General features: G+C 67.6%; 60 protein-coding genes and 1 tRNA gene (1 of these 61 running past the window's edge). 40 read left to right on the top strand and 21 right to left on the bottom strand.

Annotation, left to right across the window (positions count from 1 at the left end; all coding sequences use genetic code 11):
- The 4 genes from leuD to MF270_RS22850 form a co-directional block, all read right to left on the bottom strand.
- On the bottom strand, window positions 1-585 hold the 5' portion of the coding sequence (leuD, locus tag MF270_RS22865) for a 3-isopropylmalate dehydratase small subunit (RefSeq protein WP_238368106.1). The gene continues 21 nt to the left of window position 1, outside the view; 585 of the gene's 606 nt are visible here — the first part of the coding sequence; the start codon lies at window positions 583-585; its stop codon lies off the left edge, out of view.
- Window positions 586-656: 71 nt separating this feature from the next.
- Window positions 657-1,001, bottom strand: coding sequence for a hypothetical protein (locus MF270_RS22860; protein WP_238368105.1), 345 nt, complete (start codon window positions 999-1,001; stop codon window positions 657-659).
- Window positions 998-2,425 carry a 3-isopropylmalate dehydratase large subunit gene (gene leuC / locus MF270_RS22855; protein WP_238368104.1) on the bottom strand — a complete coding sequence of 476 codons (1,428 nt, stop codon included), beginning with the start codon at window positions 2,423-2,425 and terminating at the stop codon, window positions 998-1,000. Before leuC ends, MF270_RS22860 begins: the two co-directional genes overlap by 4 nt.
- Before the next feature lie 214 nt (window positions 2,426-2,639).
- On the bottom strand, window positions 2,640-3,065 hold the full coding sequence (locus tag MF270_RS22850; protein WP_238368103.1) for a hypothetical protein: 426 nt from the start codon (window positions 3,063-3,065) through the stop codon (window positions 2,640-2,642).
- 155 nt (window positions 3,066-3,220) lie between these two features.
- Between MF270_RS22850 and MF270_RS22845 the strand changes: the two genes are divergently transcribed.
- From MF270_RS22845 to MF270_RS22830, 4 genes are all read left to right on the top strand, one after another.
- Window positions 3,221-4,543, top strand: coding sequence for a mechanosensitive ion channel family protein (locus MF270_RS22845; RefSeq protein WP_238368102.1), 1,323 nt, complete (start codon window positions 3,221-3,223; stop codon window positions 4,541-4,543).
- 157 nt (window positions 4,544-4,700) lie between these two features.
- Window positions 4,701-5,063, top strand: coding sequence for a ribosome silencing factor (gene rsfS / locus MF270_RS22840; protein WP_238368101.1), 363 nt, complete (start codon window positions 4,701-4,703; stop codon window positions 5,061-5,063).
- A 1-nt stretch (window position 5,064) separates the two neighbouring features.
- On the top strand, window positions 5,065-5,535 hold the full coding sequence (gene rlmH / locus MF270_RS22835; protein WP_238368100.1) for a 23S rRNA (pseudouridine(1915)-N(3))-methyltransferase RlmH: 471 nt from the start codon (window positions 5,065-5,067) through the stop codon (window positions 5,533-5,535).
- 79 nt (window positions 5,536-5,614) lie between these two features.
- Complete coding sequence (locus MF270_RS22830; RefSeq protein WP_238368099.1) at window positions 5,615-6,454, top strand: SHOCT domain-containing protein; 840 nt, start codon at window positions 5,615-5,617, stop codon at window positions 6,452-6,454.
- On the opposite strand, the gene MF270_RS22825 is transcribed toward MF270_RS22830, so the two are convergent.
- The gene (locus MF270_RS22825; RefSeq protein WP_238368098.1) at window positions 6,451-7,113 is read right to left on the bottom strand and encodes a hypothetical protein; all 663 of its coding nucleotides are present in this window, start codon (window positions 7,111-7,113) and stop codon (window positions 6,451-6,453) included. The genes MF270_RS22830 and MF270_RS22825 overlap by 4 nt on opposite strands.
- A gap of 179 nt (window positions 7,114-7,292) precedes the next feature.
- On the opposite strand from MF270_RS22825, the gene dapD reads away from it, so the two are divergent.
- Window positions 7,293-8,120: a 2,3,4,5-tetrahydropyridine-2,6-dicarboxylate N-succinyltransferase gene (gene dapD, locus MF270_RS22820; RefSeq protein WP_238368097.1), complete on the top strand. Its 828-nt coding sequence runs from the start codon at window positions 7,293-7,295 to the stop codon at window positions 8,118-8,120.
- Window positions 8,121-8,218: 98 nt separating this feature from the next.
- Complete coding sequence (locus tag MF270_RS22815; RefSeq protein WP_238368096.1) at window positions 8,219-8,461, top strand: GlsB/YeaQ/YmgE family stress response membrane protein; 243 nt, start codon at window positions 8,219-8,221, stop codon at window positions 8,459-8,461.
- 3 nt (window positions 8,462-8,464) lie between these two features.
- On the opposite strand, the gene MF270_RS22810 is transcribed toward MF270_RS22815, so the two are convergent.
- A complete protein-coding gene (locus MF270_RS22810; protein ID WP_238368095.1) occupies window positions 8,465-9,541 on the bottom strand; it encodes a transporter substrate-binding domain-containing protein in 1,077 nt (358 codons plus the stop codon).
- Between the two features lie 133 nt (window positions 9,542-9,674).
- On the opposite strand from MF270_RS22810, the gene MF270_RS22805 reads away from it, so the two are divergent.
- Window positions 9,675-10,028, top strand: a complete 354-nt coding sequence (locus tag MF270_RS22805) for a hypothetical protein (RefSeq protein ID WP_238368094.1) — start codon at window positions 9,675-9,677, stop codon at window positions 10,026-10,028.
- On the opposite strand, the gene MF270_RS22800 is transcribed toward MF270_RS22805, so the two are convergent.
- Entirely contained in the window at window positions 10,025-10,321 is a 297-nt protein-coding gene (locus MF270_RS22800; protein WP_238368093.1) for an HNH endonuclease, read from the bottom strand. The genes MF270_RS22805 and MF270_RS22800 overlap by 4 nt on opposite strands.
- A gap of 78 nt (window positions 10,322-10,399) precedes the next feature.
- Between MF270_RS22800 and MF270_RS22795 the strand changes: the two genes are divergently transcribed.
- On the top strand, window positions 10,400-11,569 hold the full coding sequence (locus MF270_RS22795) for a TIGR03862 family flavoprotein (RefSeq protein WP_238368092.1): 1,170 nt from the start codon (window positions 10,400-10,402) through the stop codon (window positions 11,567-11,569).
- A 382-nt stretch (window positions 11,570-11,951) separates the two neighbouring features.
- Here MF270_RS22795 and MF270_RS22790 read toward each other — a convergent pair whose 3' ends face one another.
- The 4 genes from MF270_RS22790 to leuS all read right to left on the bottom strand — a co-directional run bounded on the left by MF270_RS22790 (window position 11,952) and on the right by leuS (window position 16,674).
- A complete protein-coding gene (locus MF270_RS22790; protein ID WP_238368091.1) occupies window positions 11,952-12,542 on the bottom strand; it encodes a glutathione S-transferase family protein in 591 nt (196 codons plus the stop codon).
- Between the two features lie 67 nt (window positions 12,543-12,609).
- On the bottom strand, window positions 12,610-13,635 hold the full coding sequence (gene holA / locus MF270_RS22785; protein ID WP_238368090.1) for a DNA polymerase III subunit delta: 1,026 nt from the start codon (window positions 13,633-13,635) through the stop codon (window positions 12,610-12,612).
- Entirely contained in the window at window positions 13,632-14,135 is a 504-nt protein-coding gene (gene lptE, locus MF270_RS22780; RefSeq protein WP_238368089.1) for an LPS assembly lipoprotein LptE, read from the bottom strand. The genes holA and lptE overlap by 4 nt, the downstream gene beginning before the upstream one ends.
- Entirely contained in the window at window positions 14,122-16,674 is a 2,553-nt protein-coding gene (gene leuS / locus MF270_RS22775) for a leucine--tRNA ligase (RefSeq protein WP_238368088.1), read from the bottom strand. Before leuS ends, lptE begins: the two co-directional genes overlap by 14 nt.
- Window positions 16,675-16,954: 280 nt before the next feature.
- Here leuS and MF270_RS22770 point away from each other — a divergent pair, with 280 nt between their 5' ends.
- The gene (locus MF270_RS22770) at window positions 16,955-18,211 is read left to right on the top strand and encodes a glycosyltransferase (protein ID WP_238368087.1); all 1,257 of its coding nucleotides are present in this window, start codon (window positions 16,955-16,957) and stop codon (window positions 18,209-18,211) included.
- 192 nt (window positions 18,212-18,403) lie between these two features.
- Here the strand turns inward: MF270_RS22770 and MF270_RS22765 are convergent, their stop codons facing one another.
- On the bottom strand, window positions 18,404-18,874 hold the full coding sequence (locus MF270_RS22765) for a DUF3576 domain-containing protein (protein WP_238368086.1): 471 nt from the start codon (window positions 18,872-18,874) through the stop codon (window positions 18,404-18,406).
- A 328-nt stretch (window positions 18,875-19,202) separates the two neighbouring features.
- Here MF270_RS22765 and MF270_RS22760 point away from each other — a divergent pair, with 328 nt between their 5' ends.
- Window positions 19,203-20,036, top strand: a complete 834-nt coding sequence (locus tag MF270_RS22760; protein WP_238368085.1) for a porin — start codon at window positions 19,203-19,205, stop codon at window positions 20,034-20,036.
- 121 nt (window positions 20,037-20,157) lie between these two features.
- Window positions 20,158-20,814 (top strand): YggS family pyridoxal phosphate-dependent enzyme, encoded by a 657-nt coding sequence (locus tag MF270_RS22755; RefSeq protein WP_238368084.1) that lies wholly within the window; start codon window positions 20,158-20,160, stop codon window positions 20,812-20,814.
- 54 nt (window positions 20,815-20,868) lie between these two features.
- On the opposite strand, the gene MF270_RS22750 is transcribed toward MF270_RS22755, so the two are convergent.
- On the bottom strand, window positions 20,869-21,372 hold the full coding sequence (locus MF270_RS22750) for a L,D-transpeptidase family protein (RefSeq protein WP_238368160.1): 504 nt from the start codon (window positions 21,370-21,372) through the stop codon (window positions 20,869-20,871).
- Window positions 21,373-21,431: 59 nt separating this feature from the next.
- Window positions 21,432-22,523, bottom strand: a complete 1,092-nt coding sequence (ribA, locus tag MF270_RS22745; RefSeq protein ID WP_238368083.1) for a GTP cyclohydrolase II — start codon at window positions 22,521-22,523, stop codon at window positions 21,432-21,434.
- A 153-nt stretch (window positions 22,524-22,676) separates the two neighbouring features.
- On the opposite strand from ribA, the gene MF270_RS22740 reads away from it, so the two are divergent.
- Complete coding sequence (locus tag MF270_RS22740) at window positions 22,677-23,363, top strand: response regulator transcription factor (protein ID WP_238368082.1); 687 nt, start codon at window positions 22,677-22,679, stop codon at window positions 23,361-23,363.
- 152 nt (window positions 23,364-23,515) lie between these two features.
- Here the strand turns inward: MF270_RS22740 and MF270_RS22735 are convergent, their stop codons facing one another.
- Window positions 23,516-24,463, bottom strand: coding sequence for a LytTR family DNA-binding domain-containing protein (locus MF270_RS22735; RefSeq protein WP_238368081.1), 948 nt, complete (start codon window positions 24,461-24,463; stop codon window positions 23,516-23,518).
- 224 nt (window positions 24,464-24,687) lie between these two features.
- Here MF270_RS22735 and MF270_RS22730 point away from each other — a divergent pair, with 224 nt between their 5' ends.
- The 6 genes from MF270_RS22730 to MF270_RS22705 all read left to right on the top strand — a co-directional run bounded on the left by MF270_RS22730 (window position 24,688) and on the right by MF270_RS22705 (window position 28,781).
- Window positions 24,688-25,476, top strand: a complete 789-nt coding sequence (locus MF270_RS22730; protein ID WP_238368080.1) for an exodeoxyribonuclease III — start codon at window positions 24,688-24,690, stop codon at window positions 25,474-25,476.
- Between the two features lie 101 nt (window positions 25,477-25,577).
- Window positions 25,578-26,228: a DUF924 family protein gene (locus MF270_RS22725; protein ID WP_238368079.1), complete on the top strand. Its 651-nt coding sequence runs from the start codon at window positions 25,578-25,580 to the stop codon at window positions 26,226-26,228.
- A 48-nt stretch (window positions 26,229-26,276) separates the two neighbouring features.
- A complete protein-coding gene (locus tag MF270_RS22720) occupies window positions 26,277-26,912 on the top strand; it encodes a hypothetical protein (RefSeq protein WP_238368078.1) in 636 nt (211 codons plus the stop codon).
- Window positions 26,913-26,985: 73 nt separating this feature from the next.
- Window positions 26,986-27,894 carry a thioredoxin family protein gene (locus MF270_RS22715; protein WP_238368077.1) on the top strand — a complete coding sequence of 303 codons (909 nt, stop codon included), beginning with the start codon at window positions 26,986-26,988 and terminating at the stop codon, window positions 27,892-27,894.
- Window positions 27,895-27,921: 27 nt separating this feature from the next.
- Window positions 27,922-28,569 (top strand): LON peptidase substrate-binding domain-containing protein, encoded by a 648-nt coding sequence (locus MF270_RS22710; protein WP_238368159.1) that lies wholly within the window; start codon window positions 27,922-27,924, stop codon window positions 28,567-28,569.
- A complete protein-coding gene (locus MF270_RS22705) occupies window positions 28,566-28,781 on the top strand; it encodes a Trm112 family protein (protein ID WP_238368076.1) in 216 nt (71 codons plus the stop codon). Before MF270_RS22710 ends, MF270_RS22705 begins: the two co-directional genes overlap by 4 nt.
- Before the next feature lie 249 nt (window positions 28,782-29,030).
- Here MF270_RS22705 and MF270_RS22700 read toward each other — a convergent pair whose 3' ends face one another.
- Entirely contained in the window at window positions 29,031-30,245 is a 1,215-nt protein-coding gene (locus MF270_RS22700; protein ID WP_238368075.1) for an FAD-dependent oxidoreductase, read from the bottom strand.
- Window positions 30,246-30,325: 80 nt separating this feature from the next.
- Between MF270_RS22700 and MF270_RS22695 the strand changes: the two genes are divergently transcribed.
- Complete coding sequence (locus MF270_RS22695) at window positions 30,326-31,651, top strand: amidase (RefSeq protein ID WP_238368074.1); 1,326 nt, start codon at window positions 30,326-30,328, stop codon at window positions 31,649-31,651.
- 337 nt (window positions 31,652-31,988) lie between these two features.
- Here MF270_RS22695 and MF270_RS22690 read toward each other — a convergent pair whose 3' ends face one another.
- Window positions 31,989-33,122: an alkane 1-monooxygenase gene (locus tag MF270_RS22690; RefSeq protein ID WP_238368073.1), complete on the bottom strand. Its 1,134-nt coding sequence runs from the start codon at window positions 33,120-33,122 to the stop codon at window positions 31,989-31,991.
- Window positions 33,123-33,157: 35 nt separating this feature from the next.
- On the bottom strand, window positions 33,158-34,228 hold the full coding sequence (gene mutY, locus MF270_RS22685) for an A/G-specific adenine glycosylase (protein ID WP_238368072.1): 1,071 nt from the start codon (window positions 34,226-34,228) through the stop codon (window positions 33,158-33,160).
- 106 nt (window positions 34,229-34,334) lie between these two features.
- On the opposite strand from mutY, the gene MF270_RS22680 reads away from it, so the two are divergent.
- From MF270_RS22680 to MF270_RS22670, 3 genes are read left to right on the top strand one after another with little or no spacing between them, the layout of a single operon-like run.
- Window positions 34,335-34,856, top strand: coding sequence for a DUF721 domain-containing protein (locus MF270_RS22680; protein ID WP_238368071.1), 522 nt, complete (start codon window positions 34,335-34,337; stop codon window positions 34,854-34,856).
- A gap of 17 nt (window positions 34,857-34,873) precedes the next feature.
- Window positions 34,874-35,539, top strand: coding sequence for a DsbA family protein (locus tag MF270_RS22675; protein ID WP_238368070.1), 666 nt, complete (start codon window positions 34,874-34,876; stop codon window positions 35,537-35,539).
- Window positions 35,539-36,663, top strand: a complete 1,125-nt coding sequence (locus tag MF270_RS22670; RefSeq protein WP_238368069.1) for a CaiB/BaiF CoA transferase family protein — start codon at window positions 35,539-35,541, stop codon at window positions 36,661-36,663. Before MF270_RS22675 ends, MF270_RS22670 begins: the two co-directional genes overlap by 1 nt.
- Window positions 36,664-36,856: 193 nt before the next feature.
- On the opposite strand, the gene yghX is transcribed toward MF270_RS22670, so the two are convergent.
- The 3 genes from yghX to MF270_RS22655 all read right to left on the bottom strand — a co-directional run bounded on the left by yghX (window position 36,857) and on the right by MF270_RS22655 (window position 39,218).
- Entirely contained in the window at window positions 36,857-37,744 is an 888-nt protein-coding gene (gene yghX, locus MF270_RS22665; protein ID WP_238368068.1) for a YghX family hydrolase, read from the bottom strand.
- Window positions 37,745-37,781: 37 nt separating this feature from the next.
- Window positions 37,782-38,672, bottom strand: coding sequence for a cytochrome c (locus MF270_RS22660; RefSeq protein ID WP_238368067.1), 891 nt, complete (start codon window positions 38,670-38,672; stop codon window positions 37,782-37,784).
- 63 nt (window positions 38,673-38,735) lie between these two features.
- The gene (locus MF270_RS22655) at window positions 38,736-39,218 is read right to left on the bottom strand and encodes a c-type cytochrome (RefSeq protein ID WP_238368066.1); all 483 of its coding nucleotides are present in this window, start codon (window positions 39,216-39,218) and stop codon (window positions 38,736-38,738) included.
- A 120-nt stretch (window positions 39,219-39,338) separates the two neighbouring features.
- Here MF270_RS22655 and MF270_RS22650 point away from each other — a divergent pair, with 120 nt between their 5' ends.
- The 18 genes from MF270_RS22650 to MF270_RS22565 all read left to right on the top strand — a co-directional run.
- Complete coding sequence (locus tag MF270_RS22650; protein ID WP_238368065.1) at window positions 39,339-40,193, top strand: LysR family transcriptional regulator; 855 nt, start codon at window positions 39,339-39,341, stop codon at window positions 40,191-40,193.
- A gap of 32 nt (window positions 40,194-40,225) precedes the next feature.
- Window positions 40,226-42,208 carry a CocE/NonD family hydrolase gene (locus MF270_RS22645; RefSeq protein ID WP_238368064.1) on the top strand — a complete coding sequence of 661 codons (1,983 nt, stop codon included), beginning with the start codon at window positions 40,226-40,228 and terminating at the stop codon, window positions 42,206-42,208.
- Between the two features lie 183 nt (window positions 42,209-42,391).
- Entirely contained in the window at window positions 42,392-43,975 is a 1,584-nt protein-coding gene (locus MF270_RS22640; RefSeq protein WP_238368063.1) for an ABC transporter substrate-binding protein, read from the top strand.
- A 1-nt stretch (window position 43,976) separates the two neighbouring features.
- Entirely contained in the window at window positions 43,977-44,933 is a 957-nt protein-coding gene (locus MF270_RS22635; RefSeq protein WP_238368062.1) for an ABC transporter permease, read from the top strand.
- Window positions 44,934-44,961: 28 nt separating this feature from the next.
- A complete protein-coding gene (locus MF270_RS22630) occupies window positions 44,962-45,777 on the top strand; it encodes an ABC transporter permease (RefSeq protein WP_238368061.1) in 816 nt (271 codons plus the stop codon).
- The gene (locus MF270_RS22625; RefSeq protein WP_238368060.1) at window positions 45,770-47,407 is read left to right on the top strand and encodes an ABC transporter ATP-binding protein; all 1,638 of its coding nucleotides are present in this window, start codon (window positions 45,770-45,772) and stop codon (window positions 47,405-47,407) included. The genes MF270_RS22630 and MF270_RS22625 overlap by 8 nt, the downstream gene beginning before the upstream one ends.
- Window positions 47,408-47,556: 149 nt before the next feature.
- Window positions 47,557-48,393: an alkaline phosphatase family protein gene (locus tag MF270_RS22620; protein ID WP_238368059.1), complete on the top strand. Its 837-nt coding sequence runs from the start codon at window positions 47,557-47,559 to the stop codon at window positions 48,391-48,393.
- A 72-nt stretch (window positions 48,394-48,465) separates the two neighbouring features.
- Entirely contained in the window at window positions 48,466-48,945 is a 480-nt protein-coding gene (locus MF270_RS22615; RefSeq protein ID WP_238368058.1) for a UPF0262 family protein, read from the top strand.
- 2 nt (window positions 48,946-48,947) lie between these two features.
- On the top strand, window positions 48,948-49,406 hold the full coding sequence (locus MF270_RS22610) for an arsenate-mycothiol transferase ArsC (RefSeq protein WP_238368057.1): 459 nt from the start codon (window positions 48,948-48,950) through the stop codon (window positions 49,404-49,406).
- Window positions 49,403-49,798 (top strand): ketosteroid isomerase-related protein, encoded by a 396-nt coding sequence (locus MF270_RS22605; protein ID WP_238368056.1) that lies wholly within the window; start codon window positions 49,403-49,405, stop codon window positions 49,796-49,798. The genes MF270_RS22610 and MF270_RS22605 overlap by 4 nt, the downstream gene beginning before the upstream one ends.
- Window positions 49,795-50,382 (top strand): GNAT family N-acetyltransferase, encoded by a 588-nt coding sequence (locus MF270_RS22600; protein WP_238368055.1) that lies wholly within the window; start codon window positions 49,795-49,797, stop codon window positions 50,380-50,382. Before MF270_RS22605 ends, MF270_RS22600 begins: the two co-directional genes overlap by 4 nt.
- A gap of 5 nt (window positions 50,383-50,387) precedes the next feature.
- On the top strand, window positions 50,388-51,263 hold the full coding sequence (locus MF270_RS22595; protein WP_238368158.1) for a carbon-nitrogen hydrolase family protein: 876 nt from the start codon (window positions 50,388-50,390) through the stop codon (window positions 51,261-51,263).
- Window positions 51,264-51,345: 82 nt separating this feature from the next.
- The gene (infA, locus tag MF270_RS22590) at window positions 51,346-51,564 is read left to right on the top strand and encodes a translation initiation factor IF-1 (protein WP_238368054.1); all 219 of its coding nucleotides are present in this window, start codon (window positions 51,346-51,348) and stop codon (window positions 51,562-51,564) included.
- Window positions 51,565-51,575: 11 nt separating this feature from the next.
- Entirely contained in the window at window positions 51,576-52,154 is a 579-nt protein-coding gene (locus MF270_RS22585; RefSeq protein ID WP_238368053.1) for a Maf family protein, read from the top strand.
- Window positions 52,151-53,167, top strand: coding sequence for a ribonuclease E/G (locus MF270_RS22580; protein ID WP_238368052.1), 1,017 nt, complete (start codon window positions 52,151-52,153; stop codon window positions 53,165-53,167). Before MF270_RS22585 ends, MF270_RS22580 begins: the two co-directional genes overlap by 4 nt.
- Window positions 53,164-53,346 carry a DNA gyrase inhibitor YacG gene (locus tag MF270_RS22575; protein ID WP_238368051.1) on the top strand — a complete coding sequence of 61 codons (183 nt, stop codon included), beginning with the start codon at window positions 53,164-53,166 and terminating at the stop codon, window positions 53,344-53,346. The genes MF270_RS22580 and MF270_RS22575 overlap by 4 nt, the downstream gene beginning before the upstream one ends.
- A gap of 80 nt (window positions 53,347-53,426) precedes the next feature.
- Window positions 53,427-53,501: transfer RNA gene (locus MF270_RS22570), tRNA-Phe, on the top strand.
- Window positions 53,502-53,562: 61 nt separating this feature from the next.
- Window positions 53,563-54,080 (top strand): DUF6538 domain-containing protein (locus MF270_RS22565; protein ID WP_336246050.1); only part of this gene is annotated, 518 nt, incomplete at its 3' end.

Raw genomic sequence — 54,080 nt, 5'->3', positions numbered from 1 at the left:
CGCGCTTTGCTTTTCGAAGGCTTCGATCGAGGAGACCTTCTCCATCGTGAGGCCGATGTCGTCGAGGCCGTTCAGCAGGCAATGCTTGCGGAAGGCGTCGACCTCGAACGGGATGACCTCTCCGTCCGACGTCGTGATGGTCTGCGCCTCGAGGTCGACGGTCTGGCGTGCATTCTCGCCTTTTTCCGCGTCCTTCATCAGGATGTCGACCTGCTCCTGCGGAAGCACGATGGGCAGCATGCCGTTCTTGAAGCAGTTGTTGAAGAAGATGTCGGCGAAAGAGGTCGACACGACCACCTTGATGCCGAAATCCGCCAGCGCCCAGGGCGCGTGTTCGCGCGACGAGCCGCAGCCGAAGTTGTCGCCGGCGACCAGGACCGACGCGTTGCGGTAGGCCGGCTGGTTCAGCACGAAATCGGGGATCTCGTTGCCCTGGCGGTCATAGCGCATCTCGTCGAAGGCATGGACGCCCAGGCCGGTGCGCTTGATCGTCTTCAGGAATTCCTTGGGGATGATCATGTCGGTGTCGATGTTCACAAGCGGCATGGGCGCCGCGACACCGGTGAAGGTCTCGAATTTATCCATGGGTTACGTCCTCTGGATCGGGGCGGGGGCCCGAAGGCGCCGCCGAAGGGGATAGGAAGGGGCAGGGCGGCTCAGGCGCCGACCCTGCGGATCATCAGCGTGCCATCGGTCCGGCGTTCGACACGGGTGGGCCCCGGCGCCGCGATCAGCCCCGAAGGGCAGGTCGCGACGAAAGTGATCCTCCCGTCACGGTCGGTGCCCGTCTCGGCATAGCTGCCGATCTGGCCACCGATGCAGCCACCGCGCAACTGCGCCCGCACGAGGTCGGGCGAGAATTGCGCGGGGTCGTAGCTGCCCGCGAGGGTGCCGTCAGCCGGGCCGAAGGCCAGGACCTCGGGTGCGAGCGTTTCGCCACCGCCGCAGGCGGCCAGCAGGGTCAGCCCCATGCCGGTCAGCGCGGCGGCGGCGCGGCTCACGCGACGGCCTCTGCGTCGGTCATCAGCTCGCGCACATCGGTCAGGTGGCCGGTGATCGCCGCCGCCGCCGCCATGGCCGGCGACACCAGGTGAGTGCGGCCCTTGTAGCCCTGCCGCCCCTCGAAGTTGCGGTTCGAGGTCGAGGCGCAGCGCTCACCCTCGCTGAGCTGGTCGGGGTTCATGGCCAGGCACATGGAACAGCCCGCCATCCGCCATTCGAACCCGGCCTCCTTGAAGATGTCGGCGATGCCTTCCTCTTCGGCCTGGGCGCGGACAAGGCCCGAGCCCGGGACGACCATGGCGCGCATGCCGTCCTTGACCTTTTTGCCCTTCAGGATCGCGGCCGCGGCGCGCAGGTCCTCGATCCGGCCGTTGGTGCAGGAGCCGATGAAGACGGTGTCGATCTGGATATCGGTCAGCTTCTGACCCGGTGTCAGGCCCATGTAGTCCAGCGCGCGCCGGGCCGCCTCGACCTTGCCGCCCTTGAACGATTCGGGTGCGGGGACCACGGCCGAGATCGGCAGCACGTCCTCGGGCGAGGTGCCCCAGGTCACGACGGGCGCGATCTCTTCGCCCTTGAGCGTGACGACCTTGTCCCAATGGGCATCGTCGTCGGAATAAAGCGTCTTCCACCATTCCATCGCCTGTTCCCATTGCGCGCCCTTCGGCGCATGGGGGCGGCCGCGGACGTAGTCGAAGGTCTTCTCGTCCGGCGCGATCAGGCCGGCGCGGGCGCCGCCCTCGATCGCCATGTTGCAGACGGTCATCCGGCCTTCCATCGACAGGTCGCGGATCGCCTCGCCGCAATATTCGATCACGTAGCCGGTGCCGCCGGCGGTGCCGGTCTCGCCGATCACGGCCAGGGTGATGTCCTTGGCGGTCACACCGGGCTTGAGCTTGCCGGTGATCTCGACCTTCATGTTCTTGGATTTCTTCTGGATCAGCGTCTGGGTGGCCAGCACATGCTCGACCTCCGACGTGCCGATGCCATGGGCCAGCGCACCGAAGGCGCCGTGGGTCGCGGTGTGGCTGTCACCGCAGACCACGGTCATGCCGGGCAGGGTCCAGCCCTGTTCCGGGCCGACGATGTGGACGATGCCCTGGCGGACGTCGTTGACCGGGTAGTAATGGATCCCGAAATCCTTGGCGTTCTTGTCCAGCGCCTCGACCTGGATGCGCGATTCCTCGGTCATGGTGGCCGGGTTGGCGCGGTCGAGCGTCGTGGGCACGTTGTGGTCCGGCACGGCGATGGTCTTGTCCGGCGCGCGCACGGTGCGGCCGGTCAGGCGCAGCCCCTCGAAGGCCTGCGGGCTGGTCACCTCGTGCACGAGGTGGCGGTCGATATAAAGCAGGGACGTGCCGTCATCGGCAACATCGGCCACATGGGCATCCCAGATCTTGTCATAGAGCGTCTTGGGGGACATCGGTCCTCTCCCGTTTTCTGGCTATTGGATTGGCGTGACAGGAAGGGCCGCACAGGTCGCACCTGCGCAGGCCGCGCGCGTCATAGACGTGCGAGGACCGTGTGGGTCGCGCCGTAAAACCGCCAGGGCAGGCGCGCGCGATCGTCCATGTCGAAAACCACTGTCATGGCCCGTCAGATACAGCGCCCGCGTGAGTCTCGCAAGGGAAACCGCCTCAGCGCTGTGTGAGCAGCACCTTCTCCCAGCCCGGCGTCATGCCAAGCCAGCTCCCGGCCTCTTCCGGCGTCTCGAACAGCTCGAGCGACAGGTGGGGCAGCCCGTGCGCATGGCCAAGGAACATGCGTGCGATGCCCTGGCCGATCGAGCCGGGGGTGGCGACGATGGCCATGGGCAGCACCGCATGCGGGCCGATCTGACCGGTCTGCCGGTCGCAGCGCAGCAGGATCGACCGCACGGCCGCTCCGTCAAGGTCGGACCCGGTCTGGTCCCGCAGGTCCAGCAGCGCCCGGCTGAACCGGCTCATTGCGTGCAGCACCGAGGCCTCTTGTTGCCGCACGGCCAGGTCTTCGGCCCGCGGCCTTTCGGTGACGCGCATCAGCAGTAGGTCGTGGTCGGTGACCAGGGTGAAGGCGATTCCCATGAACGTCCGGGTCCTTGTCTTGCGCGGCACAGGCTTGTCGGTCTTTCAAGTTAAGATAAGTGGGGACGTGAGTCCACGCAACCTATGCGAAAGCTTCGCCGCTCTGGACACTTTGCGCCATCCGTCGGAAAATCCGGCAAAAGGGGAGAGAGCGCATGGAGCCGCAAGCACCTGATACGGCCGCGGTCGCGCAGGAGATCGCCACCAGCCTCTATGCGCAGGTCCAGGGGTTCCTGAACGGGTTGATGCGGCCGTGGAACGCTTACCAGCTGATGATCGTCGCCGGGCTGATCCTGCTGGCTGTCATCGGCGCGCGGATCCTGCGGCCGCGCTGGCAGGCCTGGCTGCGCACGCGCGAAGGCTGGCCGACCTGGCGGATGCGGTTCGGCGTGCTGATCAACCGGCGGATGCGGCTGATCCTGTTCGTCGGGACGATCTGGCCGGTGATCTGGATCATGCGAGAGGTGACCTGGCCGTCGCGGTCCTACCTGCTGGGCATCATCGGCCAGCTGGCCGCGGCCTGGCTGGTGATCGCGATCCTCACCCGGCTCATCGCCAACAGCTTCCTGCGGACGATGATCCGCTATGCCGGCTGGGCCTGGGTCACGCTGTCGATCCTGAACCTCACGGACGAGGCGCAGCAGCTCCTGTCCTCGGTCGCGCTGGACGTCGGTTCGATCCACCTGTCGCTGTGGCTGCTGGTGCAGGCGGTCTTCACCCTGACGCTGCTCATGATCCTCGCCCGATTCGTCAGCCAGTCCGCCGCGACGACGATCCGCCGGAACGAGGACATCAGCCCCTCGATGCAGGTGCTGGCGGTCAAGTTCCTCCAGGTGCTGCTGTTCGGCGCGGCCTTCTTCATCGGGCTCAAGTCGGTCGGCGTGGACCTCACCGGTCTCGCGGTGCTGTCGGGGGCCATCGGCGTCGGCCTGGGCTTCGGTCTCCAGAAGGTGGTGTCGAACCTCGTGTCGGGCATCATCATCCTGCTCGACAAGTCGATCAAGCCTGGGGACGTGATCAGCCTTGGCGACACGTTCGGCTGGATCAACTCGCTGGGTGCGCGCTATGTCAGCATCACCACGCGGGATGGCAAGGAATACCTCATTCCGAACGAGGACCTGATCACCGGGCAGGTGGTCAACTGGTCGCATTCCAACGATTTCGTGCGGCTCGACATCTATTTCGGCACCTCCTACGGGGACGACCCGCACAAGGTGCGCAAGCTGGCGATCGAGGCGGCCAAGGCCGTCGACCGGGTGCTGACCGACCGCGCGCCGGTCTGCCACATCGTCGGCTTCGGCGACAGCAGCGTGGACTACATCCTGCGCTTCTGGATCAAGGATCCGACCGGGGGCCTGACCAACATCCGCGGCAATGTCTACCTGGCGCTCTGGGATGCCTTCCACGCGAACGACATCTCGATCCCCTTCCCGCAGCGCGAGGTGCGGGTGCTCAAGGATGCGCCGGACCCCGGCTGATTTCCGCCACGTGTCCGCAGCCGATTGAGATTTCGGCGCGCAATTGTTATCTTTGGATCACGTCCGGCACCGGGGCGCTTTTGCGGTGCGCCGAAAGGAGGACCAGGTTCTGACACCTCAGACCACCGCGGCATCTGCCGCAGACACCGGGGCCACCATGCCCCACGTTGATCTCACCAGCGAAGAGCTGCGGGACGAGATCGTCAAATCCCTCGATGACAGCAAGGCCGAAGACATCCTGCAGATCGACCTGCGGGGCAAGACGGCCATCGGTGACTACATGGTCATCTGCTCCGGGCGCTCGTCGCGCCAAGTGACGGCCATGGCCGAGAAACTGGTCGAGACGCTCAAGCAGGAGCATGGCCGGCTCTGCACGGTCGAGGGCAAGGAAACGGGCGACTGGGTGCTGATCGACACCGGCGACGTGATCGTTCACGTCTTCCGTCCCGAAGTGCGCGACTTCTACCAGCTGGAAAAGATGTGGCTCCCCGCGGGGGATGCCGTCGCCCGGCAGGCCTGACTTGCGCCTACATATCTGTGCGGTGGGCCGGCTGCGCGCCGGTCCCGAACGCACGCTGATCGACGATTACACCACCCGCTTCGACCGCAGCGGCCGGGCGCTGGGCCTTGGTCCGCTGACACTCCACGAGGTCGAGGACAAGAAGGGCGGCGGCATGGCGGCCGAGGCCGACCTGCTGCGCCGCGCCATCCCCTCGGGCGCGCGGGTCTGCGTGATGGATGAACGCGGCCGCGTGATGTCCTCGCCCGACTTTGCCGACCAGCTGGGCCGCTGGCGCGACACCGGCACGCAGGACCTGGCGCTGGTGATCGGCGGCGCGGACGGGATCGACCCGTCGCTGCGCGCCGAGGCGGATTTCGCCCTCTCGTTCGGCGCGATGGTCTGGCCGCACATGCTGGCCCGCGCCATGCTGACCGAACAGCTTTACCGTGCCGCCTCGATCCTGGCCGGCAGCCCCTATCACCGGGTTTGACCGGCTGGCCCGCAAGGCCCCGGCCTGCTAGGAAGGGGCAAAGCCCCGGCTTCCCCACCCTCATAGACGGACCCATCCCATGACGCGACTGACCCCGGACGGCACGGCGCGCCTGTCCGACATTGCCGCCCGCAACGGCGTGACGACCGACGCGGCCGAAACGCTGTTCTTTGCCCTCTTGCGCGGCGGCGGCACCCAGGCGCAGTTCAGCCATCCCGACCTTGGCGGCATGGGACAATGGAGCCAGGGCGGCATGACCATGGTCGGCGACATGTTCAACAACGGGCTCAAGGCGCGGGTCGACGCCCTGTGTTCCGAGATCGCGCCGCTGGTGCGCGACCCCGATGTGCTCGTACCCGAGGCGATGCCGGGGGCCGGGGTCAGCTTTGCGGCGTCGGGCGGCGGGTCGCGCTGGCCCGAAGAGCTGGGTGTGCCGTCCTCGAGCGGGTCGCAGAACGACCTGCGCTACGCGGTCTTTCCCGGCACGCGGCGGCTCGCGATCGACCAGGGCGGTCGGATCGAGGTCTTTGACACGGGCGATCACGCAATTTCCGGCGTGTCACAGCAGCAGGTGGGCGACCGGACACTGACCTTCACCAGCCAGTTCGGGCTTGTCCGCGTCTCGGACCTGCCGCGGGTCGAGATCGGCGCGGCGCCCGTCGCCGAAACGCCCGTGGTGTCCGAGGCGCCGTTCGCGCCCGCGCCTTCGTCGCAGGTCTGGGCCCCCGAGCCGCAAACCGCGCCGGTTCCCACCCCCGAACCGGCCCCGACCGGCGCGGTCGAGGCGCCCAAGCAGCCATCCAGCGACGGCGAGGCGATCATCGGCCTGATCCGCAAGCTGGCCGAACTGCGCGACGCGGGCATCCTGACCGAGGCCGAGTTCGAGACCAAGAAGGCCGAACTGCTGGCCCGGCTTTAAAGCTGCGGCCCCGCGCCCGGCGTTCCCGTCACCGGGCCCAGCAGGTCCTCGAACATGCCATGCCATTCGCGCGGGAAGGTGCCCGGCACCACCGCGTTCAGATAGCAGCGCCGCGCCTGGATCAGCAGGAAGCGCGGGCTGGGGCCGCTGTCTCGGGGCATGGGAAAGGGCTGGCGCGTCTCGTGCAGGCACTCGACGGCCAGGTCCTGCGCCTCGCGCTTTTCCGGCCCCGCGAGGCGCATCGCCTCGACCGCGAAATGTGCGGCCAGGATCGCCTCGAGAGGGGGGCGCCGCGTGCCGGCAAAGGCCGGGCCCTTGGAGGTGCCGGTCGGGTTCTCGCCCATCTCGTTCGGGAAATAGAACCGCCCGGTGTCGGCCAGCGACGACAGCCGTGCCGCCAGCAGGCACAGCTGCGGATCGTCGCGCGGCCGTTCCTTTTCCACCGCGTACAGCGCCAGCGCCTCCGACACCGTCTCGAAGAAATCGCGGGAAAAGGCGATGGTCTCGCGCCGGTATTCCGACAGCAGCGCGGCATGGCGCGACTTGCGCTCCTGCCGGCGCAGACGGGAATTGATCATGAAGCCGAGCCCGGCGATCACGATGCCGGTCAGGGCGGCGATGGCGTCCCAGTTGATGACGTCCAAGGCAAAGCTGATCATCCATGGCCTCCGGCTGCTGCGCCGCCACCTTGCACCGGCACGCGGGTCATGGGAACCGGCCCCGCGGAGCCCGGCCCGCCGCTGCGGACGGACGGCAACGCTGCGGGCGGGCATTGCCCCGTGCCGGGATCGCCACTATAGCCCTTGCGACTGACGACCCTAGGGAACGGAGAGGCCACATGTCCAACGCCCAGCTCGAAGCTGCCATCGAAGCCGCCTGGGAGGCGCGCGACACGATCACCCCCGCCACCACCGGCGAAACCCGCGAGGCCATCGAGGACACGCTGAACGCGCTGGACGCAGGCCAGCTGCGCGTGGCCGAAAAGCAGGACAATGGCGACTGGCACGTGAACCAATGGGCCAAGAAGGCGGTGTTGCTGGGCTTCCGCCTCAAGGACATGGAAGAGCAGACCGGCGGGCCGCAGGGCGGTGGCTGGTGGGACAAGGTCGACAGCAAGTTCAAGGGCTGGGGCGAGAACCAGTGGAAGGCCGCCGGTTTCCGCGCCGTGCCGAACTGCGTCGTCCGCCGTTCGGCCTTCATCGCGCCGGGCGTGGTGCTGATGCCGTCCTTCGTGAACCTCGGCGCCTATGTTGACAGCGGCACCATGGTCGACACCTGGGCCACCGTCGGCAGCTGCGCGCAGATCGGCAAGGGCGTGCACCTCAGCGGCGGCGTCGGCATCGGCGGCGTGCTGGAACCCATGCAGGCCGGCCCGACCATCATCGAGGACAATTGCTTTATCGGTGCCCGGTCCGAGGTGGTCGAGGGCGTGATCGTCCGCGAGGGGTCCGTGCTGGGCATGGGCGTCTTCATCGGCCAGTCGACCAAGATCGTGGACCGCGAGACCGGCGAAGTCATGTATGGCGAAGTGCCGCCCTATTCGGTGGTCGTGGCGGGGTCGATGCCGTCGAAGAACGGCATCAACCTCTACTGCGCCGTGATCGTGAAGCGGGTGGACGAACGCACGCGTTCGAAAACCGGCATCAACGAGCTGCTGCGCGACTAAGCGGCTTGCGCGCGGGCCCTCACGGCCCGCGCGACCCCGTCCGGGAACCGGCCGCCCCGCCGGTGCGTTGACCGTGGTCAACAGCAAAGGGGCACATCATGGGCATCGGATTCATCGGCGCGATCATCGTCGGCGGGCTGGCGGGCTGGATCGCCAGCGCGATCATGAAGACCGACACCGGGATCTTCGTGAACATTATCCTCGGGATCATCGGCGCGGTGGTGCTGAACCTGATCCTCAGCTTCTTCGGCATCTACGCCGCGCGGGCCTGGCTGCCGCAACTGGTCGTCGGCGCGGCCGGGGCCTGCCTGCTGATCTGGGGCTATCGCCGCCTGCGCTAGGCCTCAGCGCGTGGCGCCGAACCAGCGGGCATAGATCTCGTCATGGGTGCCGTCCTCGCGCAGGGCCAGCAGGGCGCGGTTGATCTCTTCGGTCAGGGGGCTGCCCTGGTCGAAGGCGATCCCGTAATCCTCGGGCTTGAAGACCCGGTCCACCACCCGGGCATTGCCGCCGGTGCGCACGTAGTAGTTCAGCAGCGGCTTGTCGAAGACGATGGCGTCGAGGTCATTGCTTTCGTACCCCGCCGTCAACGCGGCAAACGAATCGAACGTGCGATGCGCGATGCCGAGATCGGACAGGTAGCGCGACGCGGTCGAGCCTTCGGTCGTGCCGACGATCCGCCCGTCAAGGTCCGAGACGTTGTCGACCGTGTTGGTGATCGCCTCGACCGTCATGGCGGCGGTGATATGGGCCACGAAGACCGACACGATGAACAGTGACGACACCACCATCAGCACCGATGTCAGCCGGCCCAGGGGCGATTGCGGCATCCGTTCCTCGAACCCGCCGTTCACCACGAGGTTCAGCGCATACCAGAAGGCGGGGAACATCGCGTCCCGCGCGGGGCGGTCGAAATAGGCCTGGCGCTTGCGCTCGAAGACCCACATCGCCATGCCCATCGCGAACAGCAGCCCGAAGGCGGCGATCACGAGAAAGAAGATATCCCAGGTGAACAGCGTGGCGAGCATTCCGCTGTTCCCCGCACCGTTGTCGGGCACGAGGATGCCGATCCCTGATTCGAAGATCGGCTGCGAGAAATCCAGCGTTTCCTCGCGCGCGGCGGTGATCGAGATATTGGCGACGGCGCCGTCGACCTCTCCGGCATTGACGGCGGTGAACATGCCGCCGAAGGTCGGCGAGACGGTGAAGGTGACCTCGCGGCCAAGGAGTTCGGCCACCGCCTCCATCAGCTCGATCGAAAAGCCGGTGCGTTCGCCGCCGATCTCCATCGAGAACGGGGGGCGGTCCACGGTGATCATGCGCAGGGGGGCATCCTGTGCCTGCACGCCACTGGCGCCAGCCCATGCAAGCACGGCCAGACAGACTGCCCTGAGGCAGACCCAGATCCTCATGGTCCCCATTGACGTCCCCTTTGGTCCCATATCCGGGCCGCTTTAGCATAGGGCTTGCGGGACGCGCAATTTCGCAGGTGCCCCACTGGTAAATCCGCCACAGACGCGGCATGGAGGGGCAACACCTGCGAGGGAACGCGTCATGGCCAAGAGCGACAAGGACAAGACCGACAAGCCGGCCAAGCCGCGCAAGCAGCAGGTCTATACCCTGCTTGTCGAGGTTGGCCGCAAGGAGGGCGACGGCCTGCCCAAGGGCAGCACCGGCGCCGCGCTCATGTGTTTCGCCAGCGGAGTGGATGAGGCCGAGGCGGTGCGCGAGACGGTGGCGGTGCTCAAGCAGGCCGACATGGCGCCGCTGGACGTGACCGGCTACGGCACGCTGGAAGAGCGGGAAGAGCAGGGCCACGAGATCGGCGAGGACGAGCGCGCGCTGATGCAGCGGGCGCTGGACGAGAACGCGGTGATCGTGGCGCAGATGACGCCCTTCGACGACTAGCGCTTGCGGCGGCCTCCGGGGGTTTTCGAGTGAAACCCCGGAGGGCGTTTCGCGACCCATTGGATGAATTTTTCCAGCCGCGGATGGGCGCGCAGCGCTTCGGGCGTGTTGTAGTCGCGGGCCAGTTCCGCCTCGGTCAGGGTGGCGTGGATCTCGTTGTGGCAGATCTGGTGCAGCCGCACGACCGGCCCGCCCTTGCCGCCCTTCAGGCGCGGGACAAGGTGATGCAGGCTTTGCCGTGCCTCCGGCGGGATCGGGCGCAGGCAGAGCGGGCAGGTCGGGTCGTCGGTCATGGCGCTCTCTGTTTCAGCGCAAGGATAGCGCGCTGGTGCGCAATTGCGATGGACCCCTGCGGGCGGTAGAGATCGGGCATGGATGAACATGATGCACTGGTGATCGGCGGTGGCCCCGCCGGCCTTGCCGCGGCCGAGGCGCTGGCCCGCGCCGGCCGCCGGGTTGTCGTGGCCGAGGCCAAGCCCTCGATCGGGCGCAAGTTCTTGATGGCGGGCAAGTCCGGTCTGAACCTGACCAAGGACGAACCGTTCGAGGCGTTCGTCGCGGCCTATGCCGAGGCCGCGCCGGCCCTGCGCCCGATGCTCGAAGCCTTCGGGCCGGCCGAGGTCAAGGCCTGGGCCGAGGCGCTGGGGCAGCCGGTCTTTACCGGCTCGTCGGGCCGGGTTTTCCCCGAGGCGATGAAGGCCTCGCCGCTCCTGCGTGCCTGGCTGCGCCGGCTCGACGGGCTGGGGGTCACCCTGCGCACCCGCTGGCGCTGGACCGGCTGGGACGCGGCGTTCCAATTCGACACGCCCGAGGGGCCCGTGTCGCTGCGCCCGGATCGCTGCGTTCTGGCGCTGGGTGGCGCCAGCTGGGCGCGGCTTGGCTCGGATGGTAGATGGGCCGATCTTTTCCCGGCGCGCGGTCTGCCCGTCGCGCCGTTCCGGCCCGCCAATGCCGGGCTGGTGGTGCCCTGGTCCCCGCATATGGACAAGGTCCTCGGCCAGCCGCTCAAGAACATCCGCCTCGTGGCCGGGTCGGAGGAGGTGCGCGGCGAGGCCGTCATCTCGTCCCGCGGGCTCGAAGGCGGCGGCATCTACGCCATCAGCCGGGCCGTTCGCGAGGGGGCGGACCTGGCGCTCGACCTCGCGCCGGGCCTTTCGGCCGAGGAGGTCACCCGCCGCATCGCCGCCCCGCGCGGCAAGCAAAGCTACGCCAACCACCTGCGCAAGGCGCTGCGGCTCGATCCCGCGAAACTGGCCATCCTGCGTGAATTCGCGGGGCCCTTGTCGAACTTTCCCGAGGTCCTCGCCCAGCAGGTCAAGGCCCTGCACGTCCCCCATGCCGGGCTGCGCCCCCTGGACGAGGCGATCTCCACCGCCGGCGGCGTGCCGTTCTCGGCACTGGACGCGGGCCTGCAACTGCGGAATGCCCCCGGCACCTGGTGCGCGGGCGAGATGCTGGACTGGGAGGCGCCGACGGGCGGTTACCTGCTGACCGGCTGCCTTGCCACGGGATACTGGGCGGGCCAGGCGGCGGCCGGGTAGGGGGCGCTGCCCCCCGTCGCCCAAGGGCGACGTCCCCCGGAGTTTATCGGCAAGATGAAGGGGGATCGGCCCCTGGCTTTCACCTTTCGCCAAATATGCCCGCCGGAGGCGATTCCACGGTCGATGGCGCGCGCTCCGCGCCGATCAACCGAACAGGCCCCTGCTTTCATTATTCTGGAAATACTCCCGCCGGAGGCGTTCGTGGCCGGTGTGGGGGCGAGGGGTCAGGCCCTCACGCCGGAAGCGCGGTCGGACAAGCGGCGAGGGGCCAGCCCCTCGCGCCGGAGGCGCGGCCGGATTAGAGGCGAGGGGCCAGGCCCTCGCGCTGCCCGGGATGTTTCTGGAAAGATGAAGGGGCCACGGGGCGCGTGGCCCCCGCCGGTCACTTCATCTGCGCGGCGAGCTTGCGGAAGGCGTCGCGGCTGCGCATGCGCTTGAGATAGGCGCCGAAGTCCTCGTTGTCGGTCGGGAATTTCGACGCAAAGGCCCAGTTGCCGCAATGGGCGAGGATGATGTCCGGGATCGTCATCTCGTCGCCCATCAGGAACGCGCCCTGCATCTTGGTCATCAGATGCGCCAGGTTGCGTTCGTATTCCCACTTGAGGCTGTCCTTGACCTCGCGCACGCGCTTGTCCTCGGGCAGCACGAAACTGTGGCGCGCGGCAGTCCAGAGCACGGCGTCGATCTCGTCGATGATCTGGTGCAGCACGCCGTCCTGCTGGGCGCGTGCGATCGTGCCGGCGGGAGCGGTGAAGCGCCCTTCGCGGTCGGCAAAGTACTGCATGATCGCCGTCGAATCGGTGAGCGTGACGCCCTCTTCGATCACCACCGGGATCTTGCCCGAGGGGTTGAGGGCGGTCACCGCCTGAGAGCGGGAATGCTCGGGCTGGTGCTCGTAGGGCAGGCCCAGCTCTTCGAGCAGCCAGAGTACCCGGAACGTGCGGCTGGCCAGGTGGCCGATGACCTTTGTCATGTGATGCGTCCTCCGTCGCGACTTTGTCCCGAAGGTGCTGTGCCGCCGCGCGGACGGCAAGGGTTCCCTAGCGTCGCGGCAGCATCGACAGGCGGATCAGCATCCGTTCGACCAGCGCCATGGCGGGCGCGTTCTGCCCGGCGGAGCGCAGGGTCAGGTCGGTCTCGGTGATCGTCTGCAGCGCCTGTTCCAGCCCCGGCGCGCCCCAGGTCTGTGCCTGGCGCAGGATCTGGTCGCGGCGTGGGCCAAAGACCGGCGGGCGCATGCGGGCGATCCCTTCCGCCGCGCCACCGGGGGCCGAAGCGGCCGCGTAGAGCGTGCGGAAATGGCGGTTGCAGGCGATCAGCAGCGAGACCGGCAGCACGCCCTGCGACTTGAGCCGCCGCATGACCGGGCCGATCTGGGCCGCCTTGCCCTCGGCCACGATGTTGAGGATGTCGTCCACCTCGGCCTCGGTCGAGGCGGGGGCGCAGGCGGCGATATCTTCGGCCGTCACCGGCGAGGTGTCGCCCAGCTTGTAGAGCGCCAGCTTGGCCAGGGTCTGGCGAAAATCGCCCGGGTCCAGCGTCAGTGCCAGGGCCGACAGGTCGTCCATCGCCGCGCGGTCGAGGCCGGTCAGGCCGGCGCGGCCCAGCTCCGCCTCGATCTCGGCGCGGGTCGGCGGGTCGTCGTAAAGGCCGACGGCAAAGGCGTTGCGGTGCCCCTCGAACCCCTTGCGCAGCTTGGAGGTGCCCTTGAGCGCCCCCGCCGTCACCACGATCTGTGCGTCGCCGGGCTGCCAGTCGCTGAGCGCGTCGAGGATCTGCGGCCCGACCAGTTCCGTCGCGTCCTCGACAAAGGCGACGCGGGCACCGGGGAAAAAGCCGGTGGCCTTGATCGCATCGGTCAGAAGGGCCTTGTCGCGGCGCAGCTCGGCGGCGGGAATGCGGGTCAGGCGCATCTCGGCCTCGCCCTCGGGGCCGATGAGGGCGGCGATGACCTCCTGCCGTTTCAGGGCCACGCGCATGGCGTCGGCACCATAGATCAGGAGGCCCGTCGCCTTGGGATCGGGCCGCGAGAAATACCGGGTCGCCTCGGCCTTGTTCAGTTTCATGACGGCAGGTCTGGCGCGGCCATCAGCAGCCTGTCCACCACCTTGTCGGCGAGAATGACCATCAGCCGTTCCTCGGCGTCGCGCACGGCGGCAAGCGTCGCCACGGTGGAGCCGGTGGCCGAGTAGCCGGTGAAATCGTCGACCGTGCCCTTGGCCAGCACCGGGCCGTCCGTGCCCTCGCGCAGGCTGTAGCGGGCGGAGCCGACGAGCTGGTAGCGCGTGGTGCGCCCGTCGCCGCCGGTGCCGAGGCCGGAGCGCGAGACGTCATGGGTAACGGTCAGGGTGTAGGGGCCGGTGGCGGCAAAGCCCAGCCGCTCCTCGATCCGCTGGCCCAGCAGGTAGCCGGCACGGTCGGCGGGGGCCGAGACCACGACCTGGCCCGAAAGGCGCGAGGCCCCGCCCTGCGGCCCGTAAGCCGGGGCAAAGCCGCAGGCCGCGCCCGCCGCGCACAGCCCCAAGGCCAGCGCGGCGCGGCGCGTGGGGCGATCAAACCACCACATTGACGATCCGTCCGGGCACGACGATCACCTTCTTGGGCGTCGCACCGTCGAGGGCCCGCTGCACGGTATGCTGCGACAGGGCGATCTTTTCGATCTCGTCCTTGGGCATGTCCTTGGGCACCTCGATCTCGGCCCGGCGCTTGCCGTTGACCTGCACGGGCAGGGTCACGGTGTCGTCGATCAGCATGGCCGGGTCGGCCTGGGGCCAGGGGGCGGAGGTGACAAAGCCCTCCCCGCCGAGCAGTTTCCAGACCTCTTCCGAAAGGTGCGGGGTCATCGGCGACATGAGCTGCGCCAGCGCCAGTGCGGCCTCACGCCGCGCCGCCGCGCCGGCCTTGGTCCGTTGCAGCGTGTTGGTGAAGGCATAGAGCCGCGCGATGGCCGCGTTGAAGCCGAAGCTTTCGACGCCCTTGGTCACCTCGTCGATGGTCTTGTGCATCTCGCGCAACAGGTCGGTGTCACCCTCACCCGGTGCGTCGGAGCTTTCCGCGATCTCGGAGGCGATGCGGAACACGCGGCCGAGGTGCTTGTTCGCGGCCTCGGCGCCCGAGGCGGTCCATTCCACGTCCCGCTCGGGCGGGCTGTCGGACAGCACGAACCAGCGGGCCGTGTCGGCGCCGTACTGGCTGATGATCGCCACGGGGTCGACCACGTTGTTCTTGGACTTGGACATCTTGGCCGAGGGCACGATCTCGACCTCGGTGCCGTCGACAAGGAAGCCCTTGCCGTCCTTCAACGTCACCTCCTCGGGGTAGTGATAGACCGGGCGGCCGTCCTTTTCGGTCTTGTAGATCGCGTGGGTCACCATGCCCTGGGTAAAGAGCGCGTTGAACGGCTCTTTCGATTTCTCGGGCAGGTGGCCGCAGATATGCATCGCGCGGGCGAAGAAGCGGGAATAGAGCAGGTGCAGGATCGCGTGCTCGATCCCGCCGATATACTGGTCGACGTTCATCCAGTAATCGACATCCTCGGCCACGGTCGGCGTCGTCGCGCGCGGCGCGGTGAAGCGGGCGAAGTACCAGGACGAATCGACGAAGGTGTCCATCGTGTCCGTCTCGCGCTTGGCCGCCGTGCCGCAGGCGGGGCAGGGCACGTCGCGCCAGGTCGGGTGGCGGTCGAGCGGGTTGCCCGGCACGTCAAAGCTGACGTCATCGGGCAGGCGGACCGGCAGGTTTTCCTTTTTCTCGGGCACCACACCGCAATCGGGGCAATGCACGACCGGGATCGGGCAGCCCCAGTAGCGCTGGCGCGAGAGGCCCCAGTCGCGCAGGCGGAACTTGGTCACGCCTTGGCCGACGCCGTTCTGTTCGCAGAGGTCCACGGCGGCCTCGACCGCCTCGTCGCCGGTCTGCACCTCCTCGCCCGCGATCAGGCGGGTGTAGCGGACTTTCTCGGATTTGGCGGGCACGAAGGGCGCGGCCTGGATGTCGATCTCGCCCTCGAGGGGCACGAAGGTCTCGACGATGGGCAGGCCGTACTTGCGGCAGAAATCGTGGTCGCGCTGGTCATGGCCGGGGCAGCCGAAGATCGCGCCGGTGCCGTAATCCATCAGGATGAAGTTGGCGATGTAGACCGGCAGCTCCCACGAGGTATCAAAGGGATGGCGCACGGTGAGGCCGGTGTCGAAGCCCAGCTTCTCGGCCTTTTCCAGCGCTTCCTCGGTGGTGCCGCCGCGCCGCGCCTCGGTGCAGAAGGCGGCGACGTCTTCGCGATCCCGCTCGAGCTGCTTGGCCAGCGGGTGGTCGGGCGAGATGCCGACAAAGGACGCGCCCAGCAGGGTGTCGGGGCGGGTGGTGTAGACCTCGATCCGGTCGAACCCGTCCGGGGCATCGACCGTCGAGAAGGCGAATTGCAGCCCGCGCGAGCGGCCGATCCAGTTGGCCTGCATGGTCTTGACCTTGGCCGGCCAGTCGTCGAGGCCGTCCAGCGCGTCCAGCAGCTCTTCGGAATAGTCCGAGATCTTGAAGAACCACTGCGTCAGCTCGCGCCGTTCGACCAGCGCGCCCGAGCGCCATCCGCGCCCGTCCTCGACCTGTTCGTTGGCCAGAACGGTCATGTCGACCGGGTCCCAGTTGACCACGGCGTTCTTGCGGTAGACCAGGCCCTTTTCGAGGAAGTCGAGGAACAGCGCCTGCTGCTGGCCGTAGTATTCCGGATCGCAGGTGGCGAACATGCGCGACCAGTCGATCGACAGGCCCAGCGGCTTCATCTGCTCGACCATCGTGTCGATGTTGTCATAGGTCCAGGTCTTGGGGTGGCCACCGCTTGCCATCGCCGCGTTCTCGGCCGGCATGCCGAAGGCGTCAAAGCCCATCGGGTGCAGCACGTTGAACCCGGTCGCGCGCTTGTAGCGGGCCACCACGTCGCCCATCGTGTAGTTGCGCACGTGGCCGATGTGGATGCGCCCCGAGGGGTAGGGGAACATCTCGAGCACGTAGTACTTGGACCGGCTCTCGTCGCGCTCCGCGCGGAACAGGTCGGCCTCGGTCCAGGCGTGCTGCCAGCGGGCTTCGATCTCGGCGGGCGTGTAGCGCGACATTGCGTGTCCTTCGACAAATGGTCCTTGGGGCGATGCGGGTGATACGGCGGAAGGGGCCTGCGGTCCAGTGGATTGCGGCGGAAAAGGCAGGCGCGGGGCCCGGTGTCTGCCCGTTGTTTCAGCCCCGGCGGCGTCGCAAGGCGATCCGGTGGCAGAAACCCGCACGGCGTGGCGGCGCAGGGGGGACTTTGCGCCGCGTTTTGCCATATCATCGCCATTGGCCTGCCCGCCCCCATCTGGCATGTAGGTCCAAAGTGACTTTTTCCAGCGGCGGTAGCCTATGAAGATCCTTCTGATTCACCAGAATTTTCCCGGTCAATACAAACATTTGGGGCCCGCCCTCGCGGCCCGTGGCGACGAGGTCGTGGCGCTGACGCCCAAGGTCGAAAAGCCGATCATGTGGAACGGCATCAAGGTCCTTCCCTACAAGATCGCCCGCGGCTCGTCCAAGGATGCGCACCCGTGGCTGCTGGATCTCGAGGCCAAGGTCGTCCGTGCCGAGGCCTGCTATGACGCCGCCATGCGCCTGAAGGAACAGGGGTTTCACCCCAATGTCATCCTCGCGCATCACGGCTGGGGCGAGCCGATGTTCCTCAAGGATGTCTGGCCCGAGGCGCGGATGGGGCTCTATTGCGAGCTCTACCACAGCGCCGACTACCCGTTCATGGGGTTCGACCCGGAATTCCCGTCGCGCCAGCCCCAGAAGGAACCGATGCGCCTGCGCATCCGCAATCTCAACAACACGCTGCATTTCGAGATCGGCGATGCGGGGATTTCGCCGACCAGGTTCCAGGCCGACACCTTCCCGCAGCCCTTCCGCGACCTGATCACCGTCTGCCATGACGGGATCGACACCAATATCGTGGTGCCGAACAAGGACGCCAAGCTCGAGGTGCGCGAGGGGCTGACGCTGACCCGCGACGATGAGGTCATCACCTTCATCAACCGCAACCTCGAGCCCTACCGCGGCTACCATGTCTTCATGCGCTGCCTGCCCGAGATCCTCAAGCGGCGGCCCAATGCCCATGTGGTGCTGATCGGCGGGGACGAGGTGAGCTATGGCGCCCGCGCGCCCCACGGCCAGACCTGGAAGCAGATCTACATCGACGAGGTGCGCGGCCGTATCCCGACGCCCAGCTGGGACAGGGTGCATTTCCTGGGCCGTGTGCCCTACGACAAGTACCTCGCCTTCATGCAGGTCAGCCGGGCCCATGTCTACCTGACCTACCCCTTCGTGCTGTCCTGGTCGCTGCTGGAAGCAATGAGCGCCGAGGCCGCGATCCTGGCCAGCGACACCGACCCGGTCAAGGAAGTGCTGACCGAGGGCGAGAACGGCATCATGGTCGATTTCTTCGACCGCAAGGGGCTGGTGGACCGGCTGGACGCGTTGCTCGAGGATGCCGAACTGCGCACACGGCTGGGCAAGAAGGCCCGCGACTACGTGGTCGAGAACTTCGACCTGAAATCCGTGACCCTGCCGCGGCATCTGCAATGGGTGGACGAGCTGGCGCAACTGCCCAGCAAGGTGCCGGTCTGATCGTCAAGATGTAGGGTGGGGTTCTACCCCACCACGCGGTATGTGACCCAAACGGGCCAGGAGGCACCCCACTGCGCGGCGCGGACATCTCCAAAAGATGTAGGGTGGGGTTCCACCCCACCATCCGCCGCCGACCATCCCCGCAAGATGCAGGGTGGGGTTTCACTCCACCGCGTCCCGGGCCTGCGCCGCTCAGAACCGGCTGTCGCTGATCCGCATCTGCCGTGCGCGGGCCAGGATCGAATCCTCGACCGCGCGCTGGGTTGCCGTCGAGACCGGGCCATTGCGCGTGGCCAGCGCCACCTTGAGCGAGCGCGCCTCGAGCGCGGGATCGGTGATCAGCACCGTTGCGCGATAGGCGCGGCCGCCGCCCGGTGGCGTTCCGTAGCCGGTCACGATCGTGCCGGTGAACGGATCGACCGTCTGCAGCGGCAGAAAGCTCAGCACGTCAAGCGAGGCATTCCAGATGTACCGGTTCACCTGGCCCACGTCCTCGGTCCGGGGCGGGTTGATCAGGTCGAAGAAGTTGCTTTCGCTGGCCGGGACGAATTCGCCGGCCGGTGCGCCTGCGGGCGCCGCCGTGCCGCCGCCGTTTCCGCGGCTGCACCCTGCAAGGGCCAGTGCCACGCAGAGGGCGGCCGTAAGGGATCGTGCTGTGCTCATTGACTTCGCCTGCTTTCAACCTGCCTTTTTTCCTACTCGCCGGGCTTTCCGGGGGCAAGGAGTTTCCCGGCGGCCCCGGTCCTGCGCCCCGATCCCTCGCGCGCGCCCGCGAGTCCCAGTATGATGGACGCCACGGAATCGGCTCTGCGGCGGGGCCTTCCAGGGGCCCCGGGAACGGACTGTGGCAAAGCTGCACCAATCCCGGCCACAATCCCGGACCCGCGTCGGGGGCGCTTGCCAAGACAGGCCGAAAAGAGCGATTGATCCCCCATACCCGGTGCGGATTCTCCTGCCGGGGCAATGATCAAGAAAACCCGAGGGAATCGAAATGAAAAAAGTTCTTCTCGCCTCCGCTGCCCTGGTTGCTTCGGCTGGTTTCGCCGCCGCTGACGCGACTGTTGGTGGCTATGGCTTCGCAGGTATCAAGTACGATGGCGCCACCGACGACGTGACCGTCGCGCACGCTGTCCGCCTGACCTTCACCGCCAATGTCGAAACCGACAACGGCGTGTCGCTGACCGCGTTCACCCGCACCACGGTCACCGGCGCTGGCGACGGCACCGAGACGTTCGAGCGTCAGCGCGTCGATATCGCCGCAGCCGGCCTGTCGGCCCGCGTCGGCTCGACCCACGGTGCCGCCAAGACCCTGGCCCGTGCCGCTGCCTTCTACGGCTTCGACGACGGTGACGTGATCGCCGCTGACAACAACACCTCGGTCATCAACGACTCGGGCAACAACGTCCTGGTTCAGTACACCACCGGTTCGTTCACCGTTGGCGTCGCATCGACCATCGGCATGGCCGGCGGCGACGAGCAGGACATCGGTGTCAAGTACAGCTCGGGCAACATCACCGTTGGTGCCGGCTACGCCACCGACGAAAGCTGGATGCTGGCCCTCGCCTACAACTTCGGCCAAGGCTCGGTCAAAGTCGGCGCAGGTGAAGATGCTGCCGGCAACATGGAGCTGACCGGTATCCTGTCGTACAACATCGGTTCGGCCACCACGCTGGGCGTCCTGATCGACGACAAAGACACCAACACCGACACCATCTACGGTCTCGACGTGTCGCACGACATGGGCGGCGCAACGCTGTCCGGCACCGTCGGCTCGAACGGCGCTGGCGACGTGGTCGCAGGCTTCGGTGTGTTCTTCGGCTTCTAATTGCCGACGGACGGTACCGACCGTTACAGGGGGCAGGTCTTCGGACCTGCCCTTTTCCTTTGGCGCCTTTCCTTTTTCGCCCCGGCTGGTATCTGGGGGCGAAACGACCCGGAGGCCGCCCATGTCCCTGACCGAGATCCAGACCCGCATCGACAAGGCCTGTGCCGAGGCTGGCCGGGCGAGGGGCAGCGTCGAGCTGATCGCCGTCTCAAAGGTGCAGCCGGACGAACGTGTTGCCGCCGTGCTGGCCGAGGGGCACCGTCTGTTCGGTGAGAACCGCGTGCAGGAGGCGGCCGGCAAGTGGCCGCGTTTCCGTAAGGACTATCCCGACGCCCGCGTCCACCTGATCGGCCCGCTGCAAAGCAACAAGGCGCGCCAGGCGATGGAGCTGTTCGAGGCGATCCATTCGCTCGACAGGCCCAAGCTGGCAACCACGCTGGCGCGGCTGGCGCAGGAGATGGGGGCCTGTCCCGACCTCTTCATCCAGGTGAACACCGGCGAGGAAGAGCAGAAGGCCGGCGTGCTGCCGGCCGAGGCGGATGCATTCGTCGCCGAGGTGCGGGCGCTGGACCTGCCGCTCAAGGGGCTCATGTGCATCCCGCCGGTGGACGAAGAGCCGAGCCTGCATTTCGCCCTGCTGGCCAAGATCGCCGAGCGCAACGGGCTCAGCGGGCTGTCCATGGGCATGAGCGGCGATTTCGAGCGGGCGATCGCGCTGGGCGCGACCCATGTGCGCGTCGGATCGGCGATTTTCGGGGATCGTGTCACCGGCCATTGACCGGGCGCGTGGTGGGGTAGAACCCCACCCTACATCCCGCCGTAGGGTGGGGTTTTACCCCACCATCCCCCGGACGATCACCCGCGTCCCCGGCGCGGCCCGTGCGGCGATCCAATGCAAATGGTCGCGGCGGAAGGCGATGCAGCCTGCCGTCGGAAACCCCGGCCGGCGCCATTGGTGCAGGAAGATGGCCGATCCCTTGCCGGGCGTGCCTGCGGCGTTCCAATCCGTCACCAGCACCAGGTCATAGAGCGGGTCTGCGCGGCGCAGCGCCTCGTGGCTGCCCGCGTAGGGCGCGGTGACGGGCTGGTTGTAATCGGGCCGGGCGGAATCGTCGGACCAGAGATCGCGCGGCCTGATGGCCTGCGCCCAGGGCGCGGGGCGGGGCAGCCGGTCGGGCCGGTAGAGCAGGGCGCTGATGCGCCAGGTGCCAAGGGGCGTCGCCATGTCGCCTTCGCGCTTGTTGTCCGTCAGCCCGGTCCGGCCGATCACGCAGGGGAAGCGGCGGCCCAGGAATGTCAGGCCGGTGGGCGTGAGGCAGAGGCCCTGGGGGGCCAGCCCCCCGTCGCCTTTGGCGACTCCCCCCGGAGTATTTTTGGAAAAATGAAAGCAGCGGGTCACAGCATGTGGCCGGATTTCGCCGCCTTTGTCGCGAGGTAGGCGCGGTTGTGGGCGTTTTCGCCGACCTTGAGGGGGACGCGTTCGGCCACCGCGATGCCGTTTCTTTCCATCATCGCGATCTTGTTGGGGTTGTTGGTCAAGAGGCGCACCGAGGCAAAGCCAAGTTCGCGCAGGATCGCGGCGCCGATGCGGAAGTCGCGTTCGTCATCCTCGAAGCCGAGGCGGTGGTTCGCCTCGACCGTGTCGAAGCCCTGGTCCTGCAGCGAATAGGCGCGCATCTTGTTGGCAAGGCCGATGCCGCGGCCTTCCTGGTTGAGGTAGAGGAGCACGCCCGCGCCTTCGTCGCCCATCTGGGCGAGCGCCGCGCGCAGTTGCGGCCCGCAATCGCATTTCAGAGAGCCCATGACGTCGCCGGTGAAACAGGCCGAGTGCAGGCGCGCGAGCACGGGGGCATTGCGCGCCGGGCGGCCGATCTCCATCGCGTAATGTTCCTCGCTGCCGTCCTCGGGGCGGAAGACATGCAGGCGGCCGGCGGTCGAGACCTCGACCGGAAGCCGGGCGCTGACGATCTCGTTCAGCGCGGTGGGGGCGGCCATCAGCGGGTCGGTCGCGTCCGGGCGCACATGGGTGAGGCCGTGGGTTGCGGCGAAGCCGGGGCCATCATCCAGCGCCAGCACCAGCGCGGCGGGCAGCAGGCGGGCGGATTTCGCCAGCCGCAGCGCGGCGCGGTGCAGGGTGGCGGGGCCGTCGCGGTCGGACTGGAAGGGGCCCTTCATGGGCGAGACGAGGTCGTCGGACGGGTCGGCCACCGCCTGCACCCAGGCAAGGTCGGCGCCGCGCGGCAGGCGCAGCCGGGCGAGGTCGGTGTCGTAGGGCCGGGCCTTGAGCGTCTCGGCCCGGCGTGCGGTGATCGCCAGCACCGGCGCGCCGGGCAAGGTGGCGAGCTCGGCAAAGCGCGGGGGCGTCAGCGTCTCGGCCGCCAGCACCAGCGCCGCGCCATCGCCGCCCGACAGCACCACCGGCACGCCCATGCGCAGATCGCTCCGGGCGCGGGCCAGCAGTTCGGTGGTGTCGGGGGCAAAGGGCATCGGGCGGTTCCTTGAGGGCCCTGCGTTGTAGCATCACGCAGCGGAATTGAAACATTCGGAACCGGCTATACACGAGGCTGTGAGAGGAGTGCAGCAATTCTTGCCGAACCCGTGAAGGAGACGCATCTGCTAGGCAAGATCGGAGGACCAGACATGGCTCAACTGAAGAACATCCTGCTTGTCGATGATGACGACGACCTGCGCGAGGCGCTGGGCGAACAGCTTGTGATGACCGAGGATTTCGACGTGTTCGAAGCCGGCAGCGGCGCCGAGGGCCTGCGGGTTCTCAAGGACACGCATCTTGACCTCGTCATCCTTGACGTCGGGCTGCCCGACACGGACGGCCGCGAGCTGTGCAAGCTGATGCGCAAGCAGGGGCTCAAGGCGCCGGTGATCATGCTGACCGGGCAGGACAGCGACGCCGACATGATCCTGGGCCTTGATTCCGGGGCGAACGATTACGTCACCAAGCCCTTCCGCTTTCCTGTGCTGCTGGCCCGCATCCGCGCCCAGCTGCGCCAGCACGAACAGTCCGAGGACGCCGTGTTCCAGCTGGGGCCGTACACGTTCAAGCCGGCGATGAAGGTGCTGGTGGGCGAGGACGAGCGCAAGATCCGCCTGACCGAGAAAGAGACGAACATCCTCAAGTTCCTCTACCGCTCGACCGACGGCGTGGTGCCGCGCGACGTGCTGCTGCACGAGGTCTGGGGCTACAACGCGGGGGTCACGACCCATACGCTGGAAACCCATATCTACCGGCTGCGCCAGAAAATCGAACCGGATCCGTCCAATGCGCGCCTTCTTGTGACCGAATCAGGCGGATACCGTCTGGTGGCGTAAGGAATTCCAGACTGTCCTGACATGGATCAAAACGTCTATGATCGACTCAGGTTAGACTGAAACCGTTCCCGTCGCATATGCGGGTTATCATATGCACCTCCCTGTTGGACTGACCCGGGCAGCGTCCCGGGTCTTTTTTTGCCCGGGTCCTGTCACACGGCGCGGTGCATGTCGTTGGCGGCCCGCGCAACGGGGGCGGCGTTCAGCCAGGCCTCGACCTCCTGCCGGCGCCCGCGCGACACGGGAATTTCGGCCCCCCCCACCAGTTCCAGCACCACGTTGCCACCGCGCCGGCTGAGGCCGCGCACCGCCTCGCGGCTGACCCAGTGCGAGCGGTGGCACTGGATGCCGTTGGCCGCCTCGAGCTGGGCGACGAGGTCGCGCAGCGGGGCCCGTTCGATGAAGGTCTGGTCGGTGGTCGCGATCTCGACGTAATGCTCGACCGAGCGCAGCGACAGCAGGCTTCCGACGGGGATCGTCAGGTCATTGACCCTGAGCAGCGGGGCCGGGCGAGGGGCAGGGGGGCGCAGGGTCGCGGGCTCGGCCTGCGGCGCCGTCACCGAGGGCACGGAGGGCGGGGCGCCGGGCGGCCCGTCCGTCAGCATCGTCACCCCTTCGAACCGCGGCAGCAGGAAGACGACCGAGGTCAGCTCGAACAGCACGGCGATGGCGGAATAGCGCAGCGCCTGCAGCCAGATCGTGGCGGCGCTGGCCGGCTCTCCGAACAGGGGGGCGAACAGCTGGTTCGTCCAGACCATGGCGGTGATCGCGACGCAGCAGATCAGCGCCTGCGGCACGGCGCGGATGATCGGCCGGTGGCGCGTCGCAAGGGACAGCGCCGCGAAGATCGCGATCCAGTAGCCCGTCGTCAGCGCGCAATCGGCCATCCACAATCCGGCCCGCGCGACGTAGCCCAGCTCGGTCCCGGGGAGGGGTGATTCGAACAACGCGCCCATGAGGGCGAAGGGCGCCAACGACCATAGGTAGAGCGGGGACAGGACGATCTGTACCGCCGTGCGAAGATCGACCCTGAAGCGTTGACCGTTCGTGGCAAGAAGCTGCAGTTCGTGACAATCGGCTTTGTCGGATAGGTCATTCATGGAAAGTCGCTTGGTGTCGGGCCTGTAAGTTCTGACATGTTACACCGGATCGCATCCCTGAACAGACCCGCGGTCCTGTGTGACGCGTGGTTTTCCCAGTTTGCCCGATGCGGTGCTTGCGACCGTCCCCAAGGGTCGCAGGCACCTGCACGGGGGGCGCCACGGTCTGGCGCCGTCCCGCCGGGCATGCTACCCGCCTGCAGACAGCAGAAGCGGAGAGCACCATGGCCTTCACCCTTGCCACCTGGAACATCAACTCGGTCCGCCTGCGCGAGGCGTTGGTCTGCCGCCTGCTGACCGAAGAGGCGCCGGACGTGCTGTGCCTGCAGGAATGCAAGAGCCCGGTCGACAAGATCCCCTTTGCCGCCTTCGAGGCGCTGGGCTACCGGCACATGGTGGCGCGGGGGCAGAAGGGCTACAACGGTGTCGCGATCCTGTCGAAACTGCCGCTCGAGGATGCGGGGGGCCGCGATTTCGCCGGTCTCGGCCATGCCCGCCACGTGGCGGCGCGGCTGGAAAACGGCGTCACGATCCACAATTTCTACGTCCCCGCAGGCGGCGACAAGCCCGACCGCGCGGTGAACGACAAGTTCGGGCAAAAGCTCGACTACCTGACCGAGATGCGCGACTGGTTCCAAGCCGAGACGCCGGAAAAGGCGATCCTGGTGGGCGATCTGAACATCGCCCCGCGCGAGGATGACGTCTGGAACCACAAGCAGCTCTTGCGCATCGTCAGCCACACGCCGATCGAGGTCGAACACCTGGCCGAGACGCAGGATGCCGGCCGCTGGGTCGACATCACGCGGCAGGACATCCCCGAGGGCAACCTGTATTCCTGGTGGTCCTACCGCAGCCCCGACTGGGACGCGGCCGACAAGGGCCGGCGGCTTGACCACGTCTGGGCCACGCCGGACATTTCGAACGCGGGCCATTCCAGCCGCATCCTGCGCCAAGTGCGCGGATGGGAGCAGCCGAGCGATCACGCCCCGGTGCTGGCGACGTTCGATCTCTGACATTCGCCATTGCGCGAATTTGCATGGGTTGCCTGCACAACGAACGTGTTGTGTGCGGGCGCACCTTTGCGCATGATCCCGTCATCCGCTGAGGAGGCGCCATGCAAGACCACATCACCCCCCGCCCCGAGGACATCCTGCGCCTCTGGTTTCCCCCCGGCCTGGCCGACGCGGACCCCGAGGACCACGCGGCCTTCTGGCGCTCGCGGATGCGTGGCGGCATGGACGAGACGCTGATCGCCGACTGGTCCGAGGTGACCCTGGCCGGCGCGCATGGAGAGTTCGATCACTGGGCCGAAACGCCCTATGGACGGCTCGCGCTGGTGCTCGTGCTCGACCAGTTCCCGCGCTCGGTCTGGCGCGATACCCCGGCGGCCTACGCGCAGGATCTCAAGGCCGCGCGGCTGTCGCTCGAGGCGCTCGAGAACGGCCATTTCGACGCCCTCGCGCATGTCTGGGAACGTCAGTTCCTGCTGATCTCGATCAGCCATTGCGAGGGCCCCGACCACCTTGAGCGGATGGACCGGCTGATCTCGATCGAGGAAAAGCTGGCCGAGGATGCCCCGCCTCACCTGCGCGAGGTCTACGAGCGCCCGAGCGAACAGACCGCCATCGTGCGCGAGGTGATCCGCCGCTTTGGCCGTCACCCGCATCGCAATCCCGTGCTCGGTCGCCCCTCGACCCGGGCCGAACAGACATATATCAACCAGGGAGAATTCCCGCACGAGCGGGAGATCAAGACACCGGCATAGGGGTGCATCCGAGATGACGGAACGACTTCGGATGACGCGAGGACGACCATGATCCGCTTTCTGTTCCGCGTGCTGCGCCGCCTCTTGTCGCTGGCGCTGGGCATCACGGTGCTGTTGCTTTTGCCCGTCGGCTACGTCGAGCTGGCCTGCCGTGGCCAGGACCCGGCGGCGATCCAGTGGGAGCCCGCGGCGGCCCTTGCTCCGGCCTATGCCGAGGTGGCGCAGGGCTACGCCGGCGGCAACCCGCAAGAGACGCGCTTTGCCGGGATTGCCTGGCAGCACTGGTCGGGCCTCTGCTCGGCCGCGCCGACCGCGCCCGAGGCCGCGCTGGCCCGTGTGCCGGCCTACGGGGACGCCGCCTACCTGACCGCCGACATGGTGGTGCGCGGCGTCTACGAGGAAACTCTGGGCCGCGGCTACGCGATCTGGCGCGGCGACGATCCCGCGCCGCTCGACGCGGTGGTGGCGGCGCAGATGGCAGGCTTTGCCGCGTCGTTGCAGACCGCGCCCTGGTACGCCTGGGGCTTCCGCGGCCAGGCGGCCGAACTGACCGCCGCCCGGACCGAGGCGCAACGCGACTACGAACGCTGGATCGGCCTTGGCGCCGGGTCCTGGGCCCGTGCGGGGCTGGGCTGGGTCACCGCCCGAATCGCGCCGCTCGTGGCGCCGTCCGGGGCCGGCTGACCGACGCCCCCTTGCAACAGCCCGCCCCATGGGCCATCTACGTCATGACCCCAAGTCATAGGGAATTCGAGATATGATCGAACTTGGCCAAGCCCCCGCCGCGCAGGATCTCATCAAGGACGTCACCGAGGCAGATTTCATGGCCGAGGTCGTCGAGGCCTCGCAGACCGTCCCCGTCATCGTCGATTTCTGGGCGCCTTGGTGCGGCCCCTGCAAGACGCTGGGCCCCGCGCTGGAAAAGGCCGTGACCGAGGCGCGCGGCGCCGTGCGCATGGCCAAGGTCAACGTGGACGAGGCGCAGATGATCGCCGGCCAGCTGCGCATCCAGTCGATCCCGACGGTCTATGCCTTCTGGCAGGGCCAGCCGATCGACGGCTTCCAGGGCGCCGTGCCGCCCAGCGAGATCAAGGCCTTCATCGACCGCGTCGTGCAAGCCTCGGGCGGCGACGCCTCGGGTGGCCTCGACGAGGCCGTGGCCGCCGCCGAAGAGATGCTGGAACAGGGCGCGGCCGTCGATGCCGCGCAGACCTTTGCCGCGATCCTCGGCGAGGACCCGGCCCATGCTGCGGCCTATGGCGGCCTCGTGCGCGCGCATATTGCGCTCGACGATCTCGAGCAGGCCGAGGCGATCCTGAACGGCGCCCCGGTCGAGATCTCCAGGTCGCCCGAACTGGAAGCCGCCCACGCCCAGCTGCAACTGGCGAAACAGGCCGGGAATGCCGGCCCCGTGGCCGAGCTCTTGGCCCAGGTCGAGGCCAGCCCGGACGACCTGCAACTGCGATTCGACTATGCCCAGGCGCTCTATGCCGCGGGCAATGCCGAGGAGGCGGTGGCCCAGTTGCTCGACATCTTCCGGCGCGACCGCGAATGGAACGACGGCGCGGCCAAGGCGCAGCTCTTCACCATCTTCGAGGCGCTGAAACCCAACGATCCGGTGGTCCTGCATGGTCGCCGCAAATTGAGCTCGATGATATTTGCCTGAGCGGTTGGGCGGCCTAGGTCGATGCGTATGCTGAAAGCCGCCGATCTGCCCGATGTCGTCCCGGTGTTCCCCCTGTCCGGAGCCCTGCTGCTGCCGCGCGCGCATCTGCCGCTGCACATCTTCGAGCCGCGTTACCTCGCGATGTTCGAGGATGCGCTGAAGACGCCGCAGCGGCTGATCGCCATGGTGCAGCCGCTGCCGCGCCGCGCCACCGAGGACCGGCCGGCGCTGCATGCCATCGCCTCGGCTGGGCGGGTGACGCAGTTCTCGGAAACCGAGGACGGGCGCTACATGATCACGCTCACGGGCATCTCGCGCTGCCGCATCCTGCGCGAGGTCGAGGGCTTCACCCCTTACCGCCGCGCCGAGATGTCCTGGGACGGGTTCGAGCGCGACCTCGGCCCGACCGAGAAGGACGCGGATTTCGACCGCGGGGCGTTCTTTTCCCTGCTGGCCCGGTATTTCGAGGCGCGCGACCTGGCGACCGACTGGGAATCGATGAAATCGGCCGATGACGAACTGCTGGTCAATTCCCTGTCGATGATGCTGGACTTCGACCTCGAGGAAAAACAGGCCCTGCTCGAGGCGCCGACGCTCGTCACGCGCCGCGAAACGCTGGTCGCGCTGCTGGAATACGGGCTGCGCGGCGGCAACGGAGAGGAGTTGATGCAATGAGCGACGAGACGGCCCCAACCGAAACGACCCCGGCCGCGCAGGCCTTCGACCGCCGCATGCTCGAGGCGCTGGTCTGCCCCGAGAAACACGTGACGCTGGTCTACGACGCCGCGAAACAGGAGCTGGTGAGCGAAGCCGCCGGCCTCGCCTACCCGATCCGCAACGGCATCCCGGTCATGCTGGTCGACGAGGCCCGCCGCCTCGACCCCTGAGCGACCTGCGCCTGCGGCGCAGGATTGCCTCCGGCGGGAGTATTTCCGGAAAAGTGAAAGCAGGCGCTTTCCGTGCTTCATCTTTCCGAAATTATCCCGGGGGAGTCGCCTCGTGCGACGGGGGTGGCCCCCTCTCGCCCATCGGCCCGCGCGCCGGTCGGTCAGACGCGCTGATCCCCCTTCATCTTGCCGTTAAACTCCGGGGGAGTCCGCCCATCGGGCGGGCGGGGGCAGCGCCCCCGAACCCGCTTATCGCATGAGCGCCGGCAGGTCCCCGGTCAAGCCCGCCGCCTCGCGGATAAAGCCGCGGCGCAGGCCGGGCAGGGCATTCACCGCGCCAAGCCCGATGTCCCGCGCCATCCGCAGCAGCGGGTTGTCGTTGGAAAACAGCCGGTTGAACGTATCCGTGGCCAGCGCCAGCGTGGCCGTGTCGAAACGGCGCCATTGCTGGTAGCGCTCGAGCACCAGGATCGACCCGATATCCTCGCCCCGCTGCCGCGCTTCCTCAAGCACCTGCGCCAGCGCGGCCACGTCGCGCAGCCCGGCGTTCAGCCCCTGGCCCGCGATCGGGTGCATGCCATGGGCCGCGTCCCCGACCAGCGCCGTGCGCGGCGCGACGAAGCTCTGCGCGAGGCTCAGGCCCAGCGGGTAGGTGAACCGCGTGCCGGCAAGGGAAATCCCGCCCAGGAAATCGCCGAAGCGCGGCCGCAGCGCGGCCAGGTAGCCGGCTTCTTCCAGCCCCATGATCGCACTGGCATTGGCATGGGTCTCGCTCCAGACGATGGACGACCGGTTGCCGGGCAGCGGCAGGATTGCCAACGGCCCGGGTGGCATGAAGAACTGGTGCGCCACGCCGCCATGGGGCTTTTCATGCGCGATGGCGCAAACCAGCGCGGTCTGGCCGTAATCCCAGCCGGTGCGCCGGATCCCCGCCCGCGCGGCGGTTCCGCTTTGCCGTCCGTCGCAGCCGATCAACAGGCGGGCCGACAGCACCTCGCCGTCCCCGAGCGTCACCGTGACGCCGGTCTCGGTCACCTCCTGCGCGGCGACACGGGCGCCGTGGCGCAGGGTCACGCCCGGCGCGGCCTCCATCGCGTCCATCAGGGCGCGGCGCAGGAACCGGTCCTCGACCATGTAGCCCATCGGGCCTTCCTCGATCTCGGCATGGTCGAAATGCATGAAGAAGGGCGACGGCCCCTGGCCCGCCCGCCCGTCCGTGACCTTGATCTCGAGCATCGGCTGGGCATTGTCCGCGATTCCGGCCCAGACCCCCAGCCGGTCCAGCAGGCGCTGGGACGCCAGCGCCAGCGCATAGGCGCGGCCGTCGAAATCCTCCGCCAGGCGAGGGGCGGCGGGCTGGGCGTCGATCACGGTGACCGTGAGGCCCGCGCGGGCCAGGGCCAGCGCCAGCGTGGGGCCATTGAGGCCGCCGCCGACGATCAGGATGTCTTGTGTCCGGGTCATGAGGCGCAATATGCGCCTCGGCGCGGGATTGTCCATGCGCCGCCGTGCCGCTACCGTCCGCCAAAAGCCAGGAGGGTGCCATGGACGAATGGCTGACAATGACCGCGGCCGATCTGGGGCGCGGGATCGGGGCGGGGCGGATCGACCCGGTGGCCCTGTGCGAGGCCTATCTGGGTGCCGCCGAAGCGCATCCATTCCGCGACCGGATCTATGCCCGCATGACCCGCGACCGGGCAATGGCCGAGGCGCGGGCGGCCGCGAAGCGCGCCGCCGACGGCCAGCGCCTGTCGCCGCTGGATGGCGTGCCGGTGTCGTGGAAGGACCTTTTCGACAGCGCCGGCGTCGCGACCGAGGCCGGGTCCGCCCTGCTGGCCGGCCGCGTGCCGGAGCGCGATGCCGAGGTGCTGCGGGTCGCAACATCGATGGGCCTCGTCTGCCTTGGCAAGACCCACCTGTCCGAACTGGCGTTTTCCGGCCTCGGGCTGAACCCGGTCACGGCGACCTCGCCCTGCGTGAACGACCACGACGCGGTGTCGGGCGGGTCCTCCTCGGGCGCGGCGGCCTCCGTGGCCTTCGGGCTGGCGGCGGCGGGGATCGGGTCGGACACCGGCGGGTCGGTCCGGGTGCCGGCGGCCTGGAACGACCTCGTGGGGCTCAAGACAACCTCGGGACGGGTGTCGCTGGCGGGCGTCGTGCCGCTCTGCGCGCGGTTCGACACGGTGGGGCCGCTGGCGCGCAGTGTCGAGGATGCCGCGTTGCTGCTGGCCGCGCTCGAGGGAACCAGGCCGGTGCAGTTGGCGCCGCCGCGCCCGCTGCGGCTGGGCATGCTGCAGACCTGCGCGCTCGAGGACCTGGCGCCGGAGGTGGCAAGCGCCTTCGAGAGCGCCTGCAAGCGGCTCTCGAAGGCCGGGCACCGGCTGGTCGATGTCGACGCGCCGATGCTGCCGGCGGCGATGGACCTGTCGCCGGTGCTGTTCGCGACAGAGGCCTATGGCACCTGGAAGGACGTGATCGAGGCCGCGCCCGAGAAGATGTTCCCGGCGATCCTCGAGCGGTTCCGGGGCGGGGCGAGCGTCACCGGGCCGGACTTTGTCGCGGGATGGCAGGCGCTCGACCGGGCGCGGGCCGACTGGGCCGAGGCGATGGCCGGGTTCGACGCGGTGCTGGTGCCGTCCACGCCGAACCTGCCACCGAACGTGGCGCGGCTGATGAAGGACGACGATTATTACAAGACCGCCAACCTGCTGACCCTGCGCAACACGCGGATCGGGAACCTGATGGGGCTGGCGGCGCTGACGCTGCCGACCGGGGTGCCGTCCTGCGGGCTGATGGCCATGGGGCGGGCGTTCGGGGAAGAGGCGCTGTTGCAGGTGGGCGCGGGCATCGAGGCGGCGCTGGGGGTGTGAGGCGGGGGCGATGTTCCGCTCGACATGAAGCACCAGCGCGGAATCGAGGCCGCAGGCCGCCGCGCATCGTCATGCTGGAAGCGTGCCCTCGGCATGACGCCGCCCCCCGGCACTGCGATTTGGCTGGGCTGGGCGCTCCGTTCGAAGGTCTTGCGGACTTGGCCGGGATAAAGTGCCAAACACAACAATCGGATCGCCGCACCGCGGCCCGTCATGTCGGAGACATGCCTCCGGCATGATGCGCGGCGGCTTGAGGCCTTTGTTCCGCGCAGGGGCCCTCGTTCCAAGACCGCACCTGCCGCAATGATGTAGGGTGGGGTTTCACCCCACTGCCCCCTCACCGAGGCATCGGATTCCGCGCGTGGTTATATGCCAGCCAATCCGTGATCTCGGGGTAATAGGCCGCCCGCCAGGCCCGCACGCGGGGGTTCATCACCCGGCGCCAGCGGGCGGGCCACATCGCGACCATGGTCATGATCATGTAGCTGTGCGGCAGCTGCGGCGCCTCGGCCTCGGAATAGGTTTGCAGCAGCGGGAACCGCCGGTCGGGCTTGTAGTGGTGGTCGGAATGGCGCTGCAGGTTGATCAGCAGCCAGTTCGTCGCCGTCTGCGCCGCGTTCCACGAATGGCGCGGCTGGACGTGTTCGTATTTCCCGTCGCCCAGGTGCTTGCGGGTGAGCCCGTAGTGCTCGACGTAATTGGTGATTTCCAGCTGCCAGATCGCCGTGCCGGCCTGCAGCAGGAACATCGCAAGCCCCGCCCAGCCGCCAGCCACCAGCGCCAGCACGAGGAACAGCGCCTGCAGGCCCCAGTAGCGCCAGAACGGGTTGCGGGGGTGGGTCCAGGGCAGGTCCTTGCGGGCCAGCAGCTCCGCCTCGGCCCGGAAGGACGACTGCCAGCTTTCGCGCAGCACGCGGGGATAGAACTTCCAGAACCCTTCGTTGAACCGCGCCGTGACCGGGTCGCGCGGGGTGCCGACATAGCGGTGGTGGACCAGCAGGTGCTCGGACCGGAAATGGGAATAAAGCACCATCGACATGAGGATGTCGCCCAGCCAGCGTTCGAACCGGTTCCGCTGGTGCATGAGTTCATGGGCAAAGACGATGCCGACCGTGCCCGAGATCACGCCCATGCCGAAGAAGAGGCCGAAGACCTCCCAGAACCCCAGGTGATCGGCCCGCGCGGCGTAGAAGATCAGCCCGTAGAGCGTGCCGAACTGCAGAACCGGCCAGATCCAGGTGCCGAGCTTGTACCAGACGAGGCGCGAGTCGTCGGTCAGCGGGTCGGGGTTGGCAAGGTTCAGGCCAAGCACCGCGTCCCCGCCCGCGAAGAGGTACCAGGCGGCGAGCGGCACCAGCAGCACCCACCAGCCGCCGACCCAAGCGACCGCCCAGATCAGCGGCACCAGCAGGAAGGACAGGAAATAGGGAAGGGCCGCGCCGAGCCGCCCGATGTCTTTGCTTGCCGCCATTGCTCTGCCTCGCTCGGGGCCGTGTTTGCGCGATCCTACCAGTCTCGGGCGGGATCGGCAAAGCTGCCTTGCGCAAGGTCAAAGACCTTGCGCATCACGGTGGGCAGGTCGCTGGGGCGGAAGGCTGAGGGCGGCAGGAACTGGCCGCGCGCGGGCTCGGTCCCCGCGGGGACCAGCGCCACGCGGATCGCGAGGCGCAGGTGGAAATGGGTGAAGGTATGCCGCGCCTCGGCGCCGAGGTCGCGCCAATCGGCGTCCAGCGGCGGGGACTCGGCCGGGGGCTCTTCGCTCCAGTCCGACCCCGGCCAGCCGAGCATGCCCCCCAGCAGGCCGCTGTCGGGGCGGCGTTCGAGCAGCCAGGCGCCGTCCTCGCGGCGCGCGACATAGGCGATGCCCAGGCGGATCGGCTTGGCCTTTTTCGGTGCCTTCTTCGGCAGTTCGGCCGCCGTACCGCGAACGCGCGCGAGGCAGGGATCGCGCCAGGGGCAGATGCCGCAGGCCGGGCTGCGCGGGGTGCAGATCGTGGCGCCCAGGTCCATCACCGCCTGGGCGTAGTCGCCGGGGCGCGCCTGTGGCGTCATCGCGGCGGCCAACTCGGTCAGGGGTTTCTTGGCTTTCGGCAGCGGTTCGTGCACGTCATGCAGCCGGGCCATGACCCGCTCCACGTTGCCGTCCACGACGACTTCGGGCCGGTCGAAGGCGATGGCGGCCACGGCGCCTGCCGTGTAGGGGCCGACGCCCGGCAGGGCCAGCAGCCCCTCGCGGCTGTCCGGGAACACCCCGCCCTGCGCCACCACCGCGCGGGCGCATTTCAGCAGGTTCCGGGCGCGGGCGTAGTAGCCAAGGCCGGCCCATTCGGCCATCACGTCGGCATCCTCGGCCGCAGCCAGCGCATGCACGGTCGGCCAACGCTCGGTGAAACGGCGGAAGTAGTCCTTGACCGCCGCCACGGTGGTCTGCTGCAGCATGATCTCGGAAAGCCAGACACGGTAGGGGTCGGGCCGCTCGCCCGCGCGCCGTGCCTCGGGGCCGGTGCGCCAGGGCATCACCCGCGCGTGCCGGTCGTACCAGTCCAGCAGCTCCTCTGCTCGCGCCGTTTCACGCAATGTTTATGCCCCTCGTCCCTGCAATTGACTGGCGTGGCCCGCCTGCTTCTCTAGAATAGCATCCGACAGCAAAGGACAAGACATGCCGCCCCGCCCTCCGGCCCCCTTGGGTCACAAAGGCCCCAAGCGCCGCACCACGACCTACGGCTTTGCCAAGACGGACAGCCTGTTGCAGGCGCAGATCCGCAAGGCGGGCGAGACGCGCGGGTTCGCGGTGTCGCGGCTGCTGACCCACTGGCCCGAGGTGGTGGGCGAGGATCTTGCCGCCATGGCCCGCCCGGTCGAGGTGAGCTATGGCCGCGGCGGGTTCGGTGCGACGCTGGTGGTGCTGACCACCGGGCCGATGGCGCCGATGCTCGAGATGCAGAAGGACCAGCTGCGCGCGCGGGTCAACGCCGCCTACGGCTACAACGCGATCGCGCGGGTGCGGATCACCCAGACCGCCCCGGTCGGCTTTGCCGAGGGGCAGGTCAGTTTCGCCCATCGCAGGGCCGATGACACCCCGCCGCCACCCCCGCCCGAAGTTGTGGCGGCCGCGGCCGAGACGGCCGAGGGTGTCGCCGACGAAGGGTTGCGCCGCGCGCTCGAGACGCTGGCCCGCAACGTATACACCAAGACACGAAAATGACTCCTGAAAGGCTTCACATGATCCGACTCACGTCCCTCGCCGCGGCCGCGGTTGCCCTGACACTCGGCGGCGCCTGGTACATGACCCAGGGGTCCGGCAACCTGCCGGTATCGCCCATGGCCGCCAATGCGCAGGAAGCCGGCGAGATCGATACCTCGACCATCACCGAGATGTTCCAGGGCAACCCGGATGCGACCGTCGAGGTGATCGAATACGCGTCGTACACGTGCCCGCATTGCGCCAACTTCCACCAGAATGTCTATCCGCAGCTCAAGGCGGATTACATCGACAGCGGCAAGATCAAGTTCGTCTTCCGCGAGGTCTATTTCGACAAGTACGGCATGTGGGCCTCGATGATCGCGCGTTGCGGCGGCCCCGAGAAGTTCTTTGGCATCACCGACCTGATGTACAAGGGCCAGTCCGACTGGGCCCGGGAATCGAGCGAGCTGGGCATCGCCAACGCCCTGCGCAAGATCGGCCTGCTGGCCGGGATCGAGAACGAGGAGCTGGAGGCCTGCCTGCAGGACCAGGACCAGCTGCGCACCCTCGTCGCCTGGTACCAGGAGAACGCGACGCGGGACGGGATCAATTCGACCCCCAGCTTCGTGATCAACGGCACCAAGTATTCGAACATGAACTACGCTGACTTCTCCGAGCTTCTGGACGAGAAGCTGGGCGAGTAATGGCGGCCGGAAGCGGCCCCCTTTCTGGCCTGAAGGTCGTCGAACTGGCGCGAATCCTGGCCGGCCCCTGGGCCGGTCAGACCCTGTCGGACCTCGGCGCCGAGGTCATCAAGGTCGAAAGCCCCGAGGGCGACGACACCCGCGCCTGGGGCCCGCCCTTCATCGCGCGCGAGGGCGATACCTCGGCCGCGTATTTCCATTCCTGCAACCGTGGCAAGGCCAGCGTGACGGTCGATTTCCGCACGCCCGAGGGGCAGGCGAAGGTGCGCGACCTGGTGGCTGAGGCCGATATCCTGATCGAGAACTTCAAGGTCGGGGGGCTGGCGAAATACGGGCTCGATTACGACAGCCTGTCGGCGCTGAACCCGGGGCTGATCTATTGCTCGATCACCGGGTTCGGGCAGGATGGCCCCTACGCGCACCGGGCGGGGTATGATTACATCATCCAGGGCATGTCGGGCCTCATGTCGATCACGGGCGAGCCGGACGGCGCGCCGCAACGGGCCGGCGTGGCGATCACCGACATCTTCACCGGCGTCTATTCCGTGACCGCGATCCTGGCGGCGCTGCACCAGCGGCATGCAACGGGCAAGGGCCAGCACATCGACATGGCGCTGCTCGATACGGCGGTGGCGGTGACCGCGAACCAGGCGATGAATTACCTGTCGACCGGGACGCCGCCGGCGCGGACGGGGAACTACCATCCGAACCTGACGCCCTACCAGGTCTTCGAATGCTCGGACGGGCATATCATCATCGCGACGGGCAATGATGCGCAGTACAGGCGGCTTTGCGGCGTGCTGGGGCTGGAGGAGATGGCCGAGCATCCCGATTACCTCAAGAACCGCGACCGGGTGGCCAATCGCGAGGCGATGATCGCGCGGCTCGAGGGCGAGACGCGCAAGATGGCCAAGGCCGCGTTGCTGGCCGCCTGCGAGGCGCAGGGCATCCCCGCCGGGCCGATCAACGACCTCGGCGAGGTCTTTGCCGACCCGCAGGTGCAGGCGCGGGGGATGCGGATCGAGGCCGAGGGCATCCCCGGTGTCCGCTCGCCCATCCGCATGTCGGGGGCGGATCTGCGGTTCGACCGGCCGTCGCCGAAGCTCGGCGCAGACAACGAATAAGTCCAAGCTGGGCGCAGACAACGAATAAGCCGAAGCGCGGCGCAGACAACGCGTAAGTGCGGGCAGGGCGCGGGCGGCGATTGATCCCGCGGACTGCGCTTTCGCGCAGCCATGACCCCGGGCCCCTCCTCCTGTCCTCCTCCCCGCACGGGGAGGAGGGAGCGCGTGGTGGGCCGACCCAAGCCCGCCTAAGTCAGCTCAGGTGGGCGGCGAAATGGTCCAGCGTGCGCTGCCAGGCGAGGTTGGCCGCCGCCTCGTCGTAGCGGGGCGTGGTGTCGTTGTGGAACCCGTGGTTCACGCCTTCGTAGACATGCGCCTCGTAGGGCGTGCCGGCGGCGTCCAGCGCGTCCTTGAAGGCGGGCCAGCCGGCGTTGATGCGTTCGTCGAGGCCCGCGTAATGCAGCAGCAGCGGAGCGTTGATCTTGCCCGCGTCCGCCGCATCCGCCTGGCGGCCGTAGAACGGGACCGAGCAGGCCATGTCGGGCATCGCCACCGCCAACGCGTTGCAGACCCCGCCGCCGTAGCAGAAGCCGACGGCGCCGACGCGGCCCGAGGACATCTCGTGGCCCTGAAGGTAGGTGAAGCCGGCAAAGAAATCCTCCATCAGCTTGGCACCGTCGAGGCTGCGCTGCATCTCGCGGCCCTCGTCGTCATTGCCGGGATAGCCGCCAAGCGGGGACAGACCGTCGGGGCCAAGCGCGAGGTAGCCGGCCTTGGCCACGCGGCGCACGACATCCTCGATGTAGGGATTGAGGCCGCGGTTCTCGTGCACCACCAGCACCGCGCCCAGCGGCTCCGTCGCGCCGGCAGGACGGGCCATGAGGCCGGTGATCTCGCCATGCCCGTCGGGGCTGGAATAGGTCTGGCGCCAGGTCTCGATGTCGGGATCGTCGGGCGCCACCTGCTGGGCCAGCGCGTAGTTCGGTTGCAGCGCCTCGAGCGCGGCGGCGGCGGTCACGCCGGCGGCCAGGTAGCGCCCGGCGCCGGCGAGGAAGTCGCGCTTGGACATCTTGCCATGCACGTAGCCGTCATACATTTCCAGCAGCCGCTGGTCGAAATCCTGCGCTTTCATTCTTGTCATTCCACGTCCTCCCAAATCCCGGCGGACGCGGAATGCGTCAGCCGTCCACGGGCGGGATCGCCTTGAGATAGGCCGCGATGGCCGCCCGGTCTTCGGGCGCAAGCTGGGCGGTGTTCTCGACCACGAGCGCCATGTGGCCACCGGCGGAGTCGAATTCCGGGGTGAAGCCTGACTCTAGATACGCAGCGATGTCGCCTTCGGACCAAGTCAATTTTCCGGGAGTGATGTTCGGAAAGCTGCCGCGCCCCGCCGGGTTCGGCGCGCCGCCCATCCAGCTGGCCATCTGCATGCCGCCCAGAGCGTTGCGCGGGGTGTGGCATTCGGCGCAATGGCCCATCGCCTCGACCAGGTAGCGGCCGCGTTCCTGTTCCGGCGTCAGGTCGCCGTCGAGCACCCAGTCATCGGACATGAATAGAAACTTCCAGCCGCCGAGGTTGCGGCGGATGTCGAAGGGGAAGGAGACCTGGTGCGGCTGGCTGGGGGTCTCCACCGCCGGCAGGGTCTTCATGAAGCCGTAAAGCGCGACGGCGTCGGCCAGCTCCATCCTGGTGTAGGTCGTGTAGGGGAAGGCGGGGTAGTAATGCTGCCCCTCGGGCGAGACGCCCTGCGTGACCGCCGTCACGAACTGCTCGCGCGTCCAGCTGCCGATCCCGTGCTCGGTGCTGGGGCTGATGTTGGGCGCGGTGAAGGTGCCGAAGTCCGACGGGAAGTGCTGACCGCCCCCCAGCTGCAACTTGGCTTCGCCCTGCGCAGTCTCGTCCGCGTGGCACGAGGCGCAGCCGGCGGCGTAGAACACCGTCTCGCCGCGCGCAACGTCTTCCTCGAGCCCCGCGATGGCCGCGGCATCGACCCGTGTGGGCCGGGTGACGACCCAGTAGACGGCGATGCCGACAAGGGCAAAAAAGATCAGCCATCGGTGAATGCGCATGGGGGGCTCCTGCGTTTGGCGGCGCCGGCCGGCCGCGTCCCTGGCCGGCCGGCGCCCTTGGGGTCACTCGTCGGGAAGACGGTAGGCCTTGTGGCAGTCGCCGCAAGCCCCGCCAAGCGCCCCCATGGCCCCTTGCAGCGCCGCGAGGTCGGTTCCGGCGGCGGTGACCATTGCATCGGCAGCCGCCTTGGTGGCCTGCGCCTTTTCGATCACGTCGGGAAAGTTCTGCCACAGGGCGGGCAGGGCCCTGGTCCCGTCGACCGATTCGGAATCCGATCCGGCGGGCCAGAGCGCCGAGGCGTTGAGCCCGGTCAGCGCCTGCAGGTTGGTGGCGGCGGCGGTGGCGGCCTCTGCGTCATAGGGGGCGTTGCCGCGCGCCATGGCGCCGAGCGTGCCGAGGTTGAAGGCATAGAGCGTCATCTGCGCCTGCCGGGCCTTGATGGCGCCGGCAATGGCCGGATCGACATGGCTGTCGGCGACGACCGCGCCGACCAGGCCGGAGATCGACAGGACGGCGGCGAGGCCGAAGGTAAAGCGGGCTTTCATGAGAGCACTCCGTTGCTGAGATGGCTGAGATGTGAATGCCCGCAGGATAGCCTTGTCAGGAAATGCCGCATATTCTCGAAAACAAAGCAGGGTTGTGTGATTTCTTGACAGGTGAGGCGGATGGACCAGGGCAATTGGGATGACCTGCGTTTCGTGCTGGCGGTGGCCGATACGGGCAGTGTCAGCGCCGCGGCACGGCGGCTGGGTGTAACCCATGGCACCGTGATCCGGCGCATCGCCGCCTTCGAGGACCGGCAGGGAGAGCCGCTGTTCGCGCGCCATGCCTCGGGCTACACCGTGCTGCCCGAGCGGCAGGCGGTGATCGAGGCGGTGCGCGATGCCGAGTTCGCGGCCCTCTCGGTCGACCGACTGATGGGCGGCGGCGGGGCCGAGCCGCGCGGCGCGGTGCGGATCACCTCGACCGACACGCTGTGCCAGACCGTGCTGCCGCGCGCCGTGGCGGCGGTGCAGGCAAGGTTCCCCGAGCTGCGGCTGTCGCTGATCTGTTCGAACGTGGCGCTGGATTATACCCGCGCGGGGGTGGACGTGACGGTGCGCCCGGCCATGCGCCTGCCCGAGGGCCTGGTCGGTACTGCCGCCGGAGAGCTGCGGTTCGGCGTCTACACGACGCCCGGCGCGCCGGACCGCTGGCTGGCGCTCGAGGGGCCGCTGGGGCAAAGCGCGCCGGCCGCCTGGATTACCCGCGACGTGTCGGCCGGCGACATCGGTCCGGGGGCCGACAGCTTCCAGGTGCTGCGGGAAATGGTGGCGGCGGGGCTGGGCCGGTCCTGGCTGCCGTCGATGCTGGGCGACCCCGACCCCCGCATGGCCCGCTGGGGCGGCGAGATGCCGGACTTTCCGATCCCGCTCTGGGTGGCCTGCCAGGCGGACATGGCCGGCTCGGCCCGCGTACGCGCCGTGCGCAGCGCCCTGGCAGAGGCGCTGGCCGAGGACCTGCCGCCCGCCAGCGCTTGACGCCGGGGGCCGCATCGCGCACCACTTCGCCCATGAGCAAGACCGATCTGCGAGACATCGTCGAGACGGCCGACATGGGGATCACCCTGTCCGATGGCTGTCGCCTCTCTGCCCGCACCTGGATCCCGGCCGATGCCGGCGACGCGCCGGTGCCCGTGATCCTGGAATACCTGCCCTACCGCAAGCGCGACGGGACCTGTGCCCGCGATGCGCTGACCCATCCGTGGTTCGCCAAGCGCGGCTATGCCTGCCTGCGCGTGGACATGCGCGGCAATGGCGACAGCGACGGGCTGATGGAGGATGAGTACACCGCGCAGGAGCTGTCGGACGCCTGCGAGGTGATCGCCTGGGCCGCAAAGCAGCCGTGGTGCAACGGCAATGTCGGCATGATGGGGATCAGCTGGGGCGGGTTCAACGGGCTTCAGGTCGCGGCGCTGCGGCCACCGGCGCTGAAGGCGATCATCACGCTCTGTTCCACCGCCGACCGCTTTGCCGACGACATCCATTACAAGGGTGGTTGCCTGCTGAATGAGAATCTCGGCTGGGGCAGCACCATGTGGGCCTATTCCTCGCGCCCGCCGGACCCGGCGCTGGTGGGCGACAAATGGCGCGAGATGTGGATGCAACGGCTCGAGGCCGAGCCCTTCCTTGCCGCGACCTGGCTGCGCCACCAGCACCGCGACACCTATTGGCAGCACGGGTCCGTCTGCGAGGATTTCAGCGCGATTCAAGCGGCCACGCTGGCGATCGGCGGCTGGGGCGACAGCTACAAGAACACCGTGCCGACGCTGGTCGAGAACCTCTCGGCCCCGGTGCAGGGCATCGTCGGCCCCTGGGTGCACAAGTACCCGCATTTCGCCGTGCCCGAGCCGCGCATCGGTTTCCTGCAGGTGGCCGAACGCTGGTGGGCCCAGTGGCTCAAGGGCGAGGAGCGCGGCGTGGCGGATGACCCGGCCTATACCGTCTGGATGATGGACGGCGTGCGCCCCGCGACCTGGTATACCGAACGGCCGGGGCGCTGGCTGGCCGATCCCGCGCCGAAACCGCAGCGCCTGCACCTGGGCGCGGCCGGGCGGCTGGGGCCGACGCCGGCGCCTCTGGACGTGCTGGTCGCCTCGCCGCAGGACACCGGGGCCGCGTCGGGCGAATATTGCGCGATCTGGCTGGGGCCGGAAATGCCCGGCGACCAGCGGGTGGACGATGCGAAATCGGCCTGCTGGGACAGCCTGCCGCTGGAACGGGGCGTGGACATCAGCGGTGCGCCACGCGTCACGCTGCGCCTGCAATCGGACAAGCCGCTGGGGCAGGTGGCGATCCGGCTGAACCACGTGCACCCCGACGGCGCCGCGACCCGGATCACCTATGGCGTGCTGAACCTCGCGCATCGCGACAGCCACGCAACGCCGTCCCCGCTGCCCATGGGCGAGACGGTCGAGATCGCGCTGGAGCTTGACCACATCGCCTACCGCGTGCCCGCCGGGCACCGGCTGCGCGTGGCCGTTTCGAATACCTACTGGCCGCTGATCTGGCCCGCGCCCGAGGCGGCCACGCTGACGGTCAAGTCCGGGCATCTCGACCTGCCCACGGTCGAGGCGGTGGAGGCGGACCAGCGGAGCTTTCCCGAACCCGACGCCGCAACCCCCTGGCAGACCGAGGAACTGCGCCCGGCGCAGAACGCGCGCCGGGTCGTCACCGACATGGGCACGGGCGAAATCACGCTGGAAATCGTCGACGATTTCGGCGCCCGGCGCGACAAGGACCACGGGCTGGAATCGGGCGGGGTCGCGCGGGAATGGTGGACGATCCACCCCGATGACCCGCTGTCCGCGCGCGGCCGCACCCACTGGACCGAGACGAACGGCCGGGGCGACTGGCAGACCCGCACCGAAACCCATGCCGAAATGTGGTCGGACGCGACCACCTTCTACCTGCGCGGCGAGCTCATCGCTTACGAGAATGACCGCGAGGTGTATCGCCGCCCCGTGACCGAAGACATCCCGCGCGACATGCTGTGACCGGGCGGCCGGTGTCATCTGCACGATTCGCGCCGGCGGTATCCTGCATACGTGCCCACAAAGCGATCAAATGCTCACTTTCGGCAAAATTTTGGTTGAAGACCGGGCTTCAATCGGCATTGTTGACTCATCAGTCAAGAAAAAATGCCGCAACAGGCAACCGACAGGATCAGGGAGATCTCAATGTCCGACTATCTCGATTATCTCAAGAAACGTGCAGCACTGGGCCTCGTGTCGCGCCGCGAATTCATGGGCCGCACCGCTGCGCTGGGCCTGACGGCCGCCACCGCGGGCACCCTGCTGGCCAGCGCCGTGCAGGCCGCCGGTCCGCAGAAGGGCGGCACGATCAAGGTCGGTATCCAGGGCGGCGCGTCCTCGGACAGCCTCGACCCGGCGGTGGCCGCCAACGCGACGGCCAGCACCGTGAACCGTCTCTGGGGTGAGCCGCTGGTCGAGCTGCACCCGCAGGGCGGGCTCGAGGGCAAGGTGGCCGAAAGCTGGGAAAGCTCGCCCGATGCCAAGATCTGGCGCTTCAAGGTGCGTCCGGGCATCACCTTCTCGAACGGCAAGACCGTGACGGCCGAGGACGTGCTGGCCACGATGGAGCGCCACTCGGGCGAGGACACCAAGTCGGGCGCGCTGGGCATCATGCGCGGCATCGCCGGCATGTCGGTCGAGGGCGACACCTTCATCGTCGAGCTGGACGCGCCGAACGCCGACCTGCCGTACCTGCTGACCGACTACCACCTGATGATCCAGCCGAACGGCGGCAAGGACGACCCGGCCGCCGCCATCGGCACCGGGCCCTACGTCCTGCAGGAGGTGGACATGGGCGTCCGCTTCGTCGCGTCCAAGCGCGATGATTACTGGGGCGATTACGGCCATGCCGAGACCATCGAGCTGATCGTCATCAACGACGACACCGCCCGTATGGCCGCGCTGCAATCGGGCCAGGTCGACATGGTCAACCGCGTGCCGCCGCGCACCGCCGGCCTTGTCGCCCGCGCGCCGAACATCGAGATCAAGACGACCTCGGGCCCCGGCCATTACGTGTTCATCATGCATTGCAACACGGCGCCCTTCGACAACAAGGACCTGCGGCTGGCGCTGAAATACGCCATCAACCGCGAGGAATTGGTCGAAAAGATCCTCTTCGGCTACGGTTCGGTCGGCAACGACACCCCGATCAACTCGTCCTACCCGCTCTATACCCCGCTCGAGCAGCGGACCTACGATCCGGACAAGGCCAAGTTCCACTTCGACAAGTCCGGCCATGACGGCCCGGTGCTGCTGCGCACCTCGGACAACTCCTTCCCCAGCGCGCCCGACGCGGCGGCGCTGTTCCAGCAATCGGCGGCCGCGGCCGGCATCACGCTGGACATCAAGCGCGAGCCGAACGACGGCTACTGGTCCGAGGTCTGGAACGCCCAGCCCTTCTGCACCAGCTACTGGGGCGGCCGTCCCACGCAGGATTCGATGTTCTCGACCGCGTACCTGTCGACGGCGGACTGGAACGACACCCGCTTCTTCAACGATCGTTTCGACGAGCTGCTCTTCGCCGCCCGCGCCGAGCTGGACGAGGCGAAGCGGACCGCGATGTACGCCGAGATGTCGATGCTGGTCCATGACGACGGCGGGCTGATCTGCCCGATGTTCAACGACTTCGTCGACGGCGTGACCAACCGCGTCGCGGGCTGGGAAGATGCCAAGGTCGGCTTCGAGCTGAACAACTTCTACGCGCCCATGAAGATGTGGGTCGCCGCCTGACATGGGCCCGATCGCACGACTGTTGGCCCAGCGCATCGCGCTGGGCCTCCTCCTGCTCTTCCTCGTCTCGATCCTGATCTTCGCGGGGACGCAGATCCTGCCGGGGGACGTGGCACAATCCATCCTCGGCCAATCCGCGACACCCGAGGCGCTGGCCAACCTGCGCGCCGAGCTGGGCCTGAACGAACCCGCCCTCAGCCGCTATTTCGACTGGCTGGGCGGCGCGCTGACCGGGGACCTTGGCACCGCGCTCACCTCCGGACAGGACATCGCGGGCCAGCTCTGGACGCGCATGGGCAACACGCTGTTCCTTGCCTTCTGGGCGGCGCTGGTGTCGGTGCCGCTGGCCATCTTCCTTGGCCTGCTGGCCGTGCGCTACCGCGAACGCTGGCCCGACAAGCTGATCTCGGCGGTGACGCTGGCCTCGATCTCGGTGCCTGAATTCCTGATCGGCTACGTGCTGATGTTCTTTGTCGGGGTGCAACTGGGCTGGGCGCCCTCGGTATCGACCATCTATGACGGCATGAGCCTGGGCGCCAAGCTGCATGCCATCGCGCTGCCGGTCGCCGTGCTGACGCTGGTGGTGCTGGCGCACATGATGCGCATGACCCGCGCCGCGATCCTGAACGTGATGCAATCGGCCTATATCGAGACGGCCGAACTGAAGGGCCTGTCGATGTTCACGATCATCCGGCGGCATGCCTTCCCGAATGCCATCGCGCCGATCGTCAACGTGGTCATGCTGAACCTCGCCTATCTCGTGGTCGGCGTCGTGGTGATCGAGGTCGTCTTCACCTATCCCGGCATGGGCCAGTACCTGGTCGACCATGTGAGCAAGCGCGACGTGCCGGTGGTGCAGGCCTGCGGGCTGATCTTTGCCGCCGTCTACATCGGGCTGAACCTTGTGGCCGACATCGTGTCGATCCTGTCGAACCCGCGGCTGAGGCATCCCAAATGACCCGGACACAAAGCGAACGGAGCGGCGCATGAGAGTTCCCTTTGCCGCCGCGGTCGGCCTTTTCTTTACCGCGCTCTACTTCCTCGCGGCGATCTTCGCGCCGCTCATCGCCCCCTACGGCATGGCCGAAGTGGTCGGCGGCGTTTGGGAGCCGGCCAGCGCAGAGCATTGGCTGGGCACCGACAACATCGGCCGCGACCTGCTGAGCCGCATGATCTACGGCGGGCGCACGACGATCTTCATCGCCGCCGCCGCGACGGTGCTGAGTTTCACCACCGGGGCCGTGCTGGGCCTGCTGGCAGCCGTGCTGGGCGGCTGGGCCGACCAGGCGCTGTCGCGTTTCGTCGACCTGATCATGTCGATCCCGACGCTGATCTTCGCCCTTGTGGTGCTGTCGGTCATGCCGGTCACGCTGCCGGTGCTGGTGCTGGTCATGGGCCTGCTGGACAGCACCCGCGTCTACCGCCTGGCCCGCGCCGTCGCCGTGGACATCAACGTCATGGATTTTGTCGAGGCGGCGCGTCTGCGCGGCGAGGGCCGGGGCTGGATCATCTTCCGCGAGATCCTGCCCAACGCCCTGTCGCCGCTGGTGGCCGAGATGGGCCTGCGCTTCATCTTCATGGTGCTGTTCGTGTCGACGCTGTCGTTCCTCGGCCTTGGCATTCAGCCGCCCGCCGCGGATTGGGGTGGCATCGTGAAGGAAAACAAGGACGGCATCATCTACGGCATCCCCGCCGCGCTCGTCCCGGCCATCGCCATCGCCACGCTGGCGATCTCGGTGAACCTCGTGGCCGACTGGGTGCTGAACCGGACCACGTCCCTGAAAGGAGGCCGCGGTGGCTGATACGCTTCTCGAGATCAAGAACCTGAAGATCGGCGCCACGGCCTATCCGCCCGGCGAGCCCCCGCAGGAGATCACCATCGTCGACGGCGTCTCGCTGACGCTGGAAAAGGGCAAGGTGCTGGGGCTGATCGGCGAATCCGGGGCCGGCAAGTCCACCATCGGCCTGTCGGCGATGAACTACGGCCGCGGCGGCGTGCGCCTGACCGGGGGCGAAGTGCTGCTGAACGGCCGCGACATCCGCCCCCTGCGCGGCGGCAAGATGCGCGCCATCCGCGGGGCCGAGGTGACCTATGTGGCGCAATCCGCCGCCGCCGCCTTCAACCCCGCCAAGAAGCTGATGGAGCAGATCACCGAGGCCGCGCTGGCCCATGGCCGCTGCTCCAAGCGCGAGGCCGAGGAGCGGGCAGTGACCCTGTTCCACAAGCTCGGCCTGCCGGAGCCCGAAACCTTCGGCAACCGCTACCCGCACCAGGTCTCGGGCGGGCAGCTGCAACGGGCGATGACGGCGCTGGCGCTCTGCCCCGAGCCGGACCTGGTGATCTTCGACGAGCCGACGACGGCGCTGGACGTGACCACGCAGATCGACGTGCTGGCGGCGATCAAGGACGCGATCCGCGACACTGGCGTCGCCGCGCTTTATATCACCCATGACCTCGCGGTGGTGGCGCAGGTCAGCGACGAGATCATGGTGCTGAGGGGCGGCAAGACGGTCGAATATGGCACCTGCGACCAGATCATCAACAACCCGCAGGAAGAATATACCCAGGCGCTGGTCTCGGTCCGCTCGATCGAGCACGAGGAAAAGCAGCCGACGCCCGAACCGGTGCTGCGGGTCGAGGGCGTGACCGCGCGCTACTCGGGCACCAGGTTCGACGTGCTCGAGACCATCAACGTCGACCTGCACCCCGGCCAGACGCTGGCCGTGGTGGGCGAATCGGGGTCGGGTAAATCCACGCTGGCACGGGTCATCACCGGGCTGCTGCCGCCGCGCGAGGGCTCGATCATCTTCGCCGGCCGCACCCTCAGCCCCGACATGCCGTCCCGGTCGCGCGAGGACCTGCGCGAGCTGCAGATGATCTACCAGATGGCCGACGTTGCGATGAACCCGCGCCAGACCGTCGGCACCATCATCGGCCGCCCGCTCGAGTTCTACTTCGGCCTCAAGGGCAAGGCGAAACGTCAACGCATCATCGAGCTTCTGGACGAGATCGAACTGGGCGAGGGCTTCATCGACCGCTACCCGGCCGAGCTCTCGGGCGGGCAGAAGCAGCGCGTCTGCATCGCCCGCGCGCTCGCCGCCGACCCCAAGCTGATCATCTGCGACGAGGTGACATCGGCGCTCGACCCGCTGGTGGCGGATGGCATCCTCAAGCTGCTGCTCAGCCTGCAGAAACGCGAGGACGTGGCCTACCTGTTCATCACCCATGACCTGGCGACGGTGCGCGCCATCGCGGACAGCATCGCGGTTATGTACAAGGGCCGGGTGGTCCGCTACGGCACCAAGTCCGAGGTGCTGTCGCCCCCGTTCGACGATTACACCGACCTGCTGCTGAGCTCGGTCCCCGAGATGAAGCTGGGCTGGCTCGAAGAGGTCATCGAACACCGCAGGATGGAAAGCGCGGGACACTAGATTTCAATGCCTCCGGCGGGAGTTTATGGGCAAGATGAAGAGGGATCAGCAGCGCAAGTTTGCGCGCACCCCTGCTTTCATCTTTCACCAAATATGCCCGCCGGAGGCGTCCTGACCCCTCCACCAACCCCGACGCCCGAGGTGTGCACATGTCTGGCAAACTGCTTCTGATCATCCTCGACGGGGTGCCCAGGCGGAACTTCCACCGGCTCTTCGGCAATCTCGAGGGCTGGGTGCAGGCGGGCGAGGCGCAGCGGTTCACCCACCGGTCCGTACTGCCGTCGATCTCGGCCTCGTGCTATGCCTCGATCCACACCGGGGTCAGCCCGCAGGTGCATGGCTGCACCGGCAATGGCAACGTCTTCCGGGTGAGCCAGCCCGATGTCTTTGCTCAGGCGCGTCGTGCGGGCAAGGTCACCGGGGCCGTGGGGCATTCCTTCTGGTCCACCCTCTTCAACCGCGCGCCCTTCGACCTGGTGCGCGACATGGAATACGATGAGCACGAGAGCGACACGATCAACCACGGCCGGTTCCACACGATGACGGGCTATGGTCGGATCAACCAGATGACGCCGTCCGACGTGGACCTGTTCGCTACGCTGACCATGCTGTGCCAGCGCAAGGGGCTCGACTACGGCATGTTGCACAGTTGCACGCTGGACAGCATGGGGCACCGGTTCTTCCACGACTGCCATGAGATGGACCATGCCTGCGCGGTGATGGACGAGATGCTGGCCCCCTTCATCCCGCGCTGGCGGGCGATGGGATACGAGGTGATCGTGACCGCCGACCACGGGCAGGACGCGCGGGGCCACCATGGCGGGCATGACGACCTGCAGCAGGAGACGGCGCTCTACTACTTCGGGCCCGCGACAGGCCCGGAGCAGGACAGCGTGATCGACCAGCTGCAGCTGGCGCCCACGATCCTTTCGCGGCTCGGCGCGCCGGTGGCCGAAACCATGACGGCGCGTCCGTTCCTTTCGTAGACCAACGGTCACATTGCGCGGATGCTGCGTTGCGGCTAAACCTCGTGCCACGCGCAACGAGGAGGGGCTGCCATGTCCCACATCAGCCATATCGAGATCGACGACCGCAACCTGCCGCCGCCGACACCCGAGATCGAGCAGGAGCGCAAGGTCGCCATGTTCGATCTGCTCGAGGAGAATTCCTTTTCCCTGCCCAAGCGGGACGACCGCATCGTGCCGCCCGGTCCCTACCGGCTGGCCCTGTCGATCCGCGACAAGCGGCTGGTCTTCGACGTGACCACGGATGCGGCCGAAAAGGCGGCCGAGTTCCACCTGTCGCTGTCGCCCTTCAAGCAGGTGGTCAAGGATTACTGGCAGATCTGCGAAAGCTATTACGACGCGGTCAAGACCATGCCGCCCAGCCAGATCGAGACCATCGACATGGCCCGTCGCGGCATCCACAACGAGGGCGCGCGCGTGCTGGCCGAACGGCTGGACGGCAAGGCCGAGGTCGACAACGACACTGCCCGGCGTCTCTTTACCCTGATCTGCGTCCTGCATTTCGGGGGCTGACCTTGGGCAACCTCCCCCAGTCGATCCTGTTCTGCTGCGACCACAACGCGGTCCGCTCGCCCATGGCCGAGGGACTGATGAAGCAGCGGTACGGCACCGACACCTACGTGCAGTCGGTGGGCGTCGTGAACGACCTCGAAATCGACGGTTTCGCCATCGCCGCCTGCAAGGAGGTCGGGGTAGAGCTGAGCCGACACCGGTCGCGGTCCTTCGACGAGCTCGAGGAAGAGGGCGAGGGGCTTTCCTCCTTCGACCTGATCGTGGCCCTGTCTCCGGCCTCGCAACGGCGGGCGCTGGACCTCACACGCTACTACCACCTGACCGTGGAGTACTGGCCGATCATGGATCCGACGGGGATGGGCGAAGATCGCGACATCAAGCTCAGGGCCTATCGCCAGACCCGCGACCAGATAACCGACCAGATGGCGCGCCGCTTCGGCCCGCCGAGCGAGGCAGAATGACCGAAACGATCCGCCGCTACTTCGACGCCTTCAACGCGGGCGACATCGACGGGATGCTGGACTGCCTGTCCGACGACGTGGCCCACCATGTCAACGAGGGCCAGGTGCGCATGGGCAAGGACAAGTTCCGGGCCTTCTGCGATCACATGGCGCGCTGCTACCGCGAAAACCTGACCGACATGGTGCTGTTCCAGGACGACAGCGGCACCCGCGCGGCGGCCGAGTTCATCGTGAACGGCACCTATCTTGTGACCGACGAGGGCCTGCCCGAAGCACATGGCCAGAGCTACCGCCTGCCGGCCGGGTCGTTCTTTTCGCTCGAGAACGGCAAGATCACCCGCGTCGTGACCTATTACAACCTCGCGGACTGGACGGCCCAGGTCTCGTCATGAGCGTGACGACCCGTGTCCTGACCGGCGCGGCGCTGGACGCTGCGCTGGATGACGTGGCGCGGCTGCGGATCACGGTCTTTCGCGCCTTTCCGTATCTCTATGACGGCTCGCTCGCGTACGAGCGGGACTACCTGCAGGCCTACCGCGACAGCGACCGGGCCGTGCTGGTCGGCGCCTTCGACGGGGTCAAGCTGGTCGGCGCGGCCACCGGCACGCCGATGGAGGATCATGCCAGCGATTTCGCCGCGCCCTTCGCGGGTGTCGGCGTGCCGCTGGAAGATATCTTCTACTGCGCCGAAAGCGTGTTGCTGGCGGATTATCGGGGGCAGGGCGTCGGCCATGCCTTCTTTGATGCGCGCGAGGCCCATGCCCGGGCGCTGGGGCGCAAGCATGCAGCCTTTTGCGGCGTGATCCGGCCCGAGGATCACCCCGAGAGGCCGGCCGATTACGCCCCGCTCGACCCGTTCTGGCGCAAGCGGGGCTACGCGCCGCTGCCCGGCGTCGTGGCAAAGTTCAAGTGGACCGACGTCGGTGATAGCGAGCAGACCGAGAAACCGCTGCAATTCTGGATGAGGGACCTGTGAGCCGGATCAAGATCGCCACCGCCGCCTATCCGCCCGCCTTCCTTCCGGACTGGGCCACATACGAATCGCGAATCACCGCATGGGTCGAAGAGGCCGCGGGGCAGGGTGCCCAGCTGCTGGTGTTCCCCGAATACGCGGCGCTGGAGCTTGCCAGCCTTGCCGGGGTCGAGGTCTCGTCCGACCGGGACGGCGCGTTGCGCGCGGCCTCGGACCGGATGCCGGAGGCCTGCGCCCTGCATGCCCGGCTGGCGCAAGAACATGGCGTCTACATCCTGATGGGCTCTGGCCCGGTGGACGTGGACGGGGTTTACGTGAACCGCGCCCATTTCGTCGCCCCTTCGGGTGCGATCGACCACCAAGACAAGCAGATCATGACCCGGTTCGAGCGGGAGGATTGGGGGATCGCCGGGGGCGGGCCGCTGAAACTCTTCGACACCGCGCTTGGCAAGATCTCGGTCCTGATCTGCTATGACAGTGAATTTCCCTTTCTGGGCAGGGCTTTGGCCGAGGCAGAGCTGCTGCTGATCCCCTCGGTGACCGAGGCGTTGGCCGGCCACACCCGCGTGCGCATCGGCGCCCGGGCCCGGGCGCTGGAATCGCAATGCGTGACAATCATGTCCTCGCTGATCAACGGCCACCCGGATCTTTACGGGATCGAGGAAGGCACCGGCCGGGGTGGCGTCTTCGGCCCGCCCGACACCGGTTTTCCCGAGGACGGGATCATCGCCTCGGGCGGGCTGAATCACGCCGGCTGGACCTATGCCACCATCGACCGTGCGGCCATCGCTCATGTGCGCGCCGACGGGGTGGTGCTGAACCGCCGCCATTGGGACGAACAGGTTCCGCGTGACGGTGCGATCACAAATGTCGCCCTCAGGTGATTGAGCCTTGATTATCGGGGCCGATGCGCCCATTTAAGAGCGCGCTGCAGAGCAGCACAGGAAATCTACGGACGGAGACAACATGGCCAAGGAAGATACTCTCGAATTCCCTGGTGTCGTGAAGGAACTCCTGCCCAACGCGACTTTCCGGGTCGAACTCGAGAACGGCCATGAAATCATCGCGCATACGGCAGGCAAGATGCGAAAAAACCGCATCCGTGTTCTGGCTGGCGACCGGGTGCAGGTCGAAATGACCCCCTACGATCTGACCAAGGGTCGGATCAACTACCGCTTCAGGTAACTGAAATCCCAGTGAAACTTGTCCTGGGATCAGGCAGCCCCCGACGGCTTGAGCTGTTGGGGGTCTTGGGCATTCAGCCCGACGCCATCCGCCCGCCCGACATCGACGAAACGCCGATCAAGGGGGAGCGGCCACGCCCCTATTGTGCCCGCATGGCGCTTGAGAAAGCGCAGGCGGTGCAGGTCGATGACCCCGACGATATCGTGCTGTCGGCCGATACGACCGTTGCCGTCGGCCGGCGCATCCTCGGCAAGCCCGCCGATGCGGAGGAGGCGCGCGCCTTCTTTGCCCTGCTCTCGGGGCGGCGCCACCGCGTCGTGACGGCGCTGGCCGTCAAGCGCGGCGACAAGACCTGGCAGCGCGACGTGGAAAGCGCGGTGCGGGTCAAGGCACTTTCCGCCGAAGAGATCGACGCCTACATCGCCACCGAAGACTGGCGCGGCAAGGCCGGCGGCTACGCGATCCAGGGGCCCTTCGCGGCCTTCATTCCCTGGGTGCAGGGCTCTCATTCCGCCATCGTCGGCTTGCCGCTGCATGAGACCGCCATGCTGCTGGGCGCGGCCGGCTACCCGCTATGGAACACACCATGAGCATCGACATCTTTCTTGGCCAGATCGACGGGCGCGAGGCTGCCCTGCTGCGCGACGGCAAGCGGATAGAGGACCTTCTGATCGACACGGACGCCCCGCGCCCCGGCTCGATCTACCGCGCCATCGCCGACCGCCCCGTGAAAGGGCAGGGCGGCATGTTCTGCAAGACGCCCGACGGGTCGGTCTTCCTGAAACAGGTCAAGGGCCTCAGCCCCGGGCAGCCGCTGCTGGTGCAGGTCACCGGCTACGCCGAGGAAGGCAAGGCCATCCCCGTCACCACCCGGCTGCTGTTCAAGAGCCGCTATGCCATCGTCACCCCCGATGCGCCCGGTTTGAACGTCTCGCGCGCGATCCGGGATGAGGCGCGGCGGGACGAGTTGCTCGAGATCGCGCACGAGGTGATGGACGGGGCCGAGATGGGCCTGATCCTGCGCTCGGCCTGCGTCGATGCGGAGGACCACGCCATCGCCGCCGACATCGCCGAGATGCGCGACGTGGCCGCCCAGATCCTCTCCGACGACAGCCGCTCTGCCGAACTGCTGCTGGAAGGCGACGGGCCCCATGCCATCGCCTGGCGCGACTGGCCCGAAGGCAACGTGATCCAGGGCGAAGACGTGCTCTCCGACCCCACGCTGCTTGATGACGTGGCGCACGCCCTGCGCACCGAGGTGTCGCTGGGCGGCGGCGCCTATGCCTATGTCGAGCCCACCCGCGCACTGGTCGCCGTGGACGTCAATACCGGCGCCGACACCTCCCCCGCCGCCGGTCTCAAGGCCAACATCGCGCTGGCCCGCGAACTGCCGCGCCTGCTGCGCCTGCGTGGCCTTGCCGGCCAGGTGGTGATCGACTTCGCCCCCATGGCCAAGAAGGACCGCCGGCAGCTCGAGGGCGCGCTGCAGAAGGCCCTGCGCGCCGATTCGATCGAGACCAACCTTATCGGCTGGACGCCCCTTGGTCACCTGGAGCTCAGCCGCCACCGCGCCCGCGCCCGACTGGACTGGAGGCCCGCATGAGCTGCCCGATCTGCGCTGAGAAAACCGATCCGAAGTTCCGCCCTTTCTGCTCGAAACGCTGCGCGGATATCGACCTTGGCCGATGGATGCGGGGCAGCTACGCCATCCCCTCGGACGATCCCGAGGATGCCGACGAGGCGCTGGACGAGCTTGAGCGGCGCTCTTCTCCACCGCACTGAATTTTTGTGCGAAAAGGCTCTGGACAGCCTGTTCGGATCGCCATAGAAGGCCTCCACCCGAACGCGTCGCGTTCTCCCGTGCCCGGGTAGCTCAGGGGTAGAGCAGTGGATTGAAAATCCTCGTGTCGGTGGTTCGATTCCGCCCCCGGGCACCACTATTTCGGCTAACGCATTGGTTTCGCATCAGCTTCTTGCAGTTGCCTGGGGCCGTAAACCATGTCGGAGACCAATTCGCCCGCGTTCACGTATCTGAAGTCAGGGATTTATTACTTCAGCCGTCGCATCCCGACCGAGTTGAAAACCCAATACACATCGCCTCGCATCGCCTTTTCCTTGCGTACCAGGTCAGACCGGATCGCCGAAGCCAGAGCCAGACGAGCAGCCGACCAGCTGGACGAGTACTGGTTTCATCTGCGGTCGCAGTTCAAGGAATTGCCCGGCAAGCACATGCTCCGGCTACAGCGTGATCCTCGAGCTGCCACGGCAGGTGTTCCCGAGGTCGAGACGATCTCCAGCCCCATCACCTTGTCCGAGGGCATGGCCTTGTATCTCAAGCACAAGGGGGCAGGGCGTCCGGTCACTTTCCATCGTGCCGCCGAAAGGGCGTGTGGCTACGTCATCGACGCTTGTGGCGACAAGCCGCTGGATGCCTACACCGTAACCACCCGGTTGCTACCGCCTGCCGGATTTCGCTGTGAGGCCCTAAGACACGTGCATAGCGACGTCGCAAACGA

The organism is Mesobacterium pallidum (genome assembly GCF_019966535.1).
Lineage (GTDB): Bacteria > Pseudomonadota > Alphaproteobacteria > Rhodobacterales > Rhodobacteraceae > Mesobacterium > Mesobacterium pallidum.
The sequence above is the reverse complement of the archived record's forward strand: the minus strand, read 5'-3'. Positions and strand labels throughout refer to the sequence as shown.

Excerpts from the sequence above, each read along its gene's own strand:
- MF270_RS22600 (WP_238368055.1), top strand. The coding sequence starts at position 49,795 with ATGAGCGTGACGACCCGTGTCCTGACCGGCGCGGCGCTGGACGCTGCG.
- MF270_RS22740 (WP_238368082.1), top strand. The coding sequence starts at position 22,677 with ATGGCTCAACTGAAGAACATCCTGCTTGTCGATGATGACGACGACCTG.
- rsfS (WP_238368101.1), top strand. The coding sequence starts at position 4,701 with ATGCCCCACGTTGATCTCACCAGCGAAGAGCTGCGGGACGAGATCGTC.
- MF270_RS22720 (WP_238368078.1), top strand. The coding sequence starts at position 26,277 with ATGATCCGCTTTCTGTTCCGCGTGCTGCGCCGCCTCTTGTCGCTGGCG.
- infA (WP_238368054.1), top strand. The coding sequence starts at position 51,346 with ATGGCCAAGGAAGATACTCTCGAATTCCCTGGTGTCGTGAAGGAACTC.
- MF270_RS22805 (WP_238368094.1), top strand. The coding sequence starts at position 9,675 with ATGGCCAAGAGCGACAAGGACAAGACCGACAAGCCGGCCAAGCCGCGC.
- MF270_RS22765 (WP_238368086.1), bottom strand. The coding sequence starts at position 18,874 with ATGAGCACAGCACGATCCCTTACGGCCGCCCTCTGCGTGGCACTGGCC.
- MF270_RS22630 (WP_238368061.1), top strand. The coding sequence starts at position 44,962 with ATGAGAGTTCCCTTTGCCGCCGCGGTCGGCCTTTTCTTTACCGCGCTC.
- MF270_RS22670 (WP_238368069.1), top strand. The coding sequence starts at position 35,539 with ATGGCGGCCGGAAGCGGCCCCCTTTCTGGCCTGAAGGTCGTCGAACTG.
- MF270_RS22695 (WP_238368074.1), top strand. The coding sequence starts at position 30,326 with ATGGACGAATGGCTGACAATGACCGCGGCCGATCTGGGGCGCGGGATC.
- MF270_RS22575 (WP_238368051.1), top strand. The coding sequence starts at position 53,164 with ATGAGCTGCCCGATCTGCGCTGAGAAAACCGATCCGAAGTTCCGCCCT.
- MF270_RS22725 (WP_238368079.1), top strand. The coding sequence starts at position 25,578 with ATGCAAGACCACATCACCCCCCGCCCCGAGGACATCCTGCGCCTCTGG.
- MF270_RS22830 (WP_238368099.1), top strand. The coding sequence starts at position 5,615 with ATGACGCGACTGACCCCGGACGGCACGGCGCGCCTGTCCGACATTGCC.
- dapD (WP_238368097.1), top strand. The coding sequence starts at position 7,293 with ATGTCCAACGCCCAGCTCGAAGCTGCCATCGAAGCCGCCTGGGAGGCG.
- MF270_RS22815 (WP_238368096.1), top strand. The coding sequence starts at position 8,219 with ATGGGCATCGGATTCATCGGCGCGATCATCGTCGGCGGGCTGGCGGGC.
- MF270_RS22810 (WP_238368095.1), bottom strand. The coding sequence starts at position 9,541 with ATGGGGACCATGAGGATCTGGGTCTGCCTCAGGGCAGTCTGTCTGGCC.
- MF270_RS22710 (WP_238368159.1), top strand. The coding sequence starts at position 27,922 with ATGCTGAAAGCCGCCGATCTGCCCGATGTCGTCCCGGTGTTCCCCCTG.
- MF270_RS22730 (WP_238368080.1), top strand. The coding sequence starts at position 24,688 with ATGGCCTTCACCCTTGCCACCTGGAACATCAACTCGGTCCGCCTGCGC.
- MF270_RS22645 (WP_238368064.1), top strand. The coding sequence starts at position 40,226 with ATGAGCAAGACCGATCTGCGAGACATCGTCGAGACGGCCGACATGGGG.
- MF270_RS22640 (WP_238368063.1), top strand. The coding sequence starts at position 42,392 with ATGTCCGACTATCTCGATTATCTCAAGAAACGTGCAGCACTGGGCCTC.
- leuS (WP_238368088.1), bottom strand. The coding sequence starts at position 16,674 with ATGTCGCGCTACACGCCCGCCGAGATCGAAGCCCGCTGGCAGCACGCC.
- MF270_RS22770 (WP_238368087.1), top strand. The coding sequence starts at position 16,955 with ATGAAGATCCTTCTGATTCACCAGAATTTTCCCGGTCAATACAAACAT.
- MF270_RS22605 (WP_238368056.1), top strand. The coding sequence starts at position 49,403 with ATGACCGAAACGATCCGCCGCTACTTCGACGCCTTCAACGCGGGCGAC.
- MF270_RS22620 (WP_238368059.1), top strand. The coding sequence starts at position 47,557 with ATGTCTGGCAAACTGCTTCTGATCATCCTCGACGGGGTGCCCAGGCGG.
- MF270_RS22655 (WP_238368066.1), bottom strand. The coding sequence starts at position 39,218 with ATGAAAGCCCGCTTTACCTTCGGCCTCGCCGCCGTCCTGTCGATCTCC.
- MF270_RS22790 (WP_238368091.1), bottom strand. The coding sequence starts at position 12,542 with ATGACAAAGGTCATCGGCCACCTGGCCAGCCGCACGTTCCGGGTACTC.
- MF270_RS22825 (WP_238368098.1), bottom strand. The coding sequence starts at position 7,113 with ATGATCAGCTTTGCCTTGGACGTCATCAACTGGGACGCCATCGCCGCC.
- MF270_RS22675 (WP_238368070.1), top strand. The coding sequence starts at position 34,874 with ATGATCCGACTCACGTCCCTCGCCGCGGCCGCGGTTGCCCTGACACTC.
- MF270_RS22660 (WP_238368067.1), bottom strand. The coding sequence starts at position 38,672 with ATGCGCATTCACCGATGGCTGATCTTTTTTGCCCTTGTCGGCATCGCC.
- MF270_RS22580 (WP_238368052.1), top strand. The coding sequence starts at position 52,151 with ATGAGCATCGACATCTTTCTTGGCCAGATCGACGGGCGCGAGGCTGCC.
- MF270_RS22845 (WP_238368102.1), top strand. The coding sequence starts at position 3,221 with ATGGAGCCGCAAGCACCTGATACGGCCGCGGTCGCGCAGGAGATCGCC.
- ribA (WP_238368083.1), bottom strand. The coding sequence starts at position 22,523 with ATGCCCTTTGCCCCCGACACCACCGAACTGCTGGCCCGCGCCCGGAGC.
- lptE (WP_238368089.1), bottom strand. The coding sequence starts at position 14,135 with ATGTGGTGGTTTGATCGCCCCACGCGCCGCGCCGCGCTGGCCTTGGGG.
- MF270_RS22755 (WP_238368084.1), top strand. The coding sequence starts at position 20,158 with ATGTCCCTGACCGAGATCCAGACCCGCATCGACAAGGCCTGTGCCGAG.
- MF270_RS22795 (WP_238368092.1), top strand. The coding sequence starts at position 10,400 with ATGGATGAACATGATGCACTGGTGATCGGCGGTGGCCCCGCCGGCCTT.
- MF270_RS22715 (WP_238368077.1), top strand. The coding sequence starts at position 26,986 with ATGATCGAACTTGGCCAAGCCCCCGCCGCGCAGGATCTCATCAAGGAC.
- MF270_RS22760 (WP_238368085.1), top strand. The coding sequence starts at position 19,203 with ATGAAAAAAGTTCTTCTCGCCTCCGCTGCCCTGGTTGCTTCGGCTGGT.
- MF270_RS22735 (WP_238368081.1), bottom strand. The coding sequence starts at position 24,463 with ATGAATGACCTATCCGACAAAGCCGATTGTCACGAACTGCAGCTTCTT.
- MF270_RS22850 (WP_238368103.1), bottom strand. The coding sequence starts at position 3,065 with ATGGGAATCGCCTTCACCCTGGTCACCGACCACGACCTACTGCTGATG.
- MF270_RS22650 (WP_238368065.1), top strand. The coding sequence starts at position 39,339 with ATGGACCAGGGCAATTGGGATGACCTGCGTTTCGTGCTGGCGGTGGCC.
- MF270_RS22615 (WP_238368058.1), top strand. The coding sequence starts at position 48,466 with ATGTCCCACATCAGCCATATCGAGATCGACGACCGCAACCTGCCGCCG.
- holA (WP_238368090.1), bottom strand. The coding sequence starts at position 13,635 with ATGAAACTGAACAAGGCCGAGGCGACCCGGTATTTCTCGCGGCCCGAT.
- MF270_RS22800 (WP_238368093.1), bottom strand. The coding sequence starts at position 10,321 with ATGACCGACGACCCGACCTGCCCGCTCTGCCTGCGCCCGATCCCGCCG.
- leuC (WP_238368104.1), bottom strand. The coding sequence starts at position 2,425 with ATGTCCCCCAAGACGCTCTATGACAAGATCTGGGATGCCCATGTGGCC.
- MF270_RS22705 (WP_238368076.1), top strand. The coding sequence starts at position 28,566 with ATGAGCGACGAGACGGCCCCAACCGAAACGACCCCGGCCGCGCAGGCC.
- MF270_RS22690 (WP_238368073.1), bottom strand. The coding sequence starts at position 33,122 with ATGGCGGCAAGCAAAGACATCGGGCGGCTCGGCGCGGCCCTTCCCTAT.
- yghX (WP_238368068.1), bottom strand. The coding sequence starts at position 37,744 with ATGACAAGAATGAAAGCGCAGGATTTCGACCAGCGGCTGCTGGAAATG.
- MF270_RS22700 (WP_238368075.1), bottom strand. The coding sequence starts at position 30,245 with ATGACCCGGACACAAGACATCCTGATCGTCGGCGGCGGCCTCAATGGC.
- MF270_RS22635 (WP_238368062.1), top strand. The coding sequence starts at position 43,977 with ATGGGCCCGATCGCACGACTGTTGGCCCAGCGCATCGCGCTGGGCCTC.